Annotated in this window: 53 protein-coding genes and 4 pseudogenes (1 of these 57 running past the window's edge); 33 read left to right on the plus strand and 24 right to left on the minus strand. The window is 43.6% G+C overall.

The genetic code is table 11. The annotated features are described in order from the left end of the window. Positions 1 to 1,088: 1,088 nt before the first annotated feature. From H6G48_RS08350 to H6G48_RS08365, 4 genes and pseudogenes are all read right to left on the minus strand, one after another. Positions 1,089 to 1,332, minus strand: a pseudogene (locus H6G48_RS08350) (hypothetical protein). Positions 1,333 to 1,620: 288 nt separating this feature from the next. Further along, the gene (locus H6G48_RS08355; RefSeq protein ID WP_190720919.1) at positions 1,621 to 2,034 is read right to left on the minus strand and encodes a type II toxin-antitoxin system VapC family toxin; all 414 of its coding nucleotides are present in this window, start codon (positions 2,032 to 2,034) and stop codon (positions 1,621 to 1,623) included. After that, a complete protein-coding gene (locus tag H6G48_RS08360) occupies positions 2,031 to 2,306 on the minus strand; it encodes a hypothetical protein (protein WP_149988193.1) in 276 nt (91 codons plus the stop codon). The genes H6G48_RS08355 and H6G48_RS08360 overlap by 4 nt, the downstream gene beginning before the upstream one ends. A gap of 524 nt (positions 2,307 to 2,830) precedes the next feature. Next, the gene (locus H6G48_RS08365; protein ID WP_190720922.1) at positions 2,831 to 3,463 is read right to left on the minus strand and encodes a DUF305 domain-containing protein; all 633 of its coding nucleotides are present in this window, start codon (positions 3,461 to 3,463) and stop codon (positions 2,831 to 2,833) included. Between the two features lie 323 nt (positions 3,464 to 3,786). Between H6G48_RS08365 and cobS the strand changes: the two genes are divergently transcribed. Beyond that, complete coding sequence (gene cobS / locus H6G48_RS08370; protein WP_190721011.1) at positions 3,787 to 4,545, plus strand: adenosylcobinamide-GDP ribazoletransferase; 759 nt, start codon at positions 3,787 to 3,789, stop codon at positions 4,543 to 4,545. Here cobS and H6G48_RS08375 read toward each other — a convergent pair. From H6G48_RS08375 to H6G48_RS26205, 3 genes and pseudogenes are all read right to left on the minus strand, one after another. Continuing rightward, positions 4,542 to 5,003: a PPC domain-containing protein gene (locus H6G48_RS08375; RefSeq protein WP_190720924.1), complete on the minus strand. Its 462-nt coding sequence runs from the start codon at positions 5,001 to 5,003 to the stop codon at positions 4,542 to 4,544. The genes cobS and H6G48_RS08375 overlap by 4 nt on opposite strands. A gap of 323 nt (positions 5,004 to 5,326) precedes the next feature. Then, on the minus strand, positions 5,327 to 5,527 hold the full coding sequence (locus H6G48_RS08380; RefSeq protein WP_190720927.1) for a DUF4278 domain-containing protein: 201 nt from the start codon (positions 5,525 to 5,527) through the stop codon (positions 5,327 to 5,329). A gap of 325 nt (positions 5,528 to 5,852) precedes the next feature. Beyond that, positions 5,853 to 6,140 (minus strand): annotated as a pseudogene (locus tag H6G48_RS26205) (potassium channel family protein); the annotation flags it as partial. 309 nt (positions 6,141 to 6,449) lie between these two features. Between H6G48_RS26205 and H6G48_RS08390 the strand changes: the two are divergent. Beyond that, positions 6,450 to 8,657: a PhoX family protein gene (locus H6G48_RS08390; protein WP_190720930.1), complete on the plus strand. Its 2,208-nt coding sequence runs from the start codon at positions 6,450 to 6,452 to the stop codon at positions 8,655 to 8,657. 86 nt (positions 8,658 to 8,743) lie between these two features. On the opposite strand, the gene infC is transcribed toward H6G48_RS08390, so the two are convergent. After that, positions 8,744 to 9,274, minus strand: a complete 531-nt coding sequence (gene infC / locus H6G48_RS08395) for a translation initiation factor IF-3 (protein ID WP_002757952.1) — start codon at positions 9,272 to 9,274, stop codon at positions 8,744 to 8,746. 403 nt (positions 9,275 to 9,677) lie between these two features. Here infC and H6G48_RS08400 point away from each other — a divergent pair, with 403 nt between their 5' ends. Then, positions 9,678 to 10,997 (plus strand): AAA family ATPase, encoded by a 1,320-nt coding sequence (locus tag H6G48_RS08400; protein ID WP_190720933.1) that lies wholly within the window; start codon positions 9,678 to 9,680, stop codon positions 10,995 to 10,997. Here H6G48_RS08400 and H6G48_RS08405 read toward each other — a convergent pair. The 7 genes from H6G48_RS08405 to H6G48_RS08430 all read right to left on the minus strand — a co-directional run bounded on the left by H6G48_RS08405 (position 10,994) and on the right by H6G48_RS08430 (position 17,325). Continuing rightward, positions 10,994 to 11,914 carry a hypothetical protein gene (locus H6G48_RS08405; RefSeq protein WP_190720936.1) on the minus strand — a complete coding sequence of 307 codons (921 nt, stop codon included), beginning with the start codon at positions 11,912 to 11,914 and terminating at the stop codon, positions 10,994 to 10,996. The two genes, H6G48_RS08400 and H6G48_RS08405, sit on opposite strands and share 4 nt — an antisense overlap. Further along, positions 11,856 to 13,304 (minus strand): AAA family ATPase, encoded by a 1,449-nt coding sequence (locus tag H6G48_RS08410; RefSeq protein ID WP_190720939.1) that lies wholly within the window; start codon positions 13,302 to 13,304, stop codon positions 11,856 to 11,858. Before H6G48_RS08410 ends, H6G48_RS08405 begins: the two co-directional genes overlap by 59 nt. A 27-nt stretch (positions 13,305 to 13,331) precedes the next feature. Further along, complete coding sequence (locus tag H6G48_RS26805) at positions 13,332 to 13,466, minus strand: hypothetical protein (RefSeq protein WP_256378293.1); 135 nt, start codon at positions 13,464 to 13,466, stop codon at positions 13,332 to 13,334. A 49-nt stretch (positions 13,467 to 13,515) separates the two neighbouring features. After that, positions 13,516 to 14,811 carry an adenylosuccinate lyase gene (purB, locus tag H6G48_RS08415; RefSeq protein WP_190720942.1) on the minus strand — a complete coding sequence of 432 codons (1,296 nt, stop codon included), beginning with the start codon at positions 14,809 to 14,811 and terminating at the stop codon, positions 13,516 to 13,518. A gap of 163 nt (positions 14,812 to 14,974) precedes the next feature. Further along, positions 14,975 to 16,309, minus strand: a complete 1,335-nt coding sequence (locus tag H6G48_RS08420) for an FAD-binding oxidoreductase (protein ID WP_190720946.1) — start codon at positions 16,307 to 16,309, stop codon at positions 14,975 to 14,977. Between the two features lie 279 nt (positions 16,310 to 16,588). Further along, positions 16,589 to 16,708, minus strand: coding sequence for a photosystem II protein Y (locus H6G48_RS08425; protein WP_002737284.1), 120 nt, complete (start codon positions 16,706 to 16,708; stop codon positions 16,589 to 16,591). 65 nt (positions 16,709 to 16,773) lie between these two features. Further along, positions 16,774 to 17,325: a gamma carbonic anhydrase family protein gene (locus H6G48_RS08430; protein ID WP_147074048.1), complete on the minus strand. Its 552-nt coding sequence runs from the start codon at positions 17,323 to 17,325 to the stop codon at positions 16,774 to 16,776. Between the two features lie 108 nt (positions 17,326 to 17,433). Here H6G48_RS08430 and H6G48_RS08435 point away from each other — a divergent pair, with 108 nt between their 5' ends. From H6G48_RS08435 to H6G48_RS08450, 4 genes are all read left to right on the plus strand, one after another. After that, positions 17,434 to 17,949 carry a TIGR02652 family protein gene (locus H6G48_RS08435; protein WP_012265996.1) on the plus strand — a complete coding sequence of 172 codons (516 nt, stop codon included), beginning with the start codon at positions 17,434 to 17,436 and terminating at the stop codon, positions 17,947 to 17,949. Positions 17,950 to 18,073: 124 nt separating this feature from the next. Further along, positions 18,074 to 18,571, plus strand: coding sequence for a VOC family protein (locus tag H6G48_RS08440; RefSeq protein WP_147072726.1), 498 nt, complete (start codon positions 18,074 to 18,076; stop codon positions 18,569 to 18,571). Between the two features lie 130 nt (positions 18,572 to 18,701). Continuing rightward, positions 18,702 to 19,739 (plus strand): class II fructose-bisphosphatase, encoded by a 1,038-nt coding sequence (gene glpX / locus H6G48_RS08445; protein WP_159249948.1) that lies wholly within the window; start codon positions 18,702 to 18,704, stop codon positions 19,737 to 19,739. Positions 19,740 to 19,923: 184 nt separating this feature from the next. Next, on the plus strand, positions 19,924 to 21,210 hold the full coding sequence (locus tag H6G48_RS08450) for a glutamyl-tRNA reductase (protein WP_002798508.1): 1,287 nt from the start codon (positions 19,924 to 19,926) through the stop codon (positions 21,208 to 21,210). 236 nt (positions 21,211 to 21,446) lie between these two features. Here H6G48_RS08450 and H6G48_RS08455 read toward each other — a convergent pair whose 3' ends face one another. The 4 genes from H6G48_RS08455 to pyrH form a co-directional block, all read right to left on the minus strand. After that, positions 21,447 to 21,743: a transposase gene (locus H6G48_RS08455; protein ID WP_190720949.1), complete on the minus strand. Its 297-nt coding sequence runs from the start codon at positions 21,741 to 21,743 to the stop codon at positions 21,447 to 21,449. Further along, positions 21,697 to 22,518: an IS630 family transposase gene (locus H6G48_RS26210; protein ID WP_242034583.1), complete on the minus strand. Its 822-nt coding sequence runs from the start codon at positions 22,516 to 22,518 to the stop codon at positions 21,697 to 21,699. The genes H6G48_RS08455 and H6G48_RS26210 overlap by 47 nt, the downstream gene beginning before the upstream one ends. Positions 22,519 to 22,646: 128 nt before the next feature. Then, positions 22,647 to 23,168: a ribosome recycling factor gene (frr, locus tag H6G48_RS08465; protein WP_199328774.1), complete on the minus strand. Its 522-nt coding sequence runs from the start codon at positions 23,166 to 23,168 to the stop codon at positions 22,647 to 22,649. 13 nt (positions 23,169 to 23,181) lie between these two features. After that, entirely contained in the window at positions 23,182 to 23,904 is a 723-nt protein-coding gene (pyrH, locus tag H6G48_RS08470) for a UMP kinase (RefSeq protein ID WP_190720952.1), read from the minus strand. 203 nt (positions 23,905 to 24,107) lie between these two features. Here pyrH and H6G48_RS08475 point away from each other — a divergent pair, with 203 nt between their 5' ends. After that, positions 24,108 to 24,689: a hypothetical protein gene (locus H6G48_RS08475; protein WP_190720955.1), complete on the plus strand. Its 582-nt coding sequence runs from the start codon at positions 24,108 to 24,110 to the stop codon at positions 24,687 to 24,689. On the opposite strand, the gene aroQ is transcribed toward H6G48_RS08475, so the two are convergent. Both aroQ and H6G48_RS26810 read right to left on the minus strand, forming a co-directional pair. Then, complete coding sequence (gene aroQ, locus H6G48_RS08480) at positions 24,690 to 25,145, minus strand: type II 3-dehydroquinate dehydratase (protein WP_190720958.1); 456 nt, start codon at positions 25,143 to 25,145, stop codon at positions 24,690 to 24,692. 41 nt (positions 25,146 to 25,186) lie between these two features. Further along, positions 25,187 to 25,321: a hypothetical protein gene (locus H6G48_RS26810; protein ID WP_002762237.1), complete on the minus strand. Its 135-nt coding sequence runs from the start codon at positions 25,319 to 25,321 to the stop codon at positions 25,187 to 25,189. Between the two features lie 284 nt (positions 25,322 to 25,605). Here H6G48_RS26810 and H6G48_RS08485 point away from each other — a divergent pair. Next, a pseudogene (locus tag H6G48_RS08485) lies at positions 25,606 to 26,794 on the plus strand (RNA-guided endonuclease InsQ/TnpB family protein). Positions 26,795 to 27,005: 211 nt separating this feature from the next. Next, the gene (locus H6G48_RS08490; protein ID WP_190720961.1) at positions 27,006 to 28,388 is read left to right on the plus strand and encodes an aromatic ring-hydroxylating dioxygenase subunit alpha; all 1,383 of its coding nucleotides are present in this window, start codon (positions 27,006 to 27,008) and stop codon (positions 28,386 to 28,388) included. Between the two features lie 22 nt (positions 28,389 to 28,410). Here H6G48_RS08490 and H6G48_RS08495 read toward each other — a convergent pair whose 3' ends face one another. Then, positions 28,411 to 30,534, minus strand: coding sequence for a serine/threonine-protein kinase (locus tag H6G48_RS08495; protein WP_190720964.1), 2,124 nt, complete (start codon positions 30,532 to 30,534; stop codon positions 28,411 to 28,413). 208 nt (positions 30,535 to 30,742) lie between these two features. Here H6G48_RS08495 and H6G48_RS08500 point away from each other — a divergent pair, with 208 nt between their 5' ends. From H6G48_RS08500 to H6G48_RS08510, 3 genes and pseudogenes are all read left to right on the plus strand, one after another. Continuing rightward, complete coding sequence (locus H6G48_RS08500) at positions 30,743 to 31,411, plus strand: hypothetical protein (RefSeq protein WP_190720967.1); 669 nt, start codon at positions 30,743 to 30,745, stop codon at positions 31,409 to 31,411. A gap of 150 nt (positions 31,412 to 31,561) precedes the next feature. Further along, on the plus strand, positions 31,562 to 32,731 hold the full coding sequence (locus H6G48_RS08505) for an HhoA/HhoB/HtrA family serine endopeptidase (protein ID WP_190720970.1): 1,170 nt from the start codon (positions 31,562 to 31,564) through the stop codon (positions 32,729 to 32,731). A gap of 129 nt (positions 32,732 to 32,860) precedes the next feature. Next, positions 32,861 to 34,049, plus strand: a pseudogene (locus H6G48_RS08510) (RNA-guided endonuclease InsQ/TnpB family protein). A 71-nt stretch (positions 34,050 to 34,120) separates the two neighbouring features. On the opposite strand, the gene H6G48_RS08515 reads toward H6G48_RS08510, so the two are convergent. Then, the gene (locus tag H6G48_RS08515) at positions 34,121 to 34,984 is read right to left on the minus strand and encodes a WYL domain-containing protein (RefSeq protein ID WP_190720973.1); all 864 of its coding nucleotides are present in this window, start codon (positions 34,982 to 34,984) and stop codon (positions 34,121 to 34,123) included. A gap of 99 nt (positions 34,985 to 35,083) precedes the next feature. Here H6G48_RS08515 and cas3 (H6G48_RS08520) point away from each other — a divergent pair, with 99 nt between their 5' ends. From cas3 (H6G48_RS08520) to cas5d (H6G48_RS08565), 10 genes are all read left to right on the plus strand, one after another. Continuing rightward, a complete protein-coding gene (gene cas3, locus H6G48_RS08520; RefSeq protein ID WP_190720976.1) occupies positions 35,084 to 37,249 on the plus strand; it encodes a type I-D CRISPR-associated helicase Cas3' in 2,166 nt (721 codons plus the stop codon). A 793-nt stretch (positions 37,250 to 38,042) separates the two neighbouring features. Next, positions 38,043 to 38,357, plus strand: a complete 315-nt coding sequence (locus tag H6G48_RS08525) for a hypothetical protein (RefSeq protein ID WP_002762254.1) — start codon at positions 38,043 to 38,045, stop codon at positions 38,355 to 38,357. Positions 38,358 to 38,603: 246 nt separating this feature from the next. Beyond that, positions 38,604 to 39,023, plus strand: a complete 420-nt coding sequence (gene mntA / locus H6G48_RS08530) for a type VII toxin-antitoxin system MntA family adenylyltransferase antitoxin (protein ID WP_002762256.1) — start codon at positions 38,604 to 38,606, stop codon at positions 39,021 to 39,023. A gap of 41 nt (positions 39,024 to 39,064) precedes the next feature. Next, positions 39,065 to 39,430: a type VII toxin-antitoxin system HepT family RNase toxin gene (gene hepT / locus H6G48_RS27430; protein ID WP_242034584.1), complete on the plus strand. Its 366-nt coding sequence runs from the start codon at positions 39,065 to 39,067 to the stop codon at positions 39,428 to 39,430. A gap of 54 nt (positions 39,431 to 39,484) precedes the next feature. Beyond that, complete coding sequence (locus H6G48_RS08540; RefSeq protein WP_242034585.1) at positions 39,485 to 39,658, plus strand: hypothetical protein; 174 nt, start codon at positions 39,485 to 39,487, stop codon at positions 39,656 to 39,658. Then, positions 39,651 to 40,109, plus strand: a complete 459-nt coding sequence (gene mntA, locus H6G48_RS08545; RefSeq protein ID WP_190720979.1) for a type VII toxin-antitoxin system MntA family adenylyltransferase antitoxin — start codon at positions 39,651 to 39,653, stop codon at positions 40,107 to 40,109. Before H6G48_RS08540 ends, mntA (H6G48_RS08545) begins: the two co-directional genes overlap by 8 nt. A gap of 3 nt (positions 40,110 to 40,112) precedes the next feature. Beyond that, a complete protein-coding gene (gene hepT, locus H6G48_RS08550; protein ID WP_002778659.1) occupies positions 40,113 to 40,547 on the plus strand; it encodes a type VII toxin-antitoxin system HepT family RNase toxin in 435 nt (144 codons plus the stop codon). Continuing rightward, a complete protein-coding gene (cas10d, locus tag H6G48_RS08555; RefSeq protein ID WP_190720984.1) occupies positions 40,540 to 43,983 on the plus strand; it encodes a type I-D CRISPR-associated protein Cas10d/Csc3 in 3,444 nt (1,147 codons plus the stop codon). Before hepT (H6G48_RS08550) ends, cas10d begins: the two co-directional genes overlap by 8 nt. A 17-nt stretch (positions 43,984 to 44,000) precedes the next feature. Further along, complete coding sequence (cas7d, locus tag H6G48_RS08560) at positions 44,001 to 45,002, plus strand: type I-D CRISPR-associated protein Cas7/Csc2 (protein WP_190720987.1); 1,002 nt, start codon at positions 44,001 to 44,003, stop codon at positions 45,000 to 45,002. Positions 45,003 to 45,059: 57 nt separating this feature from the next. Next, entirely contained in the window at positions 45,060 to 45,734 is a 675-nt protein-coding gene (cas5d, locus tag H6G48_RS08565; protein WP_016515571.1) for a type I-D CRISPR-associated protein Cas5/Csc1, read from the plus strand. Between the two features lie 105 nt (positions 45,735 to 45,839). On the opposite strand, the gene H6G48_RS08570 is transcribed toward cas5d (H6G48_RS08565), so the two are convergent. Next, positions 45,840 to 46,691 (minus strand): WCX domain-containing protein, encoded by an 852-nt coding sequence (locus H6G48_RS08570; protein ID WP_190720989.1) that lies wholly within the window; start codon positions 46,689 to 46,691, stop codon positions 45,840 to 45,842. Positions 46,692 to 47,235: 544 nt separating this feature from the next. Between H6G48_RS08570 and H6G48_RS08575 the strand changes: the two genes are divergently transcribed. The 10 genes from H6G48_RS08575 to cas1d all read left to right on the plus strand — a co-directional run. Beyond that, positions 47,236 to 47,424, plus strand: coding sequence for a hypothetical protein (locus tag H6G48_RS08575; protein ID WP_069474927.1), 189 nt, complete (start codon positions 47,236 to 47,238; stop codon positions 47,422 to 47,424). Between the two features lie 99 nt (positions 47,425 to 47,523). Beyond that, positions 47,524 to 50,283: a hypothetical protein gene (locus H6G48_RS08580; protein ID WP_199328772.1), complete on the plus strand. Its 2,760-nt coding sequence runs from the start codon at positions 47,524 to 47,526 to the stop codon at positions 50,281 to 50,283. A 31-nt stretch (positions 50,284 to 50,314) separates the two neighbouring features. Then, a complete protein-coding gene (gene cas7d, locus H6G48_RS08585; protein ID WP_069474925.1) occupies positions 50,315 to 51,343 on the plus strand; it encodes a type I-D CRISPR-associated protein Cas7/Csc2 in 1,029 nt (342 codons plus the stop codon). A gap of 60 nt (positions 51,344 to 51,403) precedes the next feature. Beyond that, positions 51,404 to 52,183 (plus strand): type I-D CRISPR-associated protein Cas5/Csc1, encoded by a 780-nt coding sequence (gene cas5d / locus H6G48_RS08590; RefSeq protein ID WP_069474924.1) that lies wholly within the window; start codon positions 51,404 to 51,406, stop codon positions 52,181 to 52,183. 4 nt (positions 52,184 to 52,187) lie between these two features. After that, on the plus strand, positions 52,188 to 54,473 hold the full coding sequence (gene cas3, locus H6G48_RS08595; protein WP_190720993.1) for a type I-D CRISPR-associated helicase Cas3': 2,286 nt from the start codon (positions 52,188 to 52,190) through the stop codon (positions 54,471 to 54,473). A gap of 40 nt (positions 54,474 to 54,513) precedes the next feature. Next, positions 54,514 to 55,080, plus strand: coding sequence for a Uma2 family endonuclease (locus tag H6G48_RS08600; RefSeq protein ID WP_190720996.1), 567 nt, complete (start codon positions 54,514 to 54,516; stop codon positions 55,078 to 55,080). An 83-nt stretch (positions 55,081 to 55,163) separates the two neighbouring features. Beyond that, a complete protein-coding gene (locus H6G48_RS08605; protein ID WP_190720998.1) occupies positions 55,164 to 55,730 on the plus strand; it encodes a Uma2 family endonuclease in 567 nt (188 codons plus the stop codon). After that, positions 55,730 to 56,563, plus strand: coding sequence for a CRISPR-associated endoribonuclease Cas6 (gene cas6, locus H6G48_RS08610; protein WP_190721001.1), 834 nt, complete (start codon positions 55,730 to 55,732; stop codon positions 56,561 to 56,563). Before H6G48_RS08605 ends, cas6 begins: the two co-directional genes overlap by 1 nt. A gap of 2 nt (positions 56,564 to 56,565) precedes the next feature. Continuing rightward, positions 56,566 to 57,159 (plus strand): CRISPR-associated protein Cas4, encoded by a 594-nt coding sequence (gene cas4, locus H6G48_RS08615; RefSeq protein ID WP_190721004.1) that lies wholly within the window; start codon positions 56,566 to 56,568, stop codon positions 57,157 to 57,159. Positions 57,160 to 57,164: 5 nt separating this feature from the next. Further along, on the plus strand, positions 57,165 to 57,671 hold the 5' portion of the coding sequence (gene cas1d / locus H6G48_RS08620) for a type I-D CRISPR-associated endonuclease Cas1d (protein ID WP_190721006.1). Its footprint extends 498 nt past the window's final position; the window shows 507 of its 1,005 coding nt (coding positions 1-507); it begins with the start codon at positions 57,165 to 57,167; the stop codon falls past the right edge of the window.

Raw genomic sequence — 57,671 nt, forward strand, 5'->3', positions numbered from 1 at the left:
AGTCAAGATTAGTAAGAAGATACCAGGGAGCTTCGGCTTGTTTACTACGATAGCGTCTCTGACCGCGAGTTGCCAAATTAAAAGGTCCAAGTTTATGAGAATCTGTCTAATAAATTCCTGAGAAAAACTGCTCAGTCCCTGGTTGAATATCCAGAGCTTTTAGAGGTTGATATTTGTCTTCACCTGATAACAGCAAAGATGTTCCCTTCTTTTGCCTCAGAATAAAGGCTATACCCTTTTCGTCTAGCCACTTTCCTAGTTGAACACTCTGAAATTCTCGAGCACCGATCACGACGACTGGATAAGATTTTAAGAGTTTTAACACAGGGTGAGTGAAATTTTTTTTGTTCCCCCAGATTACTACTTCCTTTTTTATCTAGTAATATCCAGTACACAGGTAAGGCTCTTTTTCCACAAATAACACTGGCTACAAATAAATTTCTTCTTTTCCAATCCGTTCTGTCGATTACCAATAACAGATGTCCTAGATGCCTAAGTTTTTTCAGTTTTCTTCTTTGATGTCGATTTTTATTTTTTCTGCTAAACTCTTGCTTAATAATGTGTTTAATTAGCGGAAACCATAACAATTTCACCCTTAATTGCGGTAACTTAAGAAACCTCTGTAAATTTCTTCTTCTGCTTTCAAAGGTAATTGGTTGAGGAAATAGGGCAGCTAATCTCTCTAATTGTACCGTTCTGTGACGAGAGTAAGAGCAGTATGAGGATTTGCCGGGTAAGATATTGTGCTTCGCTCAGATTAGCTTGTAAACAAGCCTGATAGAATGATGGTAACATTTTAAATTTTTGAGTGGTTGCCATAACCACTCTATTTCTTTGGGGGACATTTGGCTAGAGTCTTTATCCTGCCTACCTTTAAACCTCTTTGTCACCCCTTGAGGATTTTAACAGGTCAAAAGCCTTATTTTAAAAGGGTTTTACCATTATTCAGCCAGCCCTAAATAATCAGTTTTTAATAACCAGATTTAGTATCAGTCATCCACATTGAGAACTTTTTTTGTCTTGACATATATTCCTAAATAGGGGTTGCTGAATAATCATTGAAATAAATTTGCCCCAATCAAACCGACTCAATGAACTGCTCGATGTCCGATTCTTACGAACCAAATTTGAGCATCTGGTAATCGGGCTAAAAGTTGCTCGGAAGCTGTGAGGCTGTCTTTTGCTACTTCAAAAGCCCCTGTTTCGATATCTATGGCTACAATCTTCCCATGATTGCCTTCCTCGACTTGGGGGCGCACCTGAGATTCATAAATCTCTTTACCACGTCGGGCAAATTCTTCTTTGCTGTAGCCGGAGTTGATTAACTGTCATTGGCCTGACCCCGTTGCAACTTTTGCCCCTCTATTTTAACCTAAACATTGGGGAGCTTCGCTAACATTCCTCAACTGGGCCCACAAGAGCGGCATCGCACTTAAACCCACAGCTTCAATCAATGTGCATGGTGCGTTCCCCAAAATCGATCGGTGGAGCAGTAGGAGCCACATTAGGGAACGCACCCTACAGCGATAGCTAACGGTGAAGTGCAGCGGCGGTAGATGAACTCAAACTCAGCACCAGCAGCTTTCGCCCGTCCGCTGCCACGCAGTGTTAGCTGACGGTTCAAGGGAATAACTCAAAGTAATCGCAGTGACTTGGACGAATGATCGAAAAATCTCGACGATCGAGCGTATAAATGCGAGTAATAGCGAGCCTTTCAGCTATGGCAACGATCGCTGCATCCGTAAAGTCAAGCTGATTGTCAGCATATTGTTCCAATATCTCATGCACTCGTACCAAGTCTTCTGGGATTACAGGTTCAACTTGAACCGCATCCGGTGTCATACTGGAGACAAAACGGCGCATTGCTTGGTGTCCCAATCTTGATGCAATCAGATAGCAGCTCTCAGGCAAGACAACGACAGGTAGAACCAATGGCTCATTCACGCTTTGAGCAATAGCCAACACCCGTTGATGATTGCGATCTCCCTGATCAGTTAAAGCAAACAAAAAACTGGTGTCGAGGATTGCTGTCATACTGAATTGCTTGGCTTAAGATTCCAGCCATACACCGGATCAATCTCATTGCCTAGAATCTCTTCATCACGTTCTGAAATATCCTGTTGACCAGAGTTGCCTAAACCTGCAACTGCAAGCAGAAAACTAGAAGAGTGAGTGGTCAGTTCTCTTTGATGGGCTGCTTTATAGCGAAGATAGTCAAGAAAATTAGACAGTTCCACTAAAGCCTCATCAGGGAGAGCCTTGACTGCTTCAAGTAGCGATTGCCGTTCTATAATGCTTCTATCCATTACTAAATCTTAGATTAAGACTTTCCCTATTTTACTCCTCAACTCAGCAAACAGGCTCACTTGCTGGGTATTACAGCAGGTAACACCTGAATACAGTCCGCACAAATTGGAATGAAGTCAAAGATCACAGTTGGATTTTTTCTGTCAACCCAACCGACAGGATCAGCGTACTGCTGCGCAGTGCCTTCGCCATCGCACTTAAACCCACAGTTTCAATTAATGTGCATGGTGCGTTCCCCAAAATCTATTGGTGGAGCAGTAGGAGCCACTTTAGGGAACGCACCCTACAAGATCATCGGCGATCGCACTAGAAGAATCCACTTAAACCCACAGCTGCAATTAATGTGCATAGTGCGTTCCCCAAAATCGATCGCTGGATCAGTAGGAGCCTCATTAGGGAACGCACCCTACGGCGATAGCTGCTACGCAGTGCCTTCGGCATCCCACTGCCTTGGGGTTGTTAGACCGCACACCGGAAGCAAAACATTAATCGCCCCCAAAATCTCGATCGTGATTACTAGAAGCTAATGATGCATTCTACCCATTGGATTGCGATCACCAAACCAAGCTATCAACCAAGTTTGCATCTGCTGAATTTCCCGGCGCTGGCTAGTGGCAATGTTCTCAGCCAAGGACTGGACAGGCTGATGCTTCACCAGATTACGATTCAGGAGCATTTGCGACATCATCACGGCTCCCATATGATGTTTAATCATATCTTGTAAAAAAGTTTGATCTAGGGCATCGCCCTGAAGTTGGCTCAGATCGCGCATCATGGGAACGTAGGAGACGCTAATATTCCCTCCTGGATACCACTTGTTGAGCCAGTTTTTCATCTGAGCAATTTCAGCAGTTTGCGCTTGAATAATATTTTGAGCAAACTGCCTCATCTCAGGACGACTAGTGCGTGCCAGAATAACTTGGGCGGTATCGATTGCCTCCTGATGGTGGGGAATCATTTGGGCAAGATAGTTAAACTCGCTACTGACCTGCATATGATGCATCATACCCATGCCGTTGCTAGGAGATTGAGCAGAGGCAGAATCTGGAGAATTTCCAGATGGACGTATCAGAAGTAAAGTTGAAGTTGCAGCTAGTCCAAGGGCGGCAACTGCCCCTAGCACAATAATAGCTTTATTTTTCATGAGAGAAACCATGTACAAACTTCACTATAACTATAGCACCTGCCCAAAAGTAGCCAGAACTATCTTCACCAAGAAATTAGCAGTCTAACTACATATTATACAGAAACTTTCCATATCTCACACCAAATACACATTTTTTAACAAATATTTCCGCATACTACTCTCAAATGAAGAGAGCGCAAGAACTTTTTCTATAAAATTACAAGTAACCGTGTTATGCCGAATTAAATTATTATAGGCGTTCTCAGATGTTTTGAAAATCCCACAGGGTGGCCGATACAAAATCAAGTTATACTTCATCTTTATGAGAAAGGATGCCATACCGGAATCTAATTTTGGGGAGATTGATTACCATATTTAACTTCATTTGTCAAGAAATTCGCTCATTTTTAGGTGCGATCGCTTTTTACACGATTATTCCGGTTCCGATTGCCTGGCCTGATTTTGGCAGAATTGCCCGATGGATTCCCTTAGTGGGCTTATTTTTGGGTCTAATTCTGGTTTTGCTCGATATAACTCTAGCTAGTCTGGGAATGCCACCCCTAACTCGTGCGGTTGTCCTTGTGGGGGTTTGGGTTTATCTAACGGGAGGACTACACCTTGATGGAGTTAGTGACACGGCCGATGGTTTAGCTGTCACCGACCCCCCGCGTCGTTTAGCGGTCATGGCCGATAGTGTTACCGGGGCCTTTGGAGTCATGGCCGTGACTATGGTTTTGCTGCTAAAAATCGCCGCTTTGACCGATTTAAGCGATAATCGAGCCTTAGCTCTAATTTTAGCACCAATTTGGGGACGTTGGGGGCAAGTAATGGCGATCGCTCTTTATCCCTACCTCAAACCCACCGGTAAGGGAGCCTTTCATAAAGTGGCTTTTTGTCTGCCTTGGGACTGTGGGGGAGTAATTTGGGGGTTAATCGCCCTATTTGGTGGTCTAAGGTGGGGAATCATCGCCATTAGTGCTGGAATCGCCCTCGCTATGCTTACTGGTTACTGGTTATATCGTCGTCTTCGCGGTCACACCGGTGATACCTACGGTGCGGTGGTAGAGTGGACAGAGGCTCTATTCTTGGTTTTTTTGACAATAATTAGCTAATTTTTCCCCTCCACGGCCCGTAAACGGGTTAATTTCAGGGTAAATTTTCCCCCACCGGTTTCTCCGAAAGCTCTCACCCGAATAATATATTTACCCGACTCGGTAATGCGTGCAAACAGGAGAGCATTAGTGCCACCATCGGGACCATCATCATTTTCCGCTACAGTGGAACCATCGTCGGCCAGGAGAATTAAAACTCCATCAAAGTTTTCCGATTTGAGATCGATGGCCACCTGATCGTCCTTGTCCAAATCTACGGTATAATCCCTAGCAAACCCCCCTTCACCTGTGGGAATATCTTTGTCGGTGAGAGTATCGTTAATTTCTTTATTGAGGATTAGGGGGACGGGACTATAGATTTTTTCCGCTCGCACGGGTAAAGATTGACCGGTTAACCAGAATAAAGTGAGCAAGACGCATAAACCAGAATAGCGACCAGTCAAAGGAAATCTTGTCATAATGGCAGATGTTCGTTTTCTCAATCTCCCTATTCTACAAAAAACTGATAACTATCAGCAGTTCGACAAAATTAAATTCACACCCCCTCTCAGGGGAACACCGGAACTGCGGAACTGCGGAAGGGAAAAATATGTGTAATTAATTTTGTTAACTATGAACATATATTCCTTGCTGGCAAAACAAGTTAAAAATCCCCCTTGGAGCAAGGGAGCAAGAGGGAAGATAAAACCCGTTTAAGGTAATTGCTCTGATCATTAATTGACAATATTTAAAACAGATTGATTGAAAAATGAACTAGAAGTTAAAAACTTAAAGAGGGTTCTTACATGGACAAAGAAGCTAAAGACTGAGTGATATTATAGGCTTGACCGCGATAGGTAACGGCTACCGGTTTCTGAATGGTTTGAACGACACCACGGTTTTTTAAATAGGGAACACCACGATAGCCTAAAATCAGCGGACTGGAAGCAACGGTGGCAGTGGGATTTTTGTCGTAAGCAATGCTGCGATAGGTTAATTTCATAGGTGTCTCTGGAGATAATTGGTGAGTTAGTCTTATCTCCAGCTGCGGCGAAATTAATTCCAGAAAAGCTCAACTTTTTTCTGGGTAAATATCCTACCAAGAAGACCCCCGATAGCGCATTTCTCGACGCAGAGCATAACGACGGGCAAAATTAGGAACATCGCCCCGACATTTGAGATAAAGACATTAGACCTCTTGCAAAAGTCTTAAGTCGATCCTTGTACAGCAACATTTTTGAAGATTATCAACTACTAATAAATAATTAACTGAAAGTCCCTCCCATTATTGTTTCTATCGTTTGTTTTCGGATTTATGCAAGAGGTCTATTTAAGGCATCATCGGGTAACACCGTCGCTAAAACTCGCGCTTTGTCGATACCGGCTTTCTGGAGAATACTTTCATCGGTGGCGTTACCATTAAGAGTTAAGTAGCCTTTTTCCTGAGCTAATCCAATGTGATCGGGGTTATTATCGACGATAATAAAGGATTGGGCTGTTTTTGCCAATTTAGTCGTTAGAATGCGTCCTATACGCCCAAAACCGCAGATTATGACCTGATTTTATCGGGATTCCATCTCTTTATTCATCTGGCGATCGCTAAAAGCTTTGATAATCCTTTTCAGTGAACTTTGCATCGATTTCCGTGACCTGACCATCTAGCTATCAGCTTACAGCAGAATTTGTACTAAATCCGTTGAGCATAATGCTACTTATAAGGACAGGCACTCATGCAAAAGGGGGGATAAATAATCAGTTTTTAATAACTGGATTGAGTATAACGGAAGATTTTTGCAGGAGAGCTTTTTAACTGGCTGTTAACTTAGTCATAACTTGGATACTGTATAATCCCTATGTCAAGTATCCGTAATAAAATTTAACCTAATCAAGGTCTGAACATCAGTTTTGACTTTATTAATGAAAATATGAGTATTTCTCGCCGTAATTTCCTCACCTTTTTAACTGCCACTGCTGGTGTCTCTTTTTTCAGTCTGCAAGAGAAAAAATATTCCTCTCTGATTAGCAGTCCTGCGATCGCTGCTAATAATTTCGGCTTCAACTTTGTCCCAGTCAAACTGCCGATTCCCTTAAAAATTGACGGTATGAGCGATGAAAGCCAAAAAAATGCCTATCAAACCTATAAAGTCCTAGATGATCTCGTTCTTCCGCAAGGATTCACCTATGATGTGCTGGCCCAGTGGGGGGATGCAGTGGGTGATTCCCGTTTCGGTTATAACAATGATTATCTATCTTTTATCGAAACCAGTCCGGGTCAAGGTTATCTAACCGTTAATTTTGAATATATCAGTGGTCGTACTTGGCTACAAACCTTTGAACAAGTGATTGGTAAAACCCTACCCGTCAAGGAAGTACGGGAAAAAACGAATGAAAAGGGTGAAATTGCCGCCTATAACCTGCAAGATGCCAGCTTAAAGGCAAAAATCGAGGAAATCTCCCTAGAAGGCTTAATTGATCAGGGAATTGGCGTAATTTCCCTGGCTAAAGATCAAACGGGAAAATGGCAACGTACCTATAGTAAAGCCGATCGCCGCATTACCGGTATCTCTGGACTAAAGGACGGTCACTACCTGAAAGCGACCGGTCCCGCTGTAGCAATTTTTACCAAAACCGATAAACTTGGCTACGATGACGGATTAGGGGCAAAAATTATCGGAACGTTGCAAAATTGCGCCGGGGGAACAACGCCTTGGGGGACTGTATTTAGTGCCGAGGAGAACTTTCAAGACCAAGTGACGGAGGTAGTGTTAAAAGATGGTTCCTCTTTGCATCCCGATACTACCCCCTTTATTCTCAATAGTTCAGAAGTGGATGGCCGGGGTAACGTCTTCGGGTTAGCGGGAAATAAATACGGTTGGATGGTGGAGGTGGATCCGGCCAATCCCGACGATTACGGCACAAAACACACTTGGTTAGGGCGTTTTCGCCATGAAGCGGTCGCTTTTCTCGCTCGGACGGGGCAACCCTTGGCGGTTTATTCAGGATGCGATCGCAGAGGCGGTCATGTCTATAAATTCGTTTCCGAGGGCAAAATTAGCGATATTAAGCAGAAAAATAACTCAAAACTCCTAGAAAAAGGAATGCTCTACGGGGCCAAATTCAACCCCGATAAAACCGGTTATTGGATACCCTTAAATCCCGACACGGAGATAAATCCCGTCCTACCGAGTCAAATTGCCGCTAGTCGCGGGGATGGGGTAGTAGCTTTGCCGAATCCCGAAAGAACAGTCAATGAGACTAAATTACTGCTATTTAAGGACGATGAGGAGATTCTAGCCTACAAAGCTAAATATAAGACCCTCGCAGACCTGTATGAAGGTAATAGGACGGAAAAACAGGGGGCAATTCTCATCGATGCTCATTTTGCCGCTAACGCCGTTGGGGTCACTTGTACTGGTCGCCCGGAAGATACGGAAGTGGACGAGAATGGCACTTTATATATGACCTTTACCTCTGGTAGTCCCAGTGAAGCGGAGGGAGGAGCCGATAAGGAGATATTTAAAGGACCAAATGGCGAAATCCCCTACGAATTTGGTTGGATTATCAGCTTAAGGGAAGATAATAACGATGCTGCTTCCTTAAGTTTTCGTTGGGATGTGGTCGCTTACGGAGGGGAACCGACAGAGAAAGGTGAGGGTTTTTCTAATCCCGATAACCTCGCTTTCGATAAACAGGGAAATCTCTGGATGGTTAGCGATATTTCCACGGGTGGGTTAAATCGAGAGATGAAAACTCGTTATCCCCAAGGGGTCCCGGTTAGTCAACGGGATTTATTGGGTATTTTTGGCAATAATAGCGCTTGGGTGTTTGCCAAGGGTCAAGAGCATCCCTATCCTTTTGCTATCGCTCCCATGGATGCGGAATTAACGGGATTGTACTTTACTCCCGACCAAGAGACGTTATTTTTGGCAGTACAACATCCGGGGGAAGCGGGGGGAATTCGTCGGGATTTGGCCTTTGAAAACCGTAAATTTGCCCTTAAAACCACTAATGGGCAGGAATTTGAACAAATGCGACAAGTACCCCTAGGGTCGAATTGGCCCAGTGGTCAAGTTAATCAACCTCCCCGGCCGGCAGTGGTGGCGATTCGCCGAACCGAGTCAAAATCTGGATAATACATTTGTTTTAGATGATTGGTTTCCTTTGGGGATTTCCGAAAAACAAAAAAGGGGTCTTAGCCCCTTTTTTCCGGATTAGTTAGTTATTTTTTCGGCGATAACATCATCATCATGTTACGACCTTCTTTTTTTGGCGCTTGCTGTACCTCAGCCACATCCTGTAAGTCTTTGGCCATGCGCGCCAGTAATTCTTCCGCTAGGTTAGAGTGTTGAATTTCCCGGCCTCGGAAGGTAATCGTCGCTTTTACCTTATCTCCCGCTTTTAAAAAACGTTGCGCTTGGTTGACTCGCACGTTGTAGTCATGCTCATCGATTTTATAGCGCATTTTAACTTCTTTTATATCGGCTGTATGCTGTTTTTTCTTGGCTTCGCGGGCTTTTTTCTCCTGTTCAAACTTGTATTTGCCATAGTCCATAATCCGGCAAACGGGAGGATTTGCCGTTTCACTGACGAGGACGAGATCAAGTTCCTTTTCTTCGGCCACGCGTAAAGCTTCGGCAGGAGTAATAATTCCTAGTTGAGAGCCGTCGCTATCGATAACGCGGATTTCGGGAAAGCGGATTCTTTCGTTAATTTGGGGGAGATCGCGAGTAGTGCGTCTTTTATCTATCACAGGCGTTCTGGGTTATCTCTATTCTGGTTAATTAATCGGTTGGAGTTTACAAAATGGTTTACTTGCTATTCTACCTACTCGATCGAGTTTCTTGGCCAATTGTTAAGTTTTCTTGCAATGTTAATTTTTAGCCGCCGGTCATCAGCCGCCGGCCGTCAGCCAGATAAGCTTGTTGTCTATGGGCCTTGTCAGACTAAGACCCTATACTCTCAGGAATCGATCGGTAAGGTGCGTTCCCCCTCGTTGCAGCAGGGAACGCACCCGACAAAATCTGCGGCATCGCACTACCTCTGTAAACCAATGTCTAGATTATAGTGGGACAGTATCGGGCGACAGTTGAGAAGATTATCCAGTATGGTTAAATATTGCGCTGATGTTTTAATATTACCTATCGCCTAAAACTATGATTACTTATATTAAAATTCATGGCTTTAAATCCTTTCATAATTTTGAAATGGTATTCACGCCGCTTACTGTAGTTGCTGGGGTTAATGCTTCTGGTAAGAGTAATTTATTTGATGCTTTGCAATTGTTGGCGCGGCTGGCAGAAGTGGATCTGAAGACGGCTTTTAGCGAGCAACGAGGACATCCTAGCGAACTTTTTACCCAGTATGATGAGGACGACTACGCCACGGAAATGGAATTTATAGTGGAAATGTTAGTCAATCGCAAGGTAAAAGATAATTGGGGTGGGGAAGTCGATCTTAAATATACAAGATTACGCTATCAATTAAAAATTAAACGGGAGTCTAATATAAGTGGATTTGAAAACTTGTATATTGTTGATGAACGTTTAGAAAATTTAAAGCACAATGAAGATAATTGGGTAAAAAATTATATTCCCAAGACAGTATTGGAAACTTGGCGACCAAAAGTAACGGGTAGGAGAGCCATTCCTTATATTAATACTGAAGATAAGAGTGGTAGTGCTACCATTGTTGTACATCAAGATCGTAAACAGGGAAATAAAAAAGTATTTCTGGCAAAAAGCGCATCACAAACTGTTTTAAGCAGCATTAATACTATAGATTTTCAACATATATTAGCCGCCAAACAAGAAATGCTGAGTTGGAAGTTTATGCAGCTTAATCCCGAAGATCTGCGAGAACCTACGCGTCAAGATATGGGCATCAGAGATACAATAACAGCAAGCGGAAAGAATTTAGCCGCTGCTTTATTTCGCATCAAACAAGATGATGAATATACCCTCACAGCAATTTCCCGTGATCTCAATAACCTGCTACCGAATCTTACAGAAGTTAATGTTTATGATGACAAAGCAAATCGACAATTTATTATCAAGGTAAAAGGCGATGATGGTCGGGAGTTTTCTTCGAGAGTGCTTTCCGAAGGAACCCTACGTTTATTAACATTATGTGTCCTGCAATACGACCGACAACACACAGGATTACTGTGTTTTGAAGAGCCAGAAAATGGCATTCATCCTTTTCGTATTGAAGCAATGGCAAGATTATTAAAAGAGCTAACTGTCGATTTTGAAGATACTGAAATGCCTTTACGCCAAGTAATAGTGAACACTCATTCTCCAGTTCTGGTGAGTCAATTAATTAATTGGCAAGATGATAAAAATGTCAGCATTTGGCTTTCTCAACTTACCACTATAATATCCACTATTGAAGGGAAGCGAATTAAGATGAAAAGCAGTAATTTTCACCCTGTTATCAAAGAGAATAAAAAGCAATTAACCTTTTTTTTATACTAACTATTGATTAGGCGACTTACCATCTCTACCATTCCATATATGTTTAAATTTTTAATCTCTTCCTGAATTTGATCGATTGAACTTTGAGAATCATCACTACAGTAAGCCAATTGAACTTTCTTTCCCTGCGGATCGGTTAATAGGGTGATCAAGTCTCGATCGCTCGACACCTGATAATCTATATAGATGCCTTGTCTATCTTTGGCGGGAGTGAATTTACATGAATAATAGTTATCCTGTTTACGTTTGTCCGATGCTTGTCTAGCCAACAATTTTTCGATTAACAAACAATCGGATTCTTTATGTTGCTCGTCGTGACTATGCTTTATTTTGCCTATTTTGCTTAAATCCGCTTTCCTGTGAGTCTTGGAAACATAAGGATAAAGCTCCGCTTTAAAATTATACGGGATAGGTAAAATAATAAATCCTTTCTCCGCTTCCTCTTCGATCGCCTTTCGAGGAATATCGGCATTATAGGGAGTTAATAGGATAGCTTGTAATTTATATTTGAGTTTACTGGTGACATGATCGGCAATTTCTTGTTTTAAAATATCTCTAAAAGTTGTAATTTGTTCGATACCTGTACTCGTGGAATTTTTATTAGTTCCCTTCATCTCGATAATTGTCAGCAGAAGTAAGCCATTCTGAATAAAAAGAGATAAATAATCAGGTCTTTTCTGCTTTTGATTTCTAACAAGAGGATCCTCCCGACGATCAGTTTTAAATAAAATACAAACGGAATCTTTTTCTTGCTTGGTAATCCGAAAGCTGACACCGCTTTCGGGTGGAGCGATCCGATCGGGTACGGTACAGAAAATAAGCAGATTTTCTAAAAAGTTAAATTTTTGCCAATCGAGTTTATTCTTCTTCTGAGGAACATCCTTCTTCGGTTTCTTGGTTTTGTTGTCCTGCTTCATAAATTGCAAAAAACTTTTGTTGAATATCAACTGATACATCGCTGAGAGTATCCCAACGAATACCGTATTCAGGGTCGTGTAAAGAAAGTAATTTATTATTTTTTATTTCATAGGCGCTAACCTGTTCCATTTTAAGAAAACCTCGGCTATCTTGCAGATAAAGCAATTTAGCTTGTTCGGCTAAAAGTTCTGGATTTTGGTGATTACCATTAACGATATTGTTAAGATGAGCCATCAAATAGGGGCTATGAGTCGTCAATAAAATTCTAACTCCTAAATTTACTAAAATCGCTAAAGATTCTAACAATTTTACCTGAGATTCTGGATGTAAGTTCATTTCAGGCTCATCGATCACCAGAAAATCCCCCGATTTTGCTCGATAGCGCAAATAGAGTAAAAGCGGGGCTAATTGTTTAATAGACGAGGAAGCATTATAAAGATCGATCTCTAAACTTCTTTTTACCGAAACTTTAATTTCTCTGCCTCCGAATTTAGTCTTTTTAAAGATTGTTTTATTGTTATTTTGAATATACTTTTCAATTTGATCGGCTAATTTTTGAAAATCATTTTTGTTTTTGGCAATGGGATCGGGCTTATTTTCTAGTTCTATGTCAGTTAAAAAATCTAAAAAATCCTCTACTGGTTGAGGATATCGAATATCCCCCTGTTCTTTTAGTAACTCTAACTGTCTATCTCGATTAATACGTCCTTGTATCAATAGCTCTCTCTGATTCTCTTTAAGTAGCTTATATCTTCTATTAGCCAGCACTTTATAGGTATTTATAAAAACGTTTCTTTCGGCGGGTAAAGGAAGTATGTAAGAAAATGAAAATGTTACAACACCAGCAACAAAATCAAGAAGAACCATGTTTTTATAATCATAAATTTCAGCTTCTTTTTCTGGATAAAATAAAATCTCATTATTGTTGTCGCTTCGCTCGATTTTCTTGATTCCAAATGAAGCTAATGACTGGCGATACTCAATTATATGCGCTAAAACTTTTTCTATAGCTGTTTTAATATCATCTTCGGAAATTTCGATACTGAATTTCGTTTTTTCAAAAATCTTGCCGCTAGAATCTTGGAAAAAAGATTGTAGTTTTATCCCGCTAAATTCAGATGCGGACTTTTGAACAATTTCGGATATAACATCATAAAAACGTCGGTCTATTTTTAAAGACCAATGATCGGCTTGATTTGTAAATTCTATTTTTTCTAAAATTTCACTAGAAAAAAAAAGGCCGTCACGATGATTAATCCATAACCCATAAATCGAGTAGGCGATATAAGTTTTATTAGAATTATTCGGGCCAATAATAACGGTTAGAGGCCGAAGATCCACTTCTGCCTCTTTAATACTACCTAAATTCAAGAGTTTGATTTTCATCATAAAAACGAACACTCCGAATACAGACCCTTATTTTACCCGATTCGTACTCGCTTGCGCCGATTCTTTAGTTTTATCTTCAAACGCGACCTTGATCGAGAAACGAATAGCGATCGCTTTCTGAGAAAAGATCGATCGCCAACCGACAATCCAAAACGCTGTCATTACCTTTCTAAAGCAACAAGCTAGTGGTTAGCTGATCACTGAAAGCTCCTTAAATATCTAACCTTTGGTAGATGCTATTAAGATGATTTAGGTGCTGCTGGGGATCAAAGCAACTTTCGATCTCGTCGGGGGATAAAATAGCGGTAACTCGCTCATCTTGACCGATAAAAGCTTTAAAATTGCCGTTATCGGTGTTCCAAGCGCGATGGGCGTTTTCTTGGACGATTTTATAGGCAGATTCCCGGCTAATTCCCTTACTCACTAAAGTTAAAAGAACTCTTTGACTGAAAATCACGCCACCGTAAACATTCATATTTCGCTTCATGTTTTCGGGATACACCAGCAGATTTTTGACTAAATCGGTGATTTCCTTGAGCATAAAGTGGGTCAAAATGCAAACATCTGGCAGCATTACCCGTTCTACGGAACTATGGGAAATATCTCTTTCGTGCCAGAGGGCGATATTTTCTAAGGCGGAAACGCTATGACTACGGATAATTCTCGCCATTCCCGTTAAGCGTTCTGAGCGGATGGGATTACGTTTATGGGGCATAGCGGAGGAGCCTTTTTGTCCTTTGGAAAAGTATTCTTCCACTTCTAGGACATCAGTTCTTTGCAGGTTGCGAATCTCCACGGCAAAACGTTCGATCGAAGCCGCTAATAAGGCTAATTGTTGCACATAATCGGCGTGTCGATCGCGGGAGATAACTTGAGTGGAAGCGGTATCCGGTTCTAATCCTAGCTTCTGACAGGTTAACGCCTCAATTTTCGGGTCAATATTGGCATAGGTTCCCACTGCACCGGATATTTTACCGATGGCGATGTCTTGGCGCAAGCGAATTAAACGATCGCGTCCCCGCAGCACTTCCGCTAACCATCCCGCTAGTTTAAAGCCAAAGGTGATCGGTTCGGCGTGAATGCCGTGGGAACGTCCCACCATGACTGTATAACGGTGTTCTTGGGCGCGATAGCGCAGGGCTTGAATGAAATCTTCTAATTGTTCTAGAATCAGGTTTAAACTGGCGACTAATTGTAAGGACAGGGCAGTATCTAGTACATCAGAACTGGTTAAACCCAAATGAATATAACGCCCCGGCTCGCCCACATATTCGTTAACATTTGTTAAAAAGGCGATGACATCGTGGCGCACTTCTGCTTCTATTTCTAAAATGCGATCGGGATCAAAATTAGCTTTTGCCTTAATTTCTTCCACTGCATCCGCGGGAATATAGCCTAATTCGGCCTGCGCTTCACAGACGGCTATCTCTACCTCTAGCCATGTTTGATATTTATATCTATCCGTCCACAAATTCCCCATCGCAGGGAGAGTATAACGCTCGATCACTATTAATTATTCCAAGACAACCGTTTAATTGTATCGGATCGGGGCAAGTCCGGGAATAGGCAGGGGGCAGCGGGGAGTTTTGTTTTCCCCACTCCCTTTTCACCGGTTAGTAATTCGGTAGTAGCGGTGAACTATCTTGTTTAATTTAGCCTGAATCGAACCCCTACCCCCTTGCTTCAACCCATGCTCGCATTTTACCCGGATTGTTCAATCCGTAGGGATCGACGAGTTGTTTAAATTCTAGTTGTAGCGGATTAATCTGTCTGCTGCCGCCATCTTCCATGATATAAGTGTGAGGATTGGCAATGGCTGCCCCCTGTTGTTCATAGATAGCAATAATCTCATTTAATCGAGTTTCTGTGGTAAATTCTAGCAAGGGAAGACCGGCGGGAATAACTTTACCTTGAAATTTCAAAAATTCTAGGTGCATCATTATTTCCTCACCAAAATAATTATGGAGTTTCTCTACCGTGGCTAGATTAAAATAAAAAGCTTGTAGATAAGTTATCTTGGGGTTAAAACTACGCGCATGGAGAGTGGTATGATTCCAAGTAAATTCTAAGATACTGTTGCCTTTTTGGGTTTCTTCTGGCGTTTTATAGTAAGTAAGTTCACCATTATATTCTTGAATTAAAGACTCTAATGCAACTCGATCGCTGTCCGATACTATTAACAAAACTGCCGCTTTCCCCGTGGTTAAATAATCCTTAAGAGCAGTAAAATAAGCGGGAATTGGCCAAGAGTGAACACTAACCATTTTCTTGACGATGCCATCACTATCACTAAGAGCTTGACCGAATTTAGCGGCGGTGAGAAAATCGGCAAAAGTAACGATAAATTCTGCCCAAGGATAACAGGGAGCGAGGGCTATTTCTAACTCGGTAATAATGCCATTGGTTCCGTAGGCATGATTGACTTTTTCTACCTCATCCCCCCGTAATTCGATAATTTTTGGTTCCGCTTCTAGGGTGACTAATTGCACTGCTTGCAGATTGCCTCTATCCTTCAATTGTCCATAATTAATTGAACCCATGCCCACACTGCCACCCCCGATAAAACCGCCAATTGTCGCCGTCCGATAGGTAGAGGGAGCCATTCTTAATTCCCAACCAATTGCGCGAGCTTGTTTATCAAAAAATGCCATTTTTACCCCCGCTTCTACCCTGGCTGTCCCCGGTTCGATCGAGATAATTTTTGTTAGTTTGGTTGTGTCTAACATTACTCCTCCCCGCAAGGGAACACATTGACCATAATTACCTGTACCCGCACCTCTAACTGTTAAAGGAATTTGGTATTTAACGCAGGTTTTAGCGATGTCAATAACCTCTTGGCTATTGTGGGGACGAATGACTACATCAGCCCGTTTATCTTGCAGTTGTGCTTCTAAAATGGGACTAAAATGATAATAATCTAAGGAAAGTTTCGCCACTTGCCCCGGATCGGTGATAATTTCTAGATGGGAAAGCTCTTCAATGAGATTTTGACAATTAGATTTCATGGTTAGGTAGGGTTTGCTGAAAAGGTATATTGGTGGGGTTAGGAGACAGGATTCAGGATTCAGGATTCAGGAGTCAGGAGTCAGGAGTCAGGAGTCAGGAGTCAGGATTCAGGATTCAGGAGTCAGGAGTCAGGATTCAGGAGATTATTTTTATTTATTCCCCCCACACCCTACACCCCACACCCCACACCCCACACCCCAATCAGCGATCGCACCATCAGGAAAAATTAAAAACCGATCGCCTAGGCGGTCGGTTTTACTAAGAACTATAAACTTTTATTAACTTTGTTTGCTGAGAAACTGTTGAGCTTGTCTAATAGCGGCAGCGCCGATATTGAAGAAAGCCCAGCCACCAGCAATAAGCAAAGGGGTTAAAACGATCAACACTCTCCAGTCCATAGATTTCCTTCTCCTCGGTCAGTGCTTAAAAGATTGTTACTTGATTCTCATTTTATATTTATACCCTAATCCGCCCGTTTTGGGAATCCAGTATCAGTAGCTTTTCCCCCATGAACGAGGGCAAGTTTAGCATAGCGCTCGGCGTGTTCGATCAACTCTTGAGCCTCCTGTGGCGACACTTCCCGGACGCGTTTAGCGGGAATACCCACCACTAAAGATCGCGGTGGTATATCTTTTGTTACAATACTACCCGCCCCGACAATACTACCCGCCCCGACGCGCACACCATCGAGAATCACTGCCCCAATGCCGATTAAACAACCGCGTTCAATATGGGCTGCGTGAATTACCGCCCGATGCCCGATGGTAACGTAATCTTCAAGGATAGTAATTTTGCCCGGATCTCCGTGTAGGATTGCCCCATCTTGGATATTAGTATAGGCCCCAATTTCGATGCGTTCCACGTCGGCGCGCAATACCGCCCCATACCAAACACTCACCCCGACAGCTAGGGAAATATCGCCCATTACCGTGGCATTGGGGGCGATAAAAGCCGCTTGACTGACATCGACAAGCGGCCAGAAATTAGAAGTTGATCTTAAGTTATCTAAAGACATGAAAGGATCTACACTAAAGTCGAAAGAGAATACCCGTCCAATTTGGTTGGGTATAATATGGATAGGATTATTGGTACAAAGATAGCAATTTTTAGTTTAGGTTCTTCCATGATCAATGCAAGTTTACAATACCCTGTTTTTGGCCCCGATATCCATTGTCCTCACTGTCGGCAGCTAATCCCCGCCCTCACTTTGACGGATACCTATTTGTGTCCGCGCCATGGAGCTTTTGAAGCCGATCCCAAAACGGGAGAGTTGGTTCACTTGCAGTCAGGACGGCATTGGCGACTCTGGAATGGTGAGTGGTATCGTCAACACACTCACCCGGATGGTATTCGTTTTGAGATTCACGAAGCACTCGATCGCCTCTATACTCAAGGATTTAAAGCGACTAAAGTAATTATTGCCAACCGTTATCGCGATTTAGTTAGTTCCTACCTAGAACGTAACACCACTTGGCGCGGTAATGGACCGGGTGAAGCCACTATTCCCCGTCTCTACGGTTTACCAGTAGAATTTAGCCCCGATGCTCCCGATGAACCCTGTTGGGATGTAATTAATTTTGATCTGGAAAAAGAACCGGGGGTTCCCAAACGTTATCCCTATTTTCGTCTTTTTGATTAATCAATAGCCATCGGGAGTCAGGAGATAGGAGGCAGGAGATTATTTTTATTTACTCTCCCCATTTCCCCACTTCCCCATTTCCCCATTTCCCCACTTCCCCACTTCATAATTCTTTCTCCTGAAAATGCACCATGCTTCTATCCGCACCGCTAATATCCATCGGGCGATCGCTTTTTACCAACTTCTCGGTTTTACCCTAGAGGAAAGATTCACCACGGGTTATACTTTGGCCTGTTGGCTAACGGGGTTAAACGGACGCATCGAATTAATCCAAATTCCTCAACCGAAACCCGCCCCCGATGCCTTTAGCGATCAGCATTATGTCGGTTATTATCACTTGTCTTTTGACCTAACAGAAAATGTCAGCAATTTACCAGAATGGTTAGAAAAATTAACAAATAACTTTCAGCAAGCTCATCAAGAGGATGCCGATTTATATCAACCTTTAAAAATTCTTTTGCCACCCCAACAACAGATGATCGGCGATCATGTCTATGAAGTCACCTTTATTGCCGATACAGACGGGTTACCCCTGGAATTTATCCGTCGTTTAACGCCGAAATCAGCGATCAAGGTCTCAATAACTGAGATGGAGGGGACAGTGCTGGCAAAAACTCCCTAGCTATACCAGTCTCCTCCAGATGATCTGCATAAAAACTTAAGAATGATCCCCGTCTGGTGATAGACTTTTGACTGTTAAGGAAACAAACTCACTAGATAAATCATAGATCAGCTGTAGGGAGGATCATCGAGTGGAAAGTACGCTAGGGTTAGAAATTATCGAAGTGGTCGAACAGGCTGCCATTGCCTCCTCGAAGTGGATGGGTAAAGGCGAAAAAAATACCGCCGATCACGTCGCTGTAGAAGCGATGCGCGAACGGATGAATAAAATCCATATGCGCGGTCGCATCGTTATTGGAGAAGGGGAAAGAGACGAAGCTCCCATGCTCTATATTGGCGAAGAAGTGGGTATCTGTACCCAAGCTGATGCCAAACAATATTGTAATCCCGACGAATTAGTCGAAATCGATATCGCCGTCGATCCCTGCGAAGGCACTAACTTGGTTGCCTACGGTCAAAATGGTTCTATGGCCGTGTTAGCGATCTCCGAAAAAGGTGGGTTATTCGCCGCTCCTGACTTTTATATGAAAAAATTAGCCGCTCCCCCAGCAGCTAAAGGTCATGTGGATATTAATAAATCGGCGACGGAAAACCTGAAAGTCCTTTCCGATTGTCTCAATCGTTCCATCGAAGAACTGGTGGTAGTAGTTATGGATCGTCCCCGTCACAAGGAATTAATCCAAGAAATCCGCAACGCCGGGGCCAGAGTTCGTCTGATCAGCGATGGTGACGTATCGGCCGCTATTTCCTGCGCTTTTTCGGGAACTAATATTCATGCTCTCATGGGTATCGGTGCCGCTCCGGAAGGGGTAATCTCGGCGGCGGCTATGCGTTGTCTAGGCGGTCACTTCCAGGGACAATTAATCTATGATCCCGAAGTGGTCAAAACCGGTTTAATCGGCGAAAGCAGAGAGGGTAATCTCGCTCGTCTGCAAGAAATGGGTATCACCAATCCCGATCGCGTTTACGGTTGCGAAGAATTAGCCAGTGGCGAAACCGTCCTCTTTGCCGCCTGTGGGATCACCCCCGGCACCCTGATGGAAGGGGTACGCTTCTTCCATGGTGGCGCTCGTACCCAAAGCTTGGTTATCTCCACCCAATCGAAAACCGCTCGCTTTGTCGATACCGTTCACCTGTTCGACCAACCCAAATACATTCAACTGAGATAATTCCCTGACCCGGTGGGGTGGGCATGGCTCACCTCGCCCCCATTGGTAAAAATATATAAAGTTTTTTTTCAAACATCTTTTATTTGCATCCCGATTGGGACTAAATTGCAACAATTAGAGACATAACGCACTGATCTTTATCAATAATTTTTGTAGCCTGAGCAACATTTGTAGGAGAACATAAATGAATATTGCTGTAGTGGGCTTGAGTCACAAGACAGCCCCTGTGGAAATTCGCGAAAAATTGAGTATCCCGGAAGCGAAAATCGAGTCCGCCCTTACCCACCTCAAGGGTTATCCCCACATCCAAGAGGTGGCGATTATCAGCACCTGTAACCGTTTGGAGATCTACGCCGTGGTTACGGATACGGAAAAGGGCGTGGTGGAAATTACCCAGTTTCTCGCTGAAATCGGGCATATTCCCCTTAATGTCCTGCGTCGTTATCTGTTTACCCTGCTGCATCAGGATGCTGTCCGCCATCTGCTGCGGGTGTCGGCCGGTTTAGAAAGTCTTGTCCTCGGTGAAGGGCAAATTCTCGCGCAAGTTAAAAATACCCATAAATTAGCTCAAAAGTACAATACTATTAGTCAATTACTCGATCGCCTGTTTAAACAAGCGATGACTGCCGGTAAACGCGTTCGCACGGAAACCAGCATCGGCACGGGAGCCGTATCGATCAGTTCGGCGGCGGTGGAGTTAGCCCATGCTAAGGTGGCAGACCTCAGCAGCAAGAAAATCGCTATTATCGGGGCAGGGAAAATGTCCCGATTATTAGTTACTCACCTTCTGGCTAAGGGTTCTCAGCAAATTGCGATCGTCAATCGCTCCCAAAGACGGGCCCAGGAGTTGGCCCGTGAATTTCCTCACCTACCGCTGCAACTATATGGCTTAGAAGAGATGATGACTACAGTAGCGGCATCGGATATCGTCTTTACCAGTACCGGAGCCACGGAACCAATTTTAACTAAAACTTTATTGACAGAAGTGACGATTTCTGCTAATTCGCTGATGTTAATCGATATTTCTGTTCCCCGCAACGTCCATACCGACGTGAAGGAATTGGCACAAGTGCAAGCTTTTAACGTCGATGATCTCAAAGCGGTGGTTGCCGCCAATCAGGAAAGTCGCCGTCAGATGGCCAGGGAAGCAGAGGCACTCCTAGAGCAGGAAGTGGAAGCTTTCGAGCTTTGGTGGCGTTCTTTGGACACTGTACCGACAATTAGCTGTTTAAGAAGCAAAATTGAAGATATTCGCGAACAGGAATTAGAAAAGGCCCTCTCCCGTTTGGGGACGGAATTCGCCGAAAAACACCAAGAAGTTATCGAAGCAATGACCCGCGGTATCGTCAATAAAATCCTTCACGAACCCATGGTACAACTGCGCGCCCAACAGGATATCGAAGCGCGTAAGCGCTGTTTACAATCCCTGCAAATGCTCTTTAATCTCAGTGTCGGAGAAGAATATAGTTAGGGACTGGTAATCCACAAAAATTAAGGGCGATTCTATTGGTCTGTCAAGGTGATTTTGAGGGATTGGGGGCGAATAATTTGGCAGCATTGCCCTATCCACAATTTCAAGATTGACAGACCAATAGACTTTTGGCTGTAGAAATGCGGTAATATCCACCTGAGTGGAATACTAGAAAACCTTCTGCGGTAATTATGCCCAAATTGATCCTAAATCCTGTTTTAAAAAGATGATAACAATCAGTCATAAGTTAGCCAATGATAGTTAGTCAAGTTTTTAATTTCATTAGTCATTGTTTCGAGATACTGACAACGAGTTATCAGAATTTCTTCTATTTCTTCAATTGTTTCAAAATACTCATTAACCAGAGGTTCATCTACTAGAGACCACAATCTCTCGGCTGGCTGTAGTTCTGGCGAATAAGCCGGTAGAAAATCGAGCATGATTCCATCAAGAACTTCAAGTTTTTCACTTCTAGGCCACCCAGCATTATCTTGTACTAATAGGACAATTTTTGGGAGCCGATAACCCGACATCTTTTGCAAAAGATTGATAGACTAAACTTAACCATTGATGATTAACTATTGGGATTAAATACCAGAGTGTTTTTCCTGTTTTTGGCTCAACAAACCCGTAAACATATAACCATTCATAACGATGATGCACTAGGGCAGAAGGCCTTTCTCCTATTGGTTCCCAGACTTTTCTAATGATTGGTTTTAAGCCAACTCGATGTTCGTCAAAGAACCAGACTTCTCCTTGATAATTGGGAAATTTATCTATTAATTCTTGGACTTTTACTGGTAAATTTTGCGGAAATTTTTCTTGTTCAACTGGGTCTCCCTTTTTATGTTTTGGCCTGGGTTTTTGACAAGAATATCTCGACTTTTTTAGGTAATCCCATCCCCTTTGATTCCAAACTTTTTCTCGCCCCGTTTCCTTTTCTATCCATCTGGCTACCTTCAGTCCTGTCCAAATTCCTCCATCCGCAGGACGTTCTTTCAGTTCTTCTTTTAATTTTTGAAATTGTTCTTCCTTCAATAAAGGTTCTTTTCCTCTCCGATGTTCTGCACTTTTTTTCTTGAGATTTTTAACTCCTTCTTCTCCTAATTCATTATATTTCTTGAGAATTCTAAAACTATATTGATAATCTAACCCCACAGCTACCGCCGCATTTTTGATTGTCCATCCTAAGGATATTTGACCCAATAAGTGCCATCTTCTTGTTTCCACTGAGTCTTGACTGCTTCTGTATCTATCTTTCAGTTCCTCTGAACTTAGATGTTCGGCTAAGTAAGCTTTCTTGGGCATTTTATCTCCTCGTCTTTACTTGTTTTATTATAACAGGATTTAGTATCACTCCCCTATACCTTTGAAATAGGGATAAAAAGCTAAATAGAACAGACAAAAAGCCTGTTCTATCCATGAGGAGAAAAAACTTAAACGGTCATGATATCTTTTTCTTTTGTCGTTAACAAATCCTCGATTTTGGCGATAAATTTATCGGTGGATTTCTGCACTTGATCCTGTAAATCCCTGGATTCATCCTCAGAAATTTCGTGACCTTTTTCCCGTTTACGGATAGCATCGATCGCATCCCGGCGAATATTGCGGATAGCCACCTTTCCTTCTTCGGCCAATTTCGCCGCTAATTTGACCAATTCCTTGCGGCGATCGCTAGTGAGGGGAGGGATATTCAAACGAATGATCTGACCGTCATTACTGGGGGTTAAACCCACGTCCGAGAGAGAAATCGCCTTTTCGATCGCCCCCATACTGGTGCGATCGAAGGGTTGAATCGCGATCGTGGTCGCGTCGGGAGTGCTAATTGTCGCCAGGGACTTGAGGGGAGTTTCCATGCCATAATACTCCACCACGATCCGATCTAAAAGAGAAGCATTTGCCCGGCCGGTACGAATCGTATTAAAAGCTCTCTGGGTTGATTCGACGGTTTTCTGCATCTGGTCTTGAACTTCAGCTAACTTCACAGAATCCTCCTACCAATGTTCCAACGGGTTCACCTTTGACAGCGCGAACAATATTACCTGTCACCGACAGATCGAAAACGACTATCGGGATATTATTTTCCTTGCACAGAGCGATCGCCGTTCCGTCCATCACCCGCAGATCATGAGTCAGCACATGACCGTAGGTAAGACTTTGAAAGCGTCGCGCGTTAGGGTTATGGGAGGGATCGGAATCATAAACTCCATCCACTTTCGTCGCTTTAAACACCACTTCCGCATCGATTTCGGCGGCGCGCAGGGCCGCCGTGGTATCGGTGGTAAAGAAAGGATTACCCGATCCCGCACCGAAAACCACCACCCGACCTTTTTCCAGATGACGGATTGCTCGCCGGCGGATGTAGGGTTCAGCTAATTCCTGCATGGCAATCGCCGTTAATACCCTAGTCGGTACTTGCGCTCGTTCTAGGGCATCCTGCAAGGTCATAGCGTTCATGACTGTTGCTATCATACCAATATAATCGGCCGTGGCCCGATCCATGCCGGCCGAGGCGGCTTTCACCCCGCGAAAAATATTGCCGCCACCGACCACGATCGCCAATTGGATGCCTTGGTCAACCACTTCGGAGATTTCCAGAGCGATAGCGGAAACCACCATCGGGTCGATCCCATAGCCGAGATTGCCCATTAAGGCCTCCCCACTCAGTTTTAATAATACCCGCTTGTACGCCATGCCCTTACTACCACTCGCTAAAACAAGATCTAGATAATTTTTGTCTCCCCATAAGATAGCAGGTTTTGGCCTTGATTTAAGTTGACCAGTTCACTCTCCCCTGGGGCCGACAAGTTAAGATTAATAAATCTTTTCCTTGGGGAATTTGTATTTAGTGATACCTTTGTTATTAAAAGGAGCTTAGTTTTATTGAGAATTTAACCGTGGTCAGCGATCGATTACTATTGGTCAACAAAAGCAATCAAGGGGCCGCTAACATCGATACCTTTGATTGGGTGTATGGGTTTCAGGATGGAACTCGTCTGATGGGAAAGGTTTGCGGTTACTTAGACCCCGATAGTAATCGTCTTCTCGATCCCGAAAACTGCAGCGCTATCTACCAGAATGCCCAGGGACAAGTCCTTAGTCGTTGGCAAGCTGGAGATTTTATCGCTTTTGAACTAACCACCACCGGGGAAGATCTCTTGATCGTGGCTTCCAATGATAATTGTGTCAGTAATAGTCTCTGTTTGGTTTCGGGCATTAGTCGCAGCTGCGCCCAAGTTAGCGATGAAGGAAAATCCCTCGTCCGGGAGGTTTTTCAATACCCTGCTTGGTCTTTCCAGGGCGATCATAGCACTTCTAAGCCGGCTTTCAGTTGGAATTGTTCCGTGTCTCCCTTTTTCCCCTTTGTTTCCCTGCGTTTTAATCTCCAGTCCACCAGCAGCAAAAAATTCTATCGTTGGACGGTTTCCCCCTATTTTCCCTTTTGTCCCCTCTTAGAAGTGGGAGAATCCCTTGCCTAATTAGCCTTCTCTATTCTTTTGCAAATAATCGACTAATGCCCATAATCCTAGGCGATAACTTTCGGCCCCAAAACCGCTAATCTGTCCGATGGCTATATCGGCAATGTAGGAATGATGACGAAAAGACTCGCGTTTGTAAATATTGCTTAAGTGTACTTCCACACAGGCCATTTTTGTGCCTAATAGTGCGTCGCGGATGGCGATACTGGTGTGAGTATAAGCTCCCGCATTAATCAAAATACCGTCATGCTGACCCCATGCTTGCTGAATCCAGTCCACTAATTGCCCTTCCTGATTGGACTGGTGTGCGGTTAAATTCACCCCTAAACGGGTAGCTTCTTCGCTTAAAAACCGGTTAATCGCCTCTAAATTGACGTTACCGTAGAGATTCGGCTCTCTTTTCCCCAATAGGTTTAAATTCGGCCCGTGCAGAACCAGAATGCTTAGTTTATTCACAAATGTCCTCCCTATCACCACGAGAATTAATCTTATCTCGATCAGGGACTATTGCCGATCAACAACATTTTTGCCGCTACGGTAATCACCGCACCAATAGTAGCACTGAGCGCACCGACGATGATCGGCAGAATGAGACCTCGGAATCCCTGGAGGTCAGAAATAGCTTTAATCATCGAAAATTTGGGTCTGAAACCCCGTCGTTCTACGACGGCTTTACTGTTAAATATTAGGGTTCTTCGTTACTTAGTATGGTTCGATAGGGGAGCATAAATCGACTAAATCCTTATCTGGCAAGAGACTTAATTGATTAGTTCGCTCTAGATCAAAAACAATTGACAAAAATCGCCAAATGTCTTTCTCTATAAGAGTTTCATTCCTTATAATCCTGTACGTTGCATAAGACAAACCGAAGAGCCAATATTAGCACATTTACGAAATATATGCTAAAATGTGAGGTATGGAAAAAGCCTATTCGTTTCGATTTTACCCCACACCCGAACAAGAGTCGCTATTGCGGCGCACATTGGGCTGTGTAAGATTGGTTTACAATAAGGCACTCCATCTCAGAACACAAGCTTGGTATGAAAGACAAGAAAGAGTAGGCTACGCTCAAACTTCTTCAATGTTGACCGATTGGAAAAAGCAAGAAGAATTAGACTTTTTAAACGAAGTTAGCTGTGTACCTTTACAACAAGGGTTAAGACATTTACAAACAGCTTTTACTAATTTCTTTGCTGGTCGTACTAAGTATCCTAACTTTAAGAAAAAACATCAGGGAGGAAGTGCCGAATTTACCAAATCTGCTTTTAAATTTAAAGACAAACAAATCTATTTAGCTAAATGCACAGAACCTTTACCTATTCGATGGTCAAGACAAATCCCAGAAAGCTGTGAACCAAGCACAGTAACGGTCAGATTACATCCTTCTGGACGTTGGCATATCTCAATAAGATTTGATGACCCAACGATTAAGCCTTTACCAGTAACAGATAAAGCCATTGGAATTGACTTAGGAATTAGTAGCCTCGTGAGTACCAGCGATGGCGATAAAGTATCTAATCCTAAGCATTTTAAGAAACATTATCAGAGGTTGCGAAAAGCACAAAAAAATCTTTCTAGAAAACAGAAAGACTCAAAGAATCGGGAAAAAGCAAGAATCAAATTAGCCAAGATTCACGCTCAAATCACCGATAGCAGGAAAGACCATTTACACAAGCTAACCACTCAATTAGTTCGTGAAAACCAAACGATTGTGGTTGAGAATTTAGCCGTCAAGAATATGGTCAAAAACCCGAAATTATCTCAGGCAATATCTGATGTTAGTTGGGGAGAAATCACTCGACAATTAGCCTATAAATGCCGTTGGTATGGGAGAAATTACATCGAAATAGATAGATGGTTTCCTAGCTCTAAAAGGTGTAGTAATTGTGGGCATATTGCCCTTGAAAATGCCGTTAAATGTTCGAGAATGGGACTGTCCAGACTGTGGGACTCACCATGACCGAGATATTAACGCCAGTAAAAATATTTTGGCCGCAGGGCTTGCGGTGTCAGTCTGTCGAGCGACCATAAGACCAGAACAGAGTAAATCTGTTAAGGCAGGTGCGAAAAATCCTTCGGGAAAGAAGCAGAAACCTAAATCGTGAGGTTTGGGAATCGCCGTCCGTTTTACGGCGGCGAGGATGTCAACTTGATCCTTCTCCCATTCTCGCTTTATCCATGGGAGACTACCCTTTAATTATCACCCCAAAATATAGTGCCAGTGTTTGTTTCCCCAGCAGATACCGGCATCTGTCCCCTTTTGTCGATTAAATTTGTTAGATTTTGGAGGAGAAATGTTAACTTATTTTAAAATTTATGTTGAGCAGCACTGCTACCTATCCCATCGGGGGAACAGATATCGATCGCTTTGATTGTCGTCAAGTTTGGTATCCTATCTACTACGTCAAAGATTTAGACAAAAAGCAGCCCCAACGCTTTACCCTACTAGAAGAGGATTTAGTGATTTGGTGGGACAAAAATCAGCAAGAATGGCGAGTTTTCGAGGATAAATGTCCCCATCGTCTCGCTCCTCTCTCAGAAGGTCGTCTTAACGAAAGCGGACATCTAGAATGTCCCTATCACGGTTGGTCTTTTTCCGGAGGAGGAAACTGTGAATTTATTCCCCAACAACCGGAAAACAGTCAAGCTAACACCTCTCGACGCGCTTGTGTGCGGTCTTTTCCCACGGCTATCCGTCAGGGATTATTATTCGTTTATGCGGGTAATCCCGAAAATGCTCCCCTGACTGCGATTCCAATTATTGAACCCATGGAGGAGGATGCTGATGCTTGGATTTGTTTGGATACCTTTCGAGATCTACCCTACTCGGCCGTCACTTTAATCGAAAATATTATCGATTCTAGTCATGTTCCCTATACCCATCATCTCACCATCGGTAATCGGGCCAATGCCGCTCCTATGGAATTAGAAATTATCGAGTCCAATCGTCAGGGATTTAAGGGAATTTGGCCCGAAGGACCGCGTAAAGGTAAATTAGGTCAGCAATACAGCAATTTTATCGCCCCCGGATTAATTTACCACGATCTCACCTCGGAAAAGTTCGGACGGACTTTAACCGTAGTCTATGCAACTCCCATCCGTCAGGGAGAATGTCGTCTCTTTGCTCGTTTTCCCTTTAAATTTAACTCTAAACTGCCGAAATTCTTCATTAAGCTTACCCCCACTTGGTATTCCCACATCAATCAAAACGCTATTCTTGAAGATGATCAGATTTTTCTCTACTATCAAGAGCGTTATCTGCAAGCTCAGGGGGATAGTCGGAATTTTAGTCAAGCTTGTTATCTCCCTACCAAAGCGGATTTATTGGTGTTTGAGTATCGCAATTGGGTTAATCAATACCAAGCTGATCCTTTCGCCGGTCAACCTTTTCCCCCCCTACAATCAAAAGAGATTCTCCTCGAACGATATCAGTCCCATACCAAAAATTGTGCTGTTTGTCAAGGGGCTTTAAAAAATATTAATCGTCTGCGGGGGTTAACATTAGCGATCGCTATTGTTCTTGGTCTATCTTTACCACTTTTAGCCCTAATTTTCGGTCAATCGGCCCTCCTTCCCGTGACAGTGCTGACAGCATTAACTGTAATTATGGTGGCAGCTTATTGGCGCTTGGGAGAACTGAAAAAACAGTTTTATCAAGGACGGGAATTATTGCCGAGAAATACCGGTAAAAAGCGATAAAGCTGCCGAAAAAGAGCGGAAGTTAGGGAACCTGTTCCTCACTATCGACTTTGGGGGTTTGGTTTTGGGAAGATTGCTGAAGTTCTTGCCAGCGAGTTTCTGCCAGTTGTTTTTGTGTTTGCACTTCTCGGTCATTGGAACGATAACGAAGGGATTCTTGATAAGCTTGAATCGCTCGCTCGTATTGACCGAGTTTAAACCAACTATTGCCTAAACTTTTCCAGGTTTCGGGGTTATCTTTTTGCCTTTGAATCGCCTGTTGATAGGCGTTTATGGCTTGGGAATTGTCGCCTAAACGATAGCAAGCGTTACCGATACCGATAAAAACTTCGGCTTTTTGGGAAGAAATGCGGCGAGCTTTTTCGTAGGATGCGATCGCTTCTTGAAATCTTTCCATTTGATGAAGTAATGCCCCTTGATGTAACCATGCTTGATAATAATTAGAATTGGCTTTAGTTGCTTGAGTAAATGCCTCCAAAGCTTCTGACTTGCGACCTAATTTTTGCAGAATAATCCCTTGACTATAGTGAGCTTGGGAAAATTGAGGATTAAATTGTCCAGCTTTGCTATAACTTTCTAAAGCCTCATTAATTTTATTTAATTGATACAAACTATTACCTTTTTGATACCAAATTAAGGCATTATCCGATTCGAGCGCTAGAGCCTGATCATAGGCTTTAACTGCCCCTTCATAATCCTCAAGATTCTGTAATGACCAGCCTTTTTTGTACCATATTTTGGCATCATTTTGCTGAAAAGTTAACAATTTTTCAAGAGCTTTTTGGGCGGCGGAATATTGTTGCAGTTCTAGATAGATATCGGCTTTACCTTGCCAAGCTTGACTAGCGGCAGGATTAAAAGATAAGACCCGATCAAAACTTTCCAAAGCCTCCTGATTTTTGCCTAATTTATCTAAAGCTTGCCCGCGACCGAGCCAAGCTTGCCAAGCGGAATCTGGGTTAATTTGAATAGCTTTTTCGTAGGTATTTAAAGCTTTCGAGTATCTTTTTAAAGCCAATAAAGTATCAGCTTTTCCTTGCAATGCCTCAAGATAATTGGGATTAATTTTTAAGGCTTGACCATAAGAAGTAAGGGCATCAGTATAGCGTTTGAGTTGATAAAAAGTCTGACCTTGTTGATAGTAATCAAGAGAATTACGAGAATTTTGCCAATAGTCAAAACCCAGATAAGCACTGGCTATTAAGCCAATTGTCCCAGAGACAACCAGGATTTTTGTTAGCCAAGATTTCCCTGGACGAGCAATCAGACCTTGAGGTTTCACCCCATAGGTAGTTTTCGGAGCGAGATGATAAATTTTACCTAATTTTCTCAGATCGATTAATGCTTCACTGACACTGGTATAACGCTGACGAAAATCATAGCGGATCATGCGCTCGATAACATAACTAAACTCGGCGCTAGTCATGGCCAAATGTTGCCAGAGAATTTCCCCCGTGCGAGCATCCAGTGGAATATCTTCGGTATCTTTACCGGTTAAAGCTTGTAATCCAATAATACCAGTGGCATAGATATCGCTACTAAAACGCGGATAACCTTGGGCCTGTTCACTGGGGAAATAACCAGGGGTACCAATAGCGATGGTAGAAACGGTTTTACCTTCTTTAACCACTTGAGTGCTAATTTGTTTGACAGCACCAAAATCAATTAAAACCAATTGATGATCTTGGCTGCGACGAATAAGATTAAAGGGATTAACATCGCGATGGATCACCTGTTTGTGATGGACAAATTCGAGAATTGAGAGAATTTCTGTTAATAAAGCCACCACTTTCCCTTCATCTTGCCTATAGACACCGGCAGTAATTTCTCTGGCTAAATCTTCCCCTTCAATGTATTCTTGCACGAGGAAAAATTGCCCATTTTCCTCAAAATAAGCAAATAAACGGGGAATATGGCGATGAATGCCCAATTCTTGCAGGATTTTCGCCTCGGTTTCAAAGAGTCGTCTAGCGATGGCTACAGTTTCGGCATCCTGGCACTGGGGTTTAAATTGTTTGATCACACAACGATTTTGATTGGGTAACTGGCGATCGCAGGCCAAGAAAGTCTGTCCGAATCCCCCTTTTCCCAATTGACGGATAATTTGGTAGCGATGACTAAGGATTTTTCCGGCAGCGAGTTCCATAGACGATGGCAATCCGAGGTTTTTTACTATTCTAGGCTTTTCGGCTCTCTTTTGCGGTCGATGGACAAAATGGGTAAATTCCCCTATTCTACTTTTTTCCCTATAGAGAGGAAAAAAATTCCCTGTGGAGGGGACTGACATGACAGGCAAAAAAAAATAATCTAGAAACAGAGAAAGTTCACTGTTGTTTTTTGAGAGGATAACCGCTATGTCTATCAATCCTGTTACTAGAGCCAGTACAGCTTTACTGATTACCCTGCTCATGGGGTCGATGTCCGGTACTTTTCCCGTCCTCGCTCAAAGTAATATTAATCGGCAACGTCTCATCGCTCAACAAATCTCGATTCCGGCGGGAACAGTTATCCCTTTGAATTACGAGAAAGCCGATAAAATTTTAGTTTCTAAAAGTGATGTTATTCCTCTGACTTTAACCGTAGCCAGAGATATTCGTAACCGCAATGGGATTGTGGTGATTGCGGCAGGAAGTGAAGTCAAGGGTACTTTAGAAGCAGCCGGCCGAGGTGTGCGGTTTATTGCCGATGAAATTGGCCTTGATGGGGGCAATCGCACCATTCCCCTCAATGCCACTTCGCGATTAATTACTACCACTGAAACCCTGCGTAAAGGGGCAAAAACTCAAGATATCTTAGGGGGAACCCTCGCCGGTGCGGGGGCAGCCACAGCGATCGCTGCTCTCACAGGTGATCGCAAGATCGAAGTTCTCGATGTCTTAGCGGGGGCAGCCGTGGGAACCCTTGCAGGATGGGGCTTACCGGCGGCGGGAATTGTCGGTGGTAGTTCCGTGCAGTTATACTCTGTTAACCCCGATCGAGATTTAAATATTACCCTGCAATCGCCCCTAGTGATCAGAGATTAGTGAACGGCAAACCATGACCAAATCCGTCTGCTGGCGGATTTGGTGTCAACCATCGATTTAATCGGAGCGATCGATTTGTTAGATTTTTAATAGTCGGTCTGTCAACCGATAGACAGAAACAGTCAAAACATCAGAATCAGAGATCAAAGTATGAAACTTCCTACAGGGTTACGGCGAACTATTACCCACGCTTTAGCAACTTTTCTGGGAATTATGCTCGGTTTTAGCAGTTTAGCGGCGGTAAATGCTCAAAATCTGCCCAGCGCTGCCGCCGATCTGGCCAGAATTCCCCCGGAGATGACGGCGGAAAGTTTTGTCGCTAAGGCAGTGGCGCGCACGGGTGCGGCAGTAGTGCGAATTGACACCGAAGCGATCATTACTCGTCCCAATAGCCCCTTTTTTGATGATCCTTTTTTTCAGGAGTTTTTTGGAGAACAGTTTCGTCTTCCCACCCAGCAGCGAGTGGCTGGCCAGGGATCGGGTTTTATTATCGATGGCAGTGGTTTAATCTTAACTAATGCCCATGTGGTCGATAATGCCGATAAGGTAACGGTAACTTTAAAAGATGGTCGTAGCTTCAAAGGAGAAGTGCGCGGTACTGATGAGATCACTGATTTAGCCGTAGTGAAAATTAATCCCCAAGGGGAAAATTTACCTGTAGCCGTCCTCGGCAATTCCTCATCCATACAAGTGGGGGACTGGGCGATCGCAGTAGGCAATCCCGTCGGTCTAGATAATACAGTAACTTTAGGAATTATTAGCACGATCGGGCGCTCGGCAGCTAAGGCTGGTATTCCCGATAAACGCATTGATTTTATCCAAACCGATGCCGCTATTAACCCGGGTAATTCCGGCGGTCCTTTACTCAACGCCCAAGGGGAAGTCATCGGTATCAATACGGCGATTCGTGCTGATGCCATGGGCATCGGTTTTGCCATTCCCATCGACCGGGCCAAGCAGTTACAAGCGACCCTAGAATCAGGTCAAAAGGTGGCCCATCCCTATATCGGTGTGCAGATGGTTAATCTAACTCCCGATTTAGCCCAGGCTAATAATCAAAACCCCAATTCTGCCATGATCGTCCCGGAAGTGTCGGGAATTTTGGTGGTGAAAGTCCTACCCAATACCCCCGCCGAAAAAGCCGGTATCCGTCGCGGGGATGTGATTGTTAAAGCTAATAATCAACCGGTTAGCGATGGCGCTGAGTTACAGGAAATGGTGGAAAAAACCGGGATCGGTCAATCTTTACCCCTAAGAATCAGAAGGGGGGAAAGGGCGATCGATCTCACCGTAATCACCGCCCAAATGTCAAATCAGTAATCGGCAGTCAGTGATCAGTTATCAGATGTGAGTTTTCATCGAAAATTTGGGTCTGAAACCCCGTCGTTCTACGACGGCTTTACTGTTAAATATTAGCGCATTTACACGATATATGCTAGAATGCGAGATATGGAAAAAGCCTATTCGTTTCGATTTTACCCAACACCCGAACAAGAGTCGCTATTGCGGCGCACTTTGGGCTGTGTAAGATTGGTTTACAATAAGGCACTCCATCTCAGAACACAAGCATGGTACGAAAGACAAGAAAGAGTAGGATATACTGAAACTTCTTCAATGCTAACCGATTGGAAAAAACAAGAAGAATTAGAGTTTTTAAACGAAGTTAGCTGTGTACCCTTACAACAAGGGTTAAGACATCTACAAACAGCTTTTACTAATTTCTTTGCTGGTCGTACTAAGTATCCTAACTTTAAGAAAAAACATCAGGGAGGAAGTGCCGAATTTACCAAATCTGCTTTTAAGTTCAAAGACAGACAAATCTATTTAGCTAAATGCACAGAACCTTTACCTATTCGATGGTCAAGACAAATACCAGAAAGCTGTGAACCAAGCACAGTAACAGTCAGATTACATCCCTCAGGACGTTGGCATATCTCAATAAGATTTGATGACCCAACAATTAAGCCATTACCCCCAACCGATAAAGCCATCGGAATTGACTTAGGAATTAGTAGCCTTGTGATTACCAGCGATGGTGACAAAGTATCTAATCCTAAGCACTTTAAAAACCATTATCGGAGACTGCGAAAGGCCCAAAAAAGCCTTTCTAGAAAACAGAAAGGGTCAAAAAATCGGGAAAAAGCAAGAATCAAAGTAGCCAAAATTCACGCTCAAATCACCGATAGCAGAAAAGACCATTTACACAAGCTAACCACTCAATTAGTTCGTGAAAACCAAACGATTGTGGTTGAGAATTTAGCCGTTAAGAATATGGTCAAAAACCCGAAATTATCTCAGGCAATATCTGATGTAAGCTGGGGTGAAATCACTAGACAATTAGCCTACAAATGCCGTTGGTATGGGAGAAATTACATCGAAATAGATAGATGGTTTCCTAGCTCTAAAAGATGTAGTAATTGTGGGCATATTGCCCTTGAAAATGCCGTTAAATGTTCGAGAATGGGACTGTCCAGACTGTGGGACTCACCATGACCGAGATATTAACGCCAGTAAAAATATTTTGGCCGCAGGGCTTGCGGTGTCAGTCTGTAGAGCGACCATAAGACCAGAACAGAGTAAATCTGTTAAGGCAGGTGCGAAAAATCCTTCGGGAAAGAAGCAGAAACCTAAATCGTGAGGTTTGGGAATCACCGTCCGTTTACGGCGGTGAGGATGTCAAGCCTTGATTGAGCAGCGACGAAAATCTTTTCAGGACTCGTAGCGCCGATAAAGCCGCTGCAACTTGTCATAGAAACGCTTGCGGACTTTTTCCGGGGAGATCAGCAAGCAATCTTCTCCGTAGGGAAGAATTTCGCGGAAAAACCAGAAGCTACTCGTTATCTGTCGGGTAATCTGCCGGACGAGGGGATCGTTCGAGATCAATTCGTTGGCGATATCGATAGCGCTTTTAGTCCGGTACGATCGAGCTAATCCATCGAATAGCTGAAACTCGGCTGACACACTATCAAGCTGATTGCGCCATTTGCCCCTAGGGATCGGGGTAATTAAGGAATCGCTGGGGATTCGATCGATCCGTAAACTCCAATTATGGTGTAGTTCGGAAATATCTTGATTTCCCTCGGTTTCCTCGCACCAACAATCGAGATATAAGCGATCCTCGTGACGATTGATAGCGGCATGGTAAAGATGGAATTCCCAGATTCGATCGCCGGCATCCTGATAGGATAACTGAAAGGGTTGTTGTCGGAGAATGCAGCGATCGAGTTCCAGTCGCCATGGTGGGGGAGGATTATCGAGGCGGCCTTCTAGCTCTTTGCGTAAGGGTCCCGACAGTTCGCTCCGTTCTAATAGTAGTTTAGTTAGTTCTAGGGCGATGGGGATTTGCCCGGCATCGATGAGAGAATCGATCGCCTGTTGGAGCATCTGCAAGCGATCGGGCTTCCAGTCGTGATTAGGGGCGATTTTAAGTTTATTATGGGCAATTTCTTTGATTAACTTCGATATATTCGGTTTATCTCCCCAAAATAGCCCGAATTCACTGGCAAGGATTTCTAGGGACTGTTTTTCTTTTTCACTGACCGATAAAGTGATTGATTGTCCTATCCGGCTCATAGTTTATAAATATACGGACACTTTTTCTGTTAAGGTACTTGTCCATCCCTATTATCGTGGTTAGTATGGAAGATAGCAAGAAGTTACGGACAGAAATTCATGGTAAATTATCAAGTAACGCTCAGGCCAGTCTATTCCTGTCCCGCAGACGAGATACCAGACGGGATCAAGGTTCCGCAAGGATGGCGGTTATCGTGGCATCAGGTGGAGACGTGGAAAGCACTCAACGATCCCGATATCGATGTGATTTTCAATACGGCCATGACGGGGGACGGGAAAAGTCTAGCGGCCTACCTGCGAACTTTGCAAGGATATTTCCCGATTATGGGACTCTACCCAACCAACGAACTGGCGCGGGATCAGCGGGGTCAGATCGAGGCATATATTCAACGATTTCAACCAACGGATCAACCCCGGGTCAATCTTTTAACCGGGCCCGAGTTGGAATTGTACGCCGAACGGGATGGGAAAACGAAAGCGATCGCTCTAGAGACTCGATCGAAACAGTCGGAAATTCTCTTAACTAACCCCGATATTTTCCATTATCTGCATCGGGGGGCCTATTTAACCCCCTACGATAACCCCGATCAGCTATGGAACCGGATCGATAAACATTTCGATCTCTTCCTATTCGATGAATTTCACGTTTTCGGCACGCCACAGGTCGCCAGCATAATCAATACCATGCTTCTAATCCGACGGGCCAATCGTGGGAAACGATACCTGTTTCTATCCGCAACTCCCGACGAGGGTTTACTAAAACGATTGGATAAAGCGGGGTTTCGCTACCGATCGATCGACCCGGTAAGAGAAGGAAAATACCAGTTTCCCGATACCCCAGAAGAGGCCAATTCCCTCGCTCAACAGGGATGGCGGCAAGTAACCTCGGAAATCGAGCTATCTTTTATTCCTTTACCGTCGAGTTTTCAAACTTCGGAAAATTGGTTGAAAGAAAATAAAGAGCGAATTTTAGACTATTTTAAGCGATACCCCGGCAGCAAGGGCGCGATTATTCTCAATTCGATCGCTTCGGTTAAACGTCTGCTGCCGATTTTCCGAGAATTATTGGCGACTATCGGTTTAACGGTGGGGGAAAATACGGGTCTTTCGGGAACGCGGGAGAAGTTGGCATCGTTAAATCGTGATCTGGTGATCGGAACGAGTACCATCGATGTGGGGGTGGACTTCAAGATTAATTTTCTCATTTTTGAGTCGTCGGATGCGGGAAATTTTATTCAACGTTTCGGCCGTTTAGGCCGTCACAGCGGCTACGATCGAAAGGGAACGGCGGTAAAATTTACTAACTTCACAGCGATCGCTCTGGTTCCGAAATTTTTCCTAGAACGGTTATTCGAGAAGAAAGACGCACCGTTACAAGTCGGGGAACGGTATGACCGAATTCAGCTACAGGAGGCGATCAAGAGTAACTACCGTCATATCAATAATTTCGAGGGTTATTACCAACGTTGGGGAGCGGTACAATCATTTCAACTGTGGTGGAATTTAGGGAGTCCGAAGATCAAATCCCAATACGGGGAAAGTCGCCAGAAGTTTCAACAGGAATGCGAGGAGGTTTTCGATACCAGTTTAAAACGGGTCGCCGGTCGGGTGAAAGGATGGGCCGACGAATGGAAGGAGTTATCGGGGAAAAGCGGTAATCCGATTTTCGAGGATGCGTCTAGTTTTCGCGGGTCGAGTCCGTTACTATGCGGGTTATACGATTCGACGGAACCGGAGGGATGCGATCGCTTTAAAACCTACGATTTACCCAGTATTCTCGGTAATCTAGAGGTGGAGGTGTGGAGAAAAGGCGAGTTTAAGCGCCAGATCGAGGCCACGAAAACACCGATCGCGCGCAGACGTTTCGATTATTGTCTCACGTTTCTGAATTTAAAGGGGTATCGAGAGGAACGGTTAAACTGGCGCTTTACCTACGACGGCGATTTAGGCGAGATTGCCTCCGCGTGGAAAGTACAGGTTTTGACGGGAATCGGTGTTTGGCAACCAGATAATCTTTGGCTCGATCGAATTAGTCGGGAGTTACGGGATCAGGCTCTGGTTAGCTTCGTTCTTGCCTATCCCGTCGCTGCAGTTCGCCAACGCTTACAACTGCCGATGCACTTCGGTATTTATCCGATTAGTGACGAGAGTAGTCTTCATTCTCCCGTGTCACCCTATTCTATAGCGATCGGTCAATCGGCTTTGTTGTTGGATACTCTCGCTCATCGGTTCAAAGGTCAAGGGGGTGAGGTGTGGATCTGTTGATGCCGTTTGAGGTCACTAAACAACACTTATCAGAAGATCGATAACCATGAATAAGCTGTTAAGCATTTAAATTGCTTGTTGAGACGAGGCAAGAGGCAAGAGGCAAGAGGCAACAGTAAAGGGATTGGGGGAGATTCGGCTAATCTTAAGAATAAGTGCTTTAAATGCGTCTTAGCTTAATCCTAACGCTCGTTCTCACGAGGAACCGATAGACTTGATCGCGATCCCTAAAAAACGAACGTATATCAGCAATCTCGACCCAGAAGAGCGCGAATTGCTCGAACTGTACGAACAGGGGGAATGGGTATCCAAGTTGACCCCTGAACGAGTTAAGGAATTGCAGTCTTACGTTGAAGTAACTTGGGAAGAGCGCAAAAGAGACATTAGGCGTGAGGATGAGCTATGAATCCCTAAGTAGGGATTATCGGGACAAAAAAGAAAAGCGCACGCGAACACGACTATAGAACATAGTTTCAATCCCTGATAGGGGTTCGGAATCGACAGTGTGCCTTGTCCCATGGTTACTATAACAGATAGTTTATTTACCGTCTATGTCCTATATTCGTGAGAGAAACTTGACTTTTGCTCGTTCTCAAAGTATCCTAAAGAAGGTGAAATTCTGATCACTATTTAGAAAAGCGTTCGGGAATACGAGTATAGGACTACTTCCTTGCCCTCCTTACATGATAGCTAAGGACTGGTGGGTATTGTTTATCTGTTCTCAAATCTTAAAAGCGTTTTAACTGCGATTTAGTGACAGAGTTTCACTTCCAAAATTAACCAAGGAGGATTAATGTCCATCGATAAAACTCAACAGCCTCAAGGCAAACAACTTGAGCTACCTTTATTTCAGAATAAGCCTTGCGTTAAGGAGACAAGGAAAACTCGGACTCCAAAGATAACCGTCTCTTCCGATGCTCTCCAAACTAATATTTTACCTTTCATGGACATGAAGAAGAAAGTTCGTAGTCCGAAGGTAAAGGAGGCATTTGAAAAGCTAGAGTGTGATTTCCGAACTATTCAAGGCTTTGCCAAGGCTGAGGTTGTTCAATCATCCGAAGTACGCTCATATATCAAGTGGCTTGGAAAGCTTCTCGTCATTGAATAAAACTTCAACCGTCTGAGATTGACACAGCGACTAGGGACTCTAACAACAAATCGAAAATAGTTGATGAAGTCCCTTTTTTTAATAAGAGTCAAAAGGAGATGAGGGAGTCAAAGTGTACGGACACTTTTTCTGGGATTTAGTTGCTCTTTGCTTCCTCCGCGTTTGATAATAGACATAGACAGACGCTAGGGACATCGATCGATATATCCATCGGATTCTTGCCATTTTTTTTGATAGGGGCTAAATATGAATAGGCTAGTAGAAAAAATTACGGCTATTGTCGAAAAACTACCGAATTTAAAACTATTAATTCTCTTCGGTTCTAGAGCGCGTGGAGAACATAGACCTGATAGCGATTGGGATTTCGCTGTTTTATACGAGGAAAGAAGCGCTCAAAAGGATATTTCGAGTCTATTGAAAATTTATACACTACTCGAACAAGCTTTAGAGATTCCCGAAGACAAAATTGATGTGATTGATTTAAAAGAATGTTCGCCGATCCTCGCTCATTATGTCGCGCGGGATGGTCAACTTCTATACGAACGGGAAACGGGACTATTCGAGGGATTTAAAGAAAAATTTCTCATGAATCCTGAAGAATCGAAAGCGTTATACCGTCAATTACGGAATAATCTAGAGATTTCTCTACGAGAAAAAGGAGTGTAAATGCTATTCAACCTCTGATTGCGATAGACGAATTAAACCTCATGAATCAATACCTCGCCGAACTTAGCGAGTACGGTTCGATCACCTTAGAGGATTATCGTACATTAAGAGAACGTCAATTAGCCATAGAAAGGTTAATTCAGCTTATCATTCAAACTGGCATCGATATCAATTACCAGATTTTAAAATGTTTAGATATCGAGTCTCCGAATAATGCTCGCGACGCATTATTTCAAATCGTAGAACTGGGAATTTTAGAAGAACACCTAGCCGTTCAACTGGCCGAGTCTATTAAATTAAGAAACTTACTCGGGCTCTTCGGTTGGTGTTATGCAATAGACGGGGGTTATAAGGGATGTAACCCTTATATAGAAAGGCATTTAGCGATTTTTGTCAATTGTTTTTGATCTAGAGCGAACTAATCAATTAAGTCTCTTACCAGATAAGGATTTAGTCGATTTATGCCCCCCTATCGAACCATACCAAGTAACGAAGAACCCTTACTCGTACACTTATACAAGAAAATTGATCCCGATATCGTTCATTCCTCGATCGCTAATATTTTACGAGATTATCCCCGCTACCAACGCTCGATCGTTCAATATCTAGATTCCTTGGAGGCAGAAAATGGTTAAAAATACGAAAGAATTAAAAATTATCGATACAATCAATAGAATAACCACGACTGTGGAAAAAATACCGAATTTAAAACTATTAATTCTCTTCGGTTCTAGAGCGCGCGGAGAGCATAGACCTGATAGCGATTGGGATTTGGCAATTTCATACGATGAAGCAAACAGACAAACACATATTAAGAAAATCAGTAATGATTACTTAACTTCTCTCTCTATCTTGAGTGAATTGTTTGAGATAAACCGTGATTTGATCGATCTAATTGAACTCGATCGCTGTTCTCCATTAATGAAGTATCAAGTCGCACGAGATGGAAAACTTATCTATGAAAAAAATACGGGAGACTTTTTAAAATTTCGTGTATGCGCTTGGAAAGAGTACGCCGATACCGCTAAATTCCGAAAGATTCAAAAAGACAGTATCGATCTTTGGCTCAAACAATGGGGGGTTTAAACGATGGAAAGAGAGATAGTCACCGTTAGAATTCGTTTAATGATCAAATATCTTAATCGATTACGGGGGTTCGAGAGCGTTACTCTATCAGAGTATTTGGACAATTTTGACTATCAACTTATGGTTGAGAGATTGATAGAATTATTGGTAGAGTCATCTTCCGATATTAATAGCTATCTTCTTTTACAATTACATAACGTAACTCCCGCTACCTATTACGATTCTTTTATAGAAGCTGGTAAAAATGGTTTAACTACCAGAGAACTAGCCGGGGAGTTGGCGAAATCATCAGGAATGCGAAATCGTTTAGTGCATCAATACGAGGCGATCGATAATGAACTTGTTTTTAAGGCGATTCCGATCGCTTTATCTCAATTTCCGCTTTATCTCAAACAAATTACCGACTATTTAGACTCTCTAGAGGTGAAAGATGCCTAAAAAACAAAAAAAATTAGAGGAAACGGGACAGTTAAATCTATTCGATAACACTACAGAAATTGACGATGAAGATCTGGATTTTGAGTTCGAGGATATTGATTTAGAATCTCTTTCTGGCGAAGATATAGGAATTAGCGAATCGGTAAGCGATCGCCGAGTCGAAACCGTTCGCCAACTGCTAACCCTAAAACTCCTACGGGAGGCGATTCGAGCCGAAAACCCCGACGATCGAGTTATGGCAGATTTTGCCGAAATGGTATTACCCAATTTACTCCGATTAGCGATCGGTGTCACGGCAAAAGGGGGAAATTTCTTCGAGGAGATCGATCGCCGTCGGGAATTAGAGGGAAAAAGCAAAGTTCGACGGGATAACGCGGGCGATCAATCTCTCAATACTCATTTACTTAATGGATTATTTCCCGCTAATCTCATCGAAAAACGACTAGAAAAACTCAATACTACCGTTCGACGGGTAGTAAAGGAATGCGAGCGCAGGTTGGCGATCACTGGGTTTATTCTCCACGATTTCGAGAAATTCCGCTACTCGCTTTTTCCCGCGATGCCGGCGAAATATATCGAGATTAACGAGGACTTCGATCGAGATATCCGCAAACTATCACGAGAGGAACATCGAGAGATTTTTCAAGTATTGGTTCCCGAATTAGGATTAGATCGCTTTTTATTTTCCGATCAACCAGAAAAATGGACTGAATATCTTGATGATTTGATATATATCGCTAAAAATGCCCAGCGTCGGAATGATACCGATCGAAATACCTCGGAAGATGGCTTAAATACTCGCTTAAACAATAGCGCTCTCGAAAGTTTAACCGATCTTGCCTGTCTAGCCGATCGCCTCGCATCCATTATTAAACACCCCCACGACGCGGAAAAAGCTCCGTTACAAGACCTTTTATACAGCCTCAGCGATGGGGAACTAAAATTCACTTACCACAGCATCGCCGAAAACCGCGGGGTACTGACGAACGTACTTAATAACGCGGTGATGGAAGCACATCAAGAACTAGACTATCAGCCTTTACTTTACCTGCCTACGGGAGTTGTCTATATCGCCCCCAAAAACGCGCCAGAAGTGTCCCTAGAAACCTTACCGAATCGAGTGGTGGACACCATTAAATCCCTCTGTAGCGGCGAATTACAGCGTAAACAAACGGGATTCGGTAGAGATGGCAAGGGGATGAAATACGCAGATTACTACAGCCAATTTTTCGACGATGCTGGGTTAATGCGCGCTGCCCTCAACGCCACCCTTCGCATCCTCGGTGATAATAAAGCGTCCGTGGCCGGAAGTCGCGGCGAAAACCTGATTAAATTTCAACAACAGGGCGTTTTACCGACGGATTACGATTTTCATTGTGAAGATGATATCCGGATTGATCGCCTAGCGGAATTCGGGGACGTGGTGACGAGGAAAATCTGGGGCGATCGCCTAGAAAAAATCGAACAGGCGCGAAAATTGCAGAAAAACTTACCCGCACCGCCGGATTTAGATTTAATTAGCGAGATCGCGCATTATTGGAATCTAGAAAATTATCTGCCACAAATCCGAGCGATCAAGCGTATTAATGAATCGTTAAAAGAACTCAAACTGAAAGGCAATACGGGAGGGGTTCCCTACGAATGGTATTATCTAGCGGCGCAATACCTGAAACAGCATCCCGGAATCGAGGATATTAGACCGGTTGCAGAAGATTTAATCGCTTTTCTCGCCGCAAAAATCGCCGCCATAGTTGCGGGATATAACTTACCCGATGGTTGGGAGGATTTGCGAGAGTGGGTTAATCAAGTGGTGCAGTTACCCGGTCGGGAATTGGCCCACTCGATCGAAACCTTCCAGAAAGAATTAAACCACTACAACGCCGCTAAAAAACAAGGTCGCGGCCGTCAACTTCTCTGTTCGATCTCCCATTCTCCCTATAGTGTCAGCGAACAGATGGAATCGGCGGTTCTTTTTACTCCCCAAGTCTATACCAATAAACAAATGCTGGCAGGCTCGAACGCCAAACGAAATATTTCCAGTATCGCGGGAACGGAAATGATGTTGCGTCAGATTCTTATGAATCAAACCCAAGCGATAGGAAAACGTTTCGAGGACGGCAAATATCGCTATCTGTACTTTTACCCGACCTATTATTTTACTCCCGAAACCAATAGTTTTTTACAAAAAGCCTACGCTAACATCGCTCAAACTCGTTTTGATAGCTCGATAAAGTTGCACTTTGTTGATAAGAATCTGGTCGCTAACTTCGATCGAACCCGTTATCAGAGTGTCGATAGTTTCCTGATCGATGAAAAATTAAGGCAGAAAAAGGAAACAATTAACGAGGAGGAAGATGGCAAAAAAGACCGCACTTTTAAACTATCCTATCCCGAAGATAAACCCCTAACCTTTTATTTTATGGCCCTACCTCCGGGCCGCGATCCCACCGATACGGAATCCTGGGTTATGCCAGCATGGTTAGGATTAGCTTTCCCGATGATTCTAGATGTCAAAACGGTGGTTTCTGAGTCTCCTATTCCTCCCTATCGCGACGGTGCGGAATTTGAAGAGACGGTATTTCTCGACAGTGCGCCCCAAGCGATCCGGTCCTTAACCCGATGCGATCGATTCCGTCTCGATCGAGTCTTGAACGAGTGGGAAGATAATGACGGAAAAAAATATTCCGCCCCCTTAAATACCCTAACCGCAGCCTATTCTATTCATTTAGACGTGAACTCGAAGCAGGGTAAGACGGGTTATGATCCCAATTGGGGCAAATTAACGGAACTCGCTATCAATTTAGAAACCAGTCCTCTCTATGTTTTTCATTACCTTAAACAGTGGAAACGGGGCAAAGATGCCGATATACCGAGCGCTAATCGAATCGCTCTGTATCTCTACGATTTTTATCCTTGTTTCGATCCCTATGTACAAGCCAACCGAACCAATTTAACTATCGATATGACAGCAGAATCGCCCTTAAATCATCCTAAAAACTTAACCGAATTGTATCGTCAATTCTATCGAGCTAATAAACGATATAATCCGAAAGCGAACGCAGTTTTAAAACCGATCGATGTGGCCGCCGATACGATTCTCAAAGGAGGAATGTATCAGGGAGAAGCCCTAGTTTTTGTAGTAGCGGCGGAAGTGGGCAGCTTAATGAATCGGGTTCATGCTTCTACAGCAGAAGGTCGCTGGATTTTATCCGATCGAGAACAGGAAAGACAGAAAATATTGTCTTTTGCTCGTTATTTTGTGATCGATGTGTTCGAGGGTTCTTTTAAGGGCGATCGAGCGCGTCTAGCTGGCAGACAATTAAACCTCATTCGCGATACCTGCGAATTTCTTTACCGTCTCGAACAGGACAGAGAAAATCAAGAGTTAAAAGCCCAGGGTCAAACTCTGGATGAAGATTCTGAAAACAATAATTAATTCAAGGAGTACCTACCATGTCTTTACTGAAAACCCTCGATTCTAAATTCTTTCATAGCGATATTCCCTACAAACCGATGGGAAAATACGTTCACTTTTTGACGATTCGAGTCACAGAATCCTATCCTTTATTTCAAACAGATGGAGAGCTAAATAAAGCTCGTGTTCGTGCGGGAATTGATAGCAAAAAAACGATTAGTCGTTTATCGATGTTTAAACGAAAACAGTCAACTCCAGAACGTTTAGTCGGACGAGAATTACTCCGTAAATACAACATTATAACCGCAGAGGAGTGCGAATACAATGTTTCTTTTGGAATGAATAACCCCGACTGTATTATTTATGGTTTTGCCATCGGTGATTCGGGTTCAGAAAAATCGAAAGTAGTAGTAGATACGGCTTTTTCGATCACACCCTTTGATGAATCCCATGAAAGTTTTACTTTGAACGCTCCCTACGAGAACGGTACTATGGCATCGAAGGGAGAAAATAACACAAAAGTAGGGGAAGTGACTAGCCGAATTAACCAGCAGGATCACATTCGTCCGCAGGTGTTTTTCCCTAGTATTGTCACGCTCAAAGATCCGACAGAAGCAAGTTTTCTCTACGTTTTTAATAACATCCTGCGTACCCGTCACTACGGCGCGCAAACTACCCGGACGGGACGGGTAAGAAATGAGCTTATCGGTGTTATTTTTGCCGATGGGGAAATTGTTAGTAATTTGCGCTGGACACAGGCAATATATGATCGCCTTCCCGATGAAGTATTACACTCGATCGATCCCTTAGATGAGGATTTAGTTATGGAAAAAGCCACCGAAGCAATACAAGCATTAATGGCGGAAGAATTTATCGTTCATACCGATTTTATCGGGGAAAATTTTCAACCTTTATTAACCGAGGTGAAAACTCTCACGGGTACGGAAGCAGGAATTTTATCGGTTCTAGATCAAGCAAATAAGGAGTCAAAAAAATACTTTGAACAATATATTGAGAAAAAGAAAGCCGAGAAAAAATAGCTAATTTCGTCGGGTGAGTAATTTCTCACCCTAGATCCTCGCAATTTTTAAAGAGTTATGGTACATATTTATTCCTGTCAATTAGAACTGCATGATAGTCTTTATTACGCAACCCGTGAAATCGGCAGACTCTACGAAAGCGAACCCGTAATTCATAATTACGCGCTCTGTTATGCTTTGGGATTGGTAAATAGCGATAGTTATCGTTACTTCTGTTCCGAACAGATTCCACAGTACCAAGAACATTTAAATCCTCTTAACGAAGAGAAAATTTATGTCACTCCCGCACGGGCGATCGTTCATACGGCGGTTCTCAATACTTGGAAATATGCCAATAATAACTATCATGTGGAGATGGAAAAAACCCAGAAAAATATTCCCAGTTTTGGCAGGGCAAAAGAAATCGCTCCCGAAAGTGTTTTTGAATGTTTTATCATTTCCCATCACCCCCTACAACTTCCTAAATGGATTCGTTTGGGAAAATGGATGAGTAAAGCGGAAGTAAAACTGACAGAACTTTCCCTATCAAAACAAAAAGAGGATTTATTTATTTATCCCTATCCTTTAAATCCTCTCGATGTTATGTTTACCCATCAGGTGATTGGCTACGATGTGATTAATATGCCTCCCGTTAGTTTGATTCGTAACGTAAGAATGCGCGGGGAATATTACCAAATAAGCGATCGCCCTGATCTGAAAATTCCCGCTCGATTGTCCTATCACTTCGGTTGAAAATTGACCATGACTCTTATATCTTCTAAACCCCTCACTTTACCGGAATTTTTCTCACTAACCGCTCCCGAGGGCGATATTACCGTCGCATCGCACACCTTACTCCTATTCGTACTGTTGACGAGATTTAAATAAAATTTGTTTGATCCGGTTGCGTAATGGCTCTGGTGTAAGTACAATACAGCGATCTCCGTAGGGTAAAATCTCCCGAATTAACCAAAAAGGACTAGAGACTTTACGGGTTATAATCCTTTTTCCGTTTACCTCTCGGTCGTCGATATCCCTTGTGTTCCTTTCATAGGCCTTCACGAGGTCTTCTTCTAATTGTAATTGTACTTCTATAAAATCGAGACTGTCTCGCCATGGTTCTTCGATCGGAATCAAGCTTTGAATACGAGAGAATTTAAGACAGCGATTGTGAACAAGCTCGGGAAAGTCTCGCCTATCTTCTTCTGGCAGGTCAACCGTTTCCTCACACCAGATCTCTAGATAGAATTCTTTTTCCCGAAACATGATCTCGGCACAGCGAACGGTAAATTCTAGGGTCTGTCCCTGAGAATTTTTGTACATTACCCGAAAAGCTTGCCGGTCATGGATATAGCGCTCCACCGTGAGCCGCCAATCGCGATCGTACTGACTGACCTGTTCGGAAATCTCCCGACGCTCTTGAGGGGAGAGATTTCCCTTCTCTAAAAGAAAATTAGAAAGAGTCTGGGCCGGTTCGATGTTACCCGATCGCACCAGACGGTCGATCGCTTCCTTGATCGCTTCGACCCGCTTTGCCGAGAGGGTAAAAGGTTCACCGATCTCCAGTTCTCCTTCGGCGATGGCGGCGATTAGACCTGACGGACTAGGACTTTTCCCCCAAAAGATGTTAAAGCGTCGGGCGATCGCCTCTAGCTTCTCCTTCGTTCCAGGAGGAATTGACAGTGTAATTGTTTCTTTTTTGCGATTCACCTTGAAAATATACTTGTAATTTTAGAATATTTGTGCTACAATACCTATATTGTAATGATAAATGAGGACAAAGGACTATGAGCAGAGGACAGTTGAGAAGGATAAGGAAGTGATCGGGGTTATTGCCGATTCCGCTATTCGTTTTAGGAAATCTCGAATCGGGGATGAGTTGACCGTTATGTTTTGCGATGGGTCGGTCAAAGTAAACAAAATTTAATCAAGCCTAAAGCTGATTAAAGGAGGAAAGTGGGATTATCAAGCTATCCCTATTAGGGAATTCCTTAAAAAAGACTATTTACAGTCTTGATTGCGATATTTTTTCAATTCCTTAGAGGCTTTTATCGCTGGACTATCATTTTAGCGGACAGTCGGCTGCTGATCAACCTCTCGATCTGCAAATTTTCTCTTTATTGCTATATTAACCTTTTAAAGTGATATAGTAATAAACGAACCAGACCTTACGCCTAGTCCGTCTATGTTGATTGACTACTTCATAGGTTATGACAAGGCTAGTCCGAGAGTCAACATATTGAGGTGAAAACCTATGAGTGATAACTTATCCGATCGTTTACTGAGATTGATGTCCGATGGAGGCTGGCACTCTAGCCAAGAACTAGCGGAAAAAATTAGCCATCGCTTTTCGGCAACGATGCACGTTCTGAAAAAACGAGGTCATCAATTCGAGCAACGTCATATCGAAAGAAAGCGCTACGAGTGGCGACTAAAAGCGTAGCTTAGAGCGACCGCTCCGTGAATCCATGCCGTATGGGGGATTGTCTCCCCCTATACTGATCACCTCTTGTATTCGATTGGGAGATGAGCGAACAATATGATGTTCATAACAGACGAGTGCCAACCAACCTTAGAAGAAAGGTATTTTCTAAAAATCCGTCCCCAGCTTTACAAGCTACACGCGTGCCATTACCAATATGGGGTTAGAAAGGGAACAAGCCTAGCCGAGCATTTAGATTCTGTCTGTCAATTTCTTTTAACCATCACCCGTATCGCAGGAGTGCCAGAAGAAAAACGAGGGATAATTTTAGCCGTCGGAGTGACCCATGATTTAAATAAATTAGATGAATCAGGACGTAGTGTTAAGAAACTGGCGAGAGATCGGGCTTTTTTACAGGAACAGTTGGAGTTAGCCGGTGTATCGACTCTGGTAAAAACCGAAGAGGATTACGAGCTAGTCAGAAGATTAATCGAGCGTCATTCCGGTCATAGTGCCAGCGATGGAATGAGATTTTTTCCAGAAGATGGAAATATTAAAAAATGGGCGGCCATGTTGATCGGGGCTGATCTATTCGACTTGGGGATAGGGGAAGAAAAACGTCTTCGTAAGGTCGAGAACGAATTAACGATCGCTCTCGGCCGTCCCTGTCAATTATTTCGTGTTTGCTTATCGGAGGATAAAGGGTATTTAACCTCGCTTTTGTTGGGAGCCTGCGAAGAAGTGTTGATGAAATACAGCCTACAGTCTTTAGCGATCTATCCCGACGGACAACTATTTTTAGGTGAGAAATTCCCTGATCGAGATCTGACGAAAGAGATAGCGATCGCTTGGCAAAATAGAATCGATCGGGTGTTCGGTAACAATATCGAACAACTTGTCCATCCGACGAAAGACGGGATTAAAATCGAGCTTCAAGCGATCCAACAAAATCCAGAGGAAACCCTCGATTGTGTTATCGCATTGTTAGAAAAAAAGAAAGCGGGCATCAAATCCGATAAAATTCAACAAGATGTTAGCAAATACGCGGGAATAGCGGGAGAGAAAGCGGTTCGAGAAGCCGAAGCGGTTGGATTATTACCGATTGCCACTGCCGACGATTTCGCCATTTCTGAAGGTCTGAAGGCCGCTTACCTGAGTTATCGAGGGGCTGGTATAAATCCGCAGGAAGCTTGGGAGAGGATTGGCGAGCGCACCGGACTATCGAAAGAACAAAGGATCGCACTCGAACCTTTTAATTCTCAATACGGCCGTTGTCTGTTCGCAGCTAAATCCGCAGAGAGGGGAATGGAAGGGATTCAAGAGGCTTTAAGGGAATCTTTTCAACTACGTTTGGCAACAAACCTCCAGGACTCGGATTTGGAAGTATCCGAAGAAATGATAGCGGTAGTTTCTCAATGGCTGAATTTCCCTAATGCGAGAACTTGGCGGGCAAAAGACGAGCTTGATGCTTATATCGAAGCAAATCCCCGACAACGTTCCTCCCTCGGTAGCACATCGAAACAGATTGAAGAACTCATGTCGAATAATATGCCCCCAGAGACAAAAGTTCAATCTTTTTCCAATCGTCTCCCTGGGGGAATGAGTGCGGAACCGAAAAGACAAGCGGATACAATGGCTTCTCTCGCCTATAAATTAATGGCTGTCGGCGCATCTTTTCCCGCCGCTACTAAGCAAGAACCGCTTTATCTTCATTTTGCTTTACCGAAAGGGTCTAGTCCCGATCTATTGAGCTTTTGGAGACGATTTTTAGAGGAGAAAGCGGCGATAGGCGAGGGAGGAACGGTCACAATCGATGAACTCAAGTTCTATAAAGTCGATAACGAACAGTTAATTTACAAACCTCGATCGATCAATGAATTGGGTATCGAGTTCAAATTGAACAAAGTAGTCGGTTTGGCTTTTCCTAAACGTCCTGAGTTTATCCAATCGACCGTAATTATCCCAATTTTATGGGGTGATGCGAATAATTCAATAGCCTTATTGAAAACAATTCACTTGGCCTTAGATTTGTCTCTTGCGACGGATTTCGGGTTTCCTTTTGTAGTCAGTAGTAATTTGGAGGTGGAATCATGGAATAATTTTTATGGAAGAGTTGAGGGGATTCCCTCTACTTTGCAACCGTTACTAGGAAACGGTCAATATCGGCGGAGCGGTCACAGTACGCCAAAAACTTTAAGACCCGAAGAAATCGCCGAGGAAATTTTAACTCGATTAAGATGTTTGGGTAAATTAGCGATAACAATTGCTAGTCTTCAAAAGAAAGATGATTGCCTTTACGACCTCTCCCGATCGCTAAGAAGACCGATCGAACTTTACTATGTTATTCTTCGTTGGTTATTACGAGAACATGATGATCCGAATTTAGAGTATTTTTGGCACCAGATTTCTCAACCCTTGAATATTTTACTGGAGAGTTGCATGAAGGATGAACATGATCTATTAAGTCGCTATCTTAAAGAAGCGGCTAGTATTGCCGAAGAAGCGGTCTTACGGGGGAGTTCTTTCCGTCGAACCTCGCAAGCGGAACCGTTTACCGAGTTTATCAACGCGATTCGTTCTCGCAAAGCCCATCTGTCCTGGGATGTGGTTTTCGGTGCGTTAGTGCAGAATTATCACAACCGACTTGATCGCATCCGCGAACACGGTGTCGGTGCAACTAAATACGAACAGATCAAGCGGTATTACGAGGTATTGAGACAACTTTTCGAGGAAGTTTATCAATCCCGCCCAGAAAGACTTCTAGCCGATAAAAAAACACTAGAAGCCGCATATCTTTTCTTCCTACAGGAAGCCAGGCAACGGATCAAGGAAGAATCGAAAAATCAACCCCCAACTGCCGCAGAAACTAACGAGCAATAAATAATCCACGAATATTCAGGAAAACGATTCTATGACTATCGAAAAATTAACCCCCTTTCTTGCGCCCGCTTACGAGAACTTCCCCAAAGGCAGAACGATCGGGCTAGTTGTTTTAAGAACTACTCGCTCCGAAACGATCTTCCGCACCGAAGGGTCTGGAGAGCCGATGTGTGGTGAATTCGTACAAGCGGGAATCAACGATCCGACAATTATCCCCCGTTTGGTTATGACAAAACGTAAACAGATCGCCCCAGAAAGACGGCGGGGACGGGAATTTTTAAGAGCAAATAACCTACTGTATAACGCGCCCAAGGGCGGCACAGTTTGTTCTTTAAACACGAACGCGCCCTGTGAATGCTGTATCGATTGTTTCCTGTACGGTTTCGCTGCGGGGGGTGAAGGCGCTCAGAAAAGTCGGGTTTGGACAGAAGACGCGTTTAGTGTTTTATCGAGTACCGAATTAATCGGGGAGCGGACGATCAACGCTATTTTCGAGAATGGCACGATGCGTGATGAAAAAGGAACCGCTTCTACCGCTTTGAACACGAGCGAGTACATTAAACCGGGGGTTCATTTCCTCGATATCGTCACTCTAAAAGATGTTACGGCCGACGAGTTACGCTACACGGTCGGAAATATTCTTATGACGACCCGTTACGGCGCGGTTTCAAGTCGATTAGGACGGATGGATAATGAAATTATCGGGGTTTTCGGCGGAATGGCGGAATTACCCAGTTCTCTAGAATTGGTGCAGTCTGTTTACGACTTGCTGGGAGCGCCTGAAAAGCTATTGGAACATCCTTTTAACACCGAGGAGCTAACTACCGCCGTCAAATCCGCGATCGCTCCGTGGACAAATAAGCGAGGTATTTCTATGCGGTTATCAGAGGAAGAGTTAACTGAGTTGATCTTGGATGTTGATCGCCATTGGTCTTTGGACGATCAGGAAACCTTTTTAAAACGTCTCGATGAATCCTATGCTTCTTTCCGTAAACCTCGTTCTGAAGACGTTGGCAAAAAAGGAAAAGGCAAAAAGGATGCTTCGTCCGTTTCGCTGTAAATCTTTCACGGGTTAGAGGATCGAAAATTTTTCTAACCCTTCATCTCAAAATCGAATTTTATGCAACAACTTGAATTACCTCTCCCGTCCCTAGCGGAACCGAAAAAGACAATTTACGAAAGTGCGAGGCTGATCGAGCTTTGGTGTGCCGAACCCGTTTTTTTCGCCTCTAGAGAGTTATCCGACACCTACTATACCGAGGGAGCGATCGGTAACTACGCACTCGCTTATGCGTTTGGTTGGGCGCGTTCTCCCTACCGTCTGACGGGAACCGCAACCTGTAGACCGAGATACCGGGAAGACCTATCGCCTTTAGATAGTTACATTTTGCCCGCGTGGCCGAAAAATGATCGGACATCTTTTCGATTTGAACGTTTTAACGCACTGTCCGATAGTTACTGGTATGCGATGACGAATAATCGTGTGGCGATCGCCCGTGAAGACTTACCGATCAAACGCTCCGGGAAAAAGCCGAATACCTTTCGACCGAGCAATTTTCCTCAAACGGGACGACTACGGATAATAGAACGAGGAAGTCGTTTTCAAACTTTAGTGTTCGGAAATAGAGAATTGCCCGAATATATTCGCTTAGGCAAATTCACCAGTAAAGTGAAAGTAACCATCCTTTCCGAAAATAGAGTTATTCTATTACCCAACGGGGAATATCGTAGTCATATCTACCTCAATACTGCTGATATACCCGCTAGTGTAAATTTTTTATCGTTCGATCTAATTGCAATTCCGCCAGTCTCCCTTTTCAAAAATCTTCACTTTCAAGGAGAAGCTTGGCAGATAGGTGAATCGATTGTTCCCGCTTATTTAAAATTCTGCGGAGGGTGAAATTATGGATAATCAATTTTTAAATATATGGCTAGAGCCAAAAAGTATTGCGGTTTGTGATTCTCTTCCTGATAAACTCCATTTTATGAAACCAGCCCTACAACATCAGGTAGAAGTGTATGAAAAATCCCGCAATCACGATTTAATTCTCGATCTAGCACCAACTGGAACTGGAAAAACAAAAGCGGGTTTTACGGTTCTTTTACATAATCCCAATCAAACTGCGATTTATATCGCTCCGACTAACGCGCTTGTCACCCAACAAGCGGAAGCGGCCGAGGCTTTTGTGAGGGATGCTAAATTAACGCACGTTGTCAAGGCCGCATCGGCCAAGGAAATTCAGGGATGGTCAGATGATCGGGTAGGCAAACGATCGGGAGAAAAGCTCTATAATCTCCTTCAGAATCCCGCTACGATTTTTCCCGAAGTAGGAGCAAATAGACCACTTTTCTTAGTTACAAACCCTGATATTTTTTATTATGCTACGTTTTGGGCTTATAATAGCTTAGATAAATCTAACATAGCTAGTGAGTTTTATAGCAGATTTTCTACAATTATATTTGATGAATTTCATCTGTATAGTGCTAAACAGTTAGTTAGTTTGCTATTTTTTATCGCTTATTCTAAGGTTTTAGACTATTTTCAGAACAATCGGAAAATTGTTATTCTGACGGCAACTCCTGAGAAAGCTTGTGATGAAGCTTTTAACACTTTAGAAAGAGCGGGAATCAGAATCGCGCGAATTGATGGGGAGGATAATAATAGCGATCAAGTTCCTTCGCAGACCAAAGTGGCTCTAGAAATTCGTCCGAAAATTGAACGAGACGAATATCTAGTACAAATCGCGGATGAAGTCAAGGAAAAATATCTAGCGAATCCCAATGACAATGGTGCAGTTATTCTCGACTCTAAAGATCACATTAATCGGTTGGCCGATTTGCTGACGGAACGAGGATTAAAAGAGGGTTACGGAAGAATACACGGATCGACACCTCAAAAGGATAGACTTTTAGCAGTTCAAAAACCGATTATTCTCGCAACCAGCACTGTAGATGTGGGTTTTAACTTCGAGAAAAATCCAGTCCCAACCCGACAAACTTTAGATTGGTTAATTTTTTCTGCGAAGGATCGTCATTCTTTCTGGCAAAGATTAGGAAGAGTTGGCAGAGTATTAGGGCGCAAGATTACAGATATCCCGTCGGAAGCGATCGCCTATATAGATCCGAAAGCTTGGGAAGAGGGAATTCTCGAACTAGATCGATCAGGTGGTCGAGAGTCATTGAGAAAGATGCTAGAAAGTTTATCTTGCTTAGATCGTCCTTTTTTAAGTATTTACTGGCGTTCCGAAGCTTCTTTAGAGATAGCTCGTCCTTTATCCGAGTTAGAAGATCTTTTGACAGATTTACCCCAAATTAGCGTTATTGAAGAGTTATATCAAACAATGCGGTGTATCTTAGGAGGCACAAAAGACTGGAGTTACTATCGGTCTCGAATGCGTGTTTTTACTGGTGCGGAGAAGATTAAAGATATTTCTATTAAAAAACTAAAAAGTGATTGGAAATTTACCAAGGGAGGTCAAGCGCTGATTAAAACTTTCTTTAAATGTTATTATCCTGAATATTTGAAAGAAATAGAAGCCGATCAGAATAAAATTAAACATTATGAAGATATGTTTAAAAAATACCCAGAAAATTTCGAGAGTTTGAAGGGTTTCGCTAGGATGTGGTATGCCACCTATCAGCCTATCTTTCAATTCCGAGATAGTCTTTTTGACAACATTAAGGTTGTTGATCGCTTTAATCTTTTGCTCGATGAATCCGAAGAAACTATTATCGATCCTATTCATTTACTTAGGTATTATGATTTCGCTACCGACGGAGAGAAAATTGAACTTAAGAGACGAGTAGATAAACCTTATGAGCTTAAATTTATTCTATATAATCAAGATTCATTGGAGAAATTTAAACAAAATAAGCTGAATCGATTAATGGCTTTTGAGGACTGTAACCTTGAAAGATGGCTAAGAGGCGCAAAAATTCCAACTCCCTCATTACAACAACTAAGGCAACAATTCGTATCGGGAGTAATTGTATCTACGCAAGAAAATCAGGGTACGATTATTCAGCTTAGAAAACAAGGGCTAACAATATTTCCGATGTACGTTCATTTTGCTGAACAACCTAGACCGAAGGAGTTTACTTTTTTTCCGAGTTTATCTGGTATATTAGCGATCGCTTCCAGTGGAAGAAGATTAAAACTACCAGATGGCGAGGACTTTTACATAGCTTAAAAATAGCGTAAAACTTACAGCAGGCTGGAGAATATTTGTTATGACTAGCGTTACATCTAAACCCCTCACTTTACCGGAATTTTTCTCACTAACCGCTCCCGAGGGCGATATTACCTATGAATTAGTCGATGGAGAAGCTATCCCAAAAATGTCACCGAAATTCTTTCATTCTCGTTTAACTCTGGCTTTATCTTCTATACTCGATCGCTGGAATCAAGGACGGGGAGAAGTGGGAATCGAATGGGCGATCATTCTCAGCAAAAACGATCGAGATTGGTGTCCGGTTCCCGATCTTCTCTACATTTCCCCGGAAAGGTTAGGAGATATTCCCCTCACCGATGAAGCTTGTCCCGTTCCCCCGGAATTAGTCATCGAAATTATCTCTCCGGAACAATCCTTCAGCAGCCTGAGCGAAAAAGCCGTGGACTACCTAAAAGCGGGAGTCAGTCGCGTCTGGATCGTCGATCCCCGGGCCAAGCAGATCACAATTTTCTATCCCGACGCACCCCCGGCGATTAAAAAAGGCGATGACGAGATGAGCGATATTCTCCTCCCCGATTTAACCCTAACCCCCAGACAAATTTTTGCCAAGGCCCGATTAAGTTAATGCCCTACAGTCTCGTTATAAGCGATCGCCCCGATCTGAAAATTCCCGCTCGATTGTCCTATCACTTCGGTTGAAAATTGACCATGACTCTTATCTCTTCTAAACCCCTCACTTTACCAGAATTTCTCTCGCTAACCGATCCCGAGGGCGATATTACCTATGAATTAGTCGATGGAGAAGCGATCGCAAAAATGTCACCGAAATTCTTTCATTCTCGTTTAACTGGTGCTTTATTTCTCGTACTCGATCGCTGGAATCAAGGACGGGGAGAAGTGGGAATCGAATGGGCGATCATTCTCAGCAAAAACGATCGAGATTGGTGTCCGGTTCCCGATCTTCTCTACATTTCCCCGCAAAGGTTAGGAGATATTCCCCTCACCGATGAAGCTTGTCCCGTTCCCCCGGAATTAGTCATCGAAATTATCTCTCCGGAACAATCTTTCAGCAGCCTGAGCGAAAAAGCCGTGGACTACCTAAAAGCGGGAGTCAGTCGCGTCTGGATCGTCGATCCCCGGGCCAAGCAGATCACAATTTTCTATCCCGACGCACCCCCGGCGATTAAAAAAGGCGATGACGAAATTAGCGATATTCTCCTCCCCGATTTAACCCTAACCCCCAGACAAATTTTTGCCAAGGCCCGATTAAGTTAATGCCCTACAGTCTCGTTCTCAATCTCACACCCCGATCGCCGATCTATCCGAATTTTCTCACCGGACGACACCTTCACGCGCTATTCCTTACCCTTGTCAGTAGTGTTGATCGGGAATTAGGGAAAATTCTACACGCAGCCGAGGCAGATAAAGCTTTTACCTTATCGCCACTACAGATGCAATCCGGGGGAAAAACGATAAATTCCCCGCAGTGGCGACACGAACGGCCAATCGCCCCCGAAACTCCCTGCTGGTGGCGGATTTCTCTGCTCGATGACCGATTATTCGGTAAATTAACCTCGCTCTGGTTGAATCTCAATCCAAAACACCCCTGGCATCTCGGTTCCGCCGATCTGGTTATCACCAGCGTCCTCGCTACCCCGCAATCGGTTCAACCCTGGGCGAACTCTTGTACTTATCAATACCTGTATGAAAACGCCTCGGCAGCGAATCGGGAATTTGATTTCCTTTTCGCTACCCCCGTCACCTTCCGGCAGGGAAAATTCGATAGTGCCTTACCGACGCGGGAACTGGTGTTTAATAGCCTTCTCAATCGTTGGAATCGCTATAGCGGTATCCCCTTCGATTCCATCGCCCTAGAGTCGATTTTCCCCAGTTTCTTCGATATTCAAACGAAATTAGCCGACGAAGCCTATAAAAACCATTCGATCGGTTGTGTGGGCGAGATTCACTATCGTCTTTTGGGAGAGGTGGAACCCGCAAAGATTAAAGCGATTAATGCACTGGCGGATTTTGCCCTCTATGCGGGAGTGGGACGGAAAACCACCATGGGAATGGGGATGACTCGCAGAATTGCTAAGGAGAAAAGATAGCCATGGATGAATCTGATTACATACCGATCGCCGCTCTCAACCATTACGCCTACTGTCCCCACCGTTGTTGGAGAATGTTCGTCGCTGGGGAATTTCTCGATAATAGCTACACGATCGAGGGAACAAATTTACACGAGCGAGTTCACACCGTCGGGGCGGGAAACCGGGAGGAAATATGGCAAATTCGGGCGATCTGGCTTAAATCAGATAATTACCGTCTCATCGGTAAAGCCGATCTGATCGAGTCCCACGACGGCGAATTTATCCCCGTGGAATACAAACGGGGCAGTAAAGGCGAATGGGATAACGACGAGTTGCAGGTGTGCGCTCAAGCCATCTGTTTGGAAGAAATGACTGGAAAAAGGCTAGATACCGGCTATATCTACTATGCCAGTTCTCACCAGCGTCAACCGGTGGCGATCAATCTTGCTCTACGGCAACGGGCGATCGCTACGATCCGAGCAGTTGAAACCCTGATCCAGACGGGAAAAATGCCCCCGGCGGTCTATTCACCCCGCTGCAAGGGATGCAGTTTGTTCGATCGCTGTTTGCCCCGATTAACCGAAAAAGTCCAACGATATCGAGAGGAAGACTAAAAAATATGGGAACGGTATATGTGACGAGAGAAGACGCATTTCTCGGCAAAAATGACGAGCGTTTAACGGTTAAAGCATCCAAGGAAACGATACTCGATGTACCTCTATTGAACGTGGAAGGAGTGGTGATTTTCGGACGGGGTTCAGTTTCTCCCGCATTGGTGATCGAATTGTTGGAACGTCATATTCCGCTCAGTTTCGTCACATCCACCGGACGCTATCTCGGTAGATTGGAACCGGAGATGACCAAAAATATTTTCGTTCGTCGAGCGCAATGGCAGGCCGCCGGCGATTCTCCGAAAGCCATTCATTTAGTGCGGGGATTCGTCCGCGGCAAGCTGAAGAATTACCGCAACATTCTACTCCGTCGTCAACGCAATCGAAAGGAGTTGGATTTACAAACTGCGATCGCTTGTCTGGAAGCAGCGATCGGCTCGATCGCAACAACCTCGGCGATCGATTCTCTCCGGGGGTTAGAGGGAGCGGGAAGCGCAGCCTATTTCAGTTGTTTT

It is taken from the genome of Microcystis flos-aquae FACHB-1344, assembly GCF_014698375.1.
GTDB lineage: Bacteria > Cyanobacteriota > Cyanobacteriia > Cyanobacteriales > Microcystaceae > Microcystis > Microcystis aeruginosa.

Bases quoted from the DNA above. Each gene is read 5' to 3' on its own strand.
- H6G48_RS08355 (WP_190720919.1), bottom strand. From the start codon at position 2,034: ATGACAGCAATCCTCGACACCAGTTTTTTGTTTGCTTTAACTGATCAG.
- H6G48_RS08360 (WP_149988193.1), bottom strand. From the start codon at position 2,306: ATGGATAGAAGCATTATAGAACGGCAATCGCTACTTGAAGCAGTCAAG.
- H6G48_RS08365 (WP_190720922.1), bottom strand. From the start codon at position 3,463: ATGGTTTCTCTCATGAAAAATAAAGCTATTATTGTGCTAGGGGCAGTT.
- H6G48_RS08375 (WP_190720924.1), bottom strand. From the start codon at position 5,003: ATGACAAGATTTCCTTTGACTGGTCGCTATTCTGGTTTATGCGTCTTG.
- H6G48_RS08380 (WP_190720927.1), bottom strand. From the start codon at position 5,527: ATGAAATTAACCTATCGCAGCATTGCTTACGACAAAAATCCCACTGCC.
- H6G48_RS08390 (WP_190720930.1), top strand. From the start codon at position 6,450: ATGAGTATTTCTCGCCGTAATTTCCTCACCTTTTTAACTGCCACTGCT.
- H6G48_RS08400 (WP_190720933.1), top strand. From the start codon at position 9,678: ATGATTACTTATATTAAAATTCATGGCTTTAAATCCTTTCATAATTTT.
- H6G48_RS08405 (WP_190720936.1), bottom strand. From the start codon at position 11,914: ATGAAGCAGGACAACAAAACCAAGAAACCGAAGAAGGATGTTCCTCAG.
- H6G48_RS08410 (WP_190720939.1), bottom strand. From the start codon at position 13,304: ATGATGAAAATCAAACTCTTGAATTTAGGTAGTATTAAAGAGGCAGAA.
- H6G48_RS26805 (WP_256378293.1), bottom strand. From the start codon at position 13,466: ATGACAGCGTTTTGGATTGTCGGTTGGCGATCGATCTTTTCTCAGAAA.
- H6G48_RS08420 (WP_190720946.1), bottom strand. From the start codon at position 16,309: ATGAAATCTAATTGTCAAAATCTCATTGAAGAGCTTTCCCATCTAGAA.
- H6G48_RS08425 (WP_002737284.1), bottom strand. From the start codon at position 16,708: ATGGACTGGAGAGTGTTGATCGTTTTAACCCCTTTGCTTATTGCTGGT.
- H6G48_RS08430 (WP_147074048.1), bottom strand. From the start codon at position 17,325: ATGTCTTTAGATAACTTAAGATCAACTTCTAATTTCTGGCCGCTTGTC.
- H6G48_RS08435 (WP_012265996.1), top strand. From the start codon at position 17,434: ATGATCAATGCAAGTTTACAATACCCTGTTTTTGGCCCCGATATCCAT.
- H6G48_RS08440 (WP_147072726.1), top strand. From the start codon at position 18,074: ATGCACCATGCTTCTATCCGCACCGCTAATATCCATCGGGCGATCGCT.
- H6G48_RS08450 (WP_002798508.1), top strand. From the start codon at position 19,924: ATGAATATTGCTGTAGTGGGCTTGAGTCACAAGACAGCCCCTGTGGAA.
- H6G48_RS08455 (WP_190720949.1), bottom strand. From the start codon at position 21,743: ATGTCGGGTTATCGGCTCCCAAAAATTGTCCTATTAGTACAAGATAAT.
- H6G48_RS26210 (WP_242034583.1), bottom strand. From the start codon at position 22,518: ATGCCCAAGAAAGCTTACTTAGCCGAACATCTAAGTTCAGAGGAACTG.
- frr (WP_199328774.1), bottom strand. From the start codon at position 23,168: ATGCAGAAAACCGTCGAATCAACCCAGAGAGCTTTTAATACGATTCGT.
- pyrH (WP_190720952.1), bottom strand. From the start codon at position 23,904: ATGGCGTACAAGCGGGTATTATTAAAACTGAGTGGGGAGGCCTTAATG.
- H6G48_RS26810 (WP_002762237.1), bottom strand. From the start codon at position 25,321: ATGATTAAAGCTATTTCTGACCTCCAGGGATTCCGAGGTCTCATTCTG.
- H6G48_RS08490 (WP_190720961.1), top strand. From the start codon at position 27,006: ATGTTGAGCAGCACTGCTACCTATCCCATCGGGGGAACAGATATCGAT.
- H6G48_RS08495 (WP_190720964.1), bottom strand. From the start codon at position 30,534: ATGGAACTCGCTGCCGGAAAAATCCTTAGTCATCGCTACCAAATTATC.
- H6G48_RS08500 (WP_190720967.1), top strand. From the start codon at position 30,743: ATGTCTATCAATCCTGTTACTAGAGCCAGTACAGCTTTACTGATTACC.
- H6G48_RS08505 (WP_190720970.1), top strand. From the start codon at position 31,562: ATGAAACTTCCTACAGGGTTACGGCGAACTATTACCCACGCTTTAGCA.
- H6G48_RS08515 (WP_190720973.1), bottom strand. From the start codon at position 34,984: ATGAGCCGGATAGGACAATCAATCACTTTATCGGTCAGTGAAAAAGAA.
- cas3 (WP_190720976.1), top strand. From the start codon at position 35,084: ATGGTAAATTATCAAGTAACGCTCAGGCCAGTCTATTCCTGTCCCGCA.
- H6G48_RS08525 (WP_002762254.1), top strand. From the start codon at position 38,043: ATGTCCATCGATAAAACTCAACAGCCTCAAGGCAAACAACTTGAGCTA.
- mntA (WP_002762256.1), top strand. From the start codon at position 38,604: ATGAATAGGCTAGTAGAAAAAATTACGGCTATTGTCGAAAAACTACCG.
- hepT (WP_242034584.1), top strand. From the start codon at position 39,065: ATGAATCAATACCTCGCCGAACTTAGCGAGTACGGTTCGATCACCTTA.
- H6G48_RS08540 (WP_242034585.1), top strand. From the start codon at position 39,485: ATGCCCCCCTATCGAACCATACCAAGTAACGAAGAACCCTTACTCGTA.
- mntA (WP_190720979.1), top strand. From the start codon at position 39,651: ATGGTTAAAAATACGAAAGAATTAAAAATTATCGATACAATCAATAGA.
- hepT (WP_002778659.1), top strand. From the start codon at position 40,113: ATGGAAAGAGAGATAGTCACCGTTAGAATTCGTTTAATGATCAAATAT.
- cas10d (WP_190720984.1), top strand. From the start codon at position 40,540: ATGCCTAAAAAACAAAAAAAATTAGAGGAAACGGGACAGTTAAATCTA.
- cas7d (WP_190720987.1), top strand. From the start codon at position 44,001: ATGTCTTTACTGAAAACCCTCGATTCTAAATTCTTTCATAGCGATATT.
- cas5d (WP_016515571.1), top strand. From the start codon at position 45,060: ATGGTACATATTTATTCCTGTCAATTAGAACTGCATGATAGTCTTTAT.
- H6G48_RS08575 (WP_069474927.1), top strand. From the start codon at position 47,236: ATGAGTGATAACTTATCCGATCGTTTACTGAGATTGATGTCCGATGGA.
- H6G48_RS08580 (WP_199328772.1), top strand. From the start codon at position 47,524: ATGTTCATAACAGACGAGTGCCAACCAACCTTAGAAGAAAGGTATTTT.
- cas7d (WP_069474925.1), top strand. From the start codon at position 50,315: ATGACTATCGAAAAATTAACCCCCTTTCTTGCGCCCGCTTACGAGAAC.
- cas5d (WP_069474924.1), top strand. From the start codon at position 51,404: ATGCAACAACTTGAATTACCTCTCCCGTCCCTAGCGGAACCGAAAAAG.
- cas3 (WP_190720993.1), top strand. From the start codon at position 52,188: ATGGATAATCAATTTTTAAATATATGGCTAGAGCCAAAAAGTATTGCG.
- H6G48_RS08600 (WP_190720996.1), top strand. From the start codon at position 54,514: ATGACTAGCGTTACATCTAAACCCCTCACTTTACCGGAATTTTTCTCA.
- H6G48_RS08605 (WP_190720998.1), top strand. From the start codon at position 55,164: ATGACTCTTATCTCTTCTAAACCCCTCACTTTACCAGAATTTCTCTCG.
- cas6 (WP_190721001.1), top strand. From the start codon at position 55,730: ATGCCCTACAGTCTCGTTCTCAATCTCACACCCCGATCGCCGATCTAT.
- cas4 (WP_190721004.1), top strand. From the start codon at position 56,566: ATGGATGAATCTGATTACATACCGATCGCCGCTCTCAACCATTACGCC.